The sequence below is a fragment of the Streptomyces atratus genome (genome assembly GCF_014648655.1).
Classification (GTDB): Bacteria; Actinomycetota; Actinomycetes; order Streptomycetales; family Streptomycetaceae; genus Streptomyces; species Streptomyces atratus.
In genome coordinates this window covers 372,086-428,199 of sequence record NZ_BMRN01000003.1, presented here as the reverse complement: position 1 = coordinate 428,199, position 56,114 = coordinate 372,086, and the positions used below count along the sequence as shown (strand labels likewise).

Below are 56,114 nucleotides of genomic sequence, written 5' to 3'. Positions count from 1 at the left end.
TGTCCCGCATCACCTGTACCACCTCGCGCAGCTCGTGCATCGCGGCCACCGACGCCTCGCGCAGCACCCCCACTGCCTCCCGCTGCCGTCCGGTCAGCTCGCGGTCCACCTCCAGCGCGCCCGCGTGCACCGAGATGAGCACCAGCTGATGGCCGAGGCTGTCGTGCATGTCCTGCGCAATGCGCTGACGCTCCCGCGCCCGGGCCTGTCCGGCGATCATCGCGCGCTCGCGTTGCTGCTGGGCCTCGTACTCCCGGAGCGTGTCGGTCAGCGTATGTTGCTGCGCCCGGTAGCGGCCGGCCAGGCCGGGAACGATGATCGCGACCAGCGGCCACAGGACGCCGAAGACCAAGCGGGGCAGTGAGAGGTGAGGCAGCGCCTGCACGACTGCCAGGCCGAGGTTGAGTACGTATGCGAGGGCGAAGGTACTGACGGCCTTGCCGACCCCGTCGATCCGCCGCCCCGCCGACCAGGCGGCGACAAGGACCAACGGAGCGAGAGCGCCGAACAGGACAGAGCCGACGGCGGTCACCAGCAGCACGGTCGCGGGCAGCGTCCGGCGCAAAAGTGACAGCGCTGCGATCGCCAGCCCGGCGGCAGCGATCCGTACGGTGCCGCCTTGGTCCAGGGCCGCGAGACCTGCTCCCAGCAACCCGAACGCTACGCTCAGCAGCGATTCGCCCACGATGCGCCACGGAGACCACATTCCGGGAGCCAAGAGAGCCCTGCCCAAAGCGGCCAGCCGCAGGGTCGCCGAACGCAGCCTCGCCGCCAGTGCCTGGCGAGCCGATGCTTTGAGGGCCGTAGATTCCACACGAGTCACCCGGCCACGTTAAGACCCTCTCAACCCGCTCCGCGCCGGCCATTGGTCGCGACGGCCAACGACGAAAGTCCAACCTGGCGCGGCGGCCCGCCATCCGTCGGCCGCCCACAGGACCCCGGCCGCAGCAGAGCGCCGACGGGCTCGCCGGACCCCGCCCGGCCGTGGTCGACGAACGCGAACAGCGGGTGATGGCCGAAGGTCTTCCGCCAGGTCGCGGCCGCGTGTTCGACGACCGGCTCGGCTCGTCCGTGTCGCTGACGGACCTCTCCGGCTACGCACGGGCGGACATCGCGATCGGCGAGGACGCCGGCAACGGCACGATCCTGCAGATCGACAACACCAGCACCTCGGGTATCAAGCCCGACACCGGCCTGTTCTACGGGGCGTCGGCGCTCGGTTCACCCACCGGGATCCGGATCGGGCTGACCCTGGCCCCGTAGCACTCGGGCCGCCTGCCTCCTTCACTCACGGAACGGAGCCCCTCGGGTCAGGCCCGGCCGCGGGCCTGGCGCGACACCACCGCGCGCAGCACCCGGCGGCCCTCTGTCGACAGGTCGACCACCCGGCGCAGGGCGGCACCGCTGCCCACCGTGTCCGTGGTCTCCGCGAGGGTTTCCAGGATCTGGATCTGACGGCGCAGTTCACCGGTGACCAGTGGGCCGCCGCCCTCCAGGTCGCCCGTACGGCAGCGCCGCAGCAGGTCCGTATCGTGAGCGGTCGTGTCACCGCCGGGCATGTCGAACCGCCGGTGGATCTCCAGCGCGGCAAGCGAACAGGCATCCGCCCACTCCCGCAGCTCCGGCGCCGCCCGGTCCACGGGTACCTCGCCCAGCAGCCTCCGGATCTGTGGCGCCGCCCCCTCCGTATCGGCCGCGGCATCCAGCGCCGCGCGCACCTGCGCGAAGCGGTCCGGCCACACGGAGCCGTCCGCGCACCCCGACCAGAGCGGGCGCAGCGGATCCGGATCGGCCCCGTCGGCGGGCTGCGGCAGGCAGCGGTCGAGGCAGGCGACCGCGCTCGCGGCGAGCCCCCGCTCGTCGGCGGCGGCGATCAGTTCCAGCAGGCTCATCGGCGTCTCCCGTCGGCCGTGCCCCCGTGCGTGCGTGCACGGGGACGGGGCACTTCCAGTTACCGCGTTCAGCGCCGGATGGCTCAAAAGCGTCACCGGGGAGACCGAATAGCATCGCTCAGCGGGCACGTCCCGCTACCCCTGGACTCCCAGCGGATACACGCCGAGGGCCGCCCGCTCCCCCTGCATCCGGGTCAGCTTGCGTACGAAAAGGATCGCGAGCACCGCGGCCACGATGTCGAGGGCGTCGGACACCATCACCAGCCCCGCCGCGTCGATGATCTCCTGCGTCTCCTCGGCCCTCATGTACTGCCGGGACGTGACCCAGGAGAAGGCCAGTGAGCAGACCCACGCCCCCCACCACAGATTCATCGGGGTGGCCGGGACCGTGCGCCAACTGCCGTCGGTGTTGGTCTGGGCACTCGCGGTCCAGATGCCACCCGCGATCCGACGCGGCAGCACCAGGTTGGCGACCGGGACGAACCAGGCGCCGACCGCCCAGCCGGGCGACATCGGCTGCACGCTCGGGTCGAACACCTCGGCGTTCATCCGCACGCGCCGGAACCAGATGATGAAGACGATGCCGGTGGCCAGGGTCATCACACCCTGCAGCACACCGGCGGACCCGTAGAGATTGTCCGCGAGGGTCGCCTCCGCGTCGTCGTACGTCGCGAAGTCGTTCTCCAGCCCGTCGGCGAGCAGGCGGCGGATGTTCAGCCCCGCTGCCACGGCGAGCAGGTCGGCCACGGCGACGACGGCCAGCAGAATGACGACGGCCTTCGCGAGCCCGTCCGGCGAGCGCAGATACTGCTGCGGAGCGACGAAGGCCGGGACCGGCGGCCCCGGTGCCGCCGCCCCGGCCGGTCCGGCGCAGAGAAGACAGTGTCCGTCCGCGGTGACCGGCGGTCTGAGACGGCAGGTGGAGCACAGCACGATGTGGAACCCCCCAGGATTCTGAGCGAGGAACGCAAGAACGCGCGCCCCTCCCCCGGAGCGCGCGGCCGAACGTAACCCTTGCCCACCCCCCTGTCCACGGGGAATCCGGTCCGCCCCGCTCAGCCCACCCCGTCGATCCGCGCGGCCAGTGCCCGGAACTGATCCCAGCTCAGCGCCGGTTTGCCCGGGTCCCACAGCTTCTGGGCCGTCGCTCGCAGCGGCATCCGGATGCCCTGCGCCACCTGCGCCGGGGTCTGCGCGTTCGGGAGGTCGCCCCAGACCGCGAACCGGCCGCCCAGGATCTGGCCGGAGTAGCGCGCCGGGACCGGCTGGGTGCCGCGCAGGACGAGCGGAGTCCATTGTTCGTAGATCCGCTTGCCCGTGGGGTAGACGAAGTTGTTGGGCTGGCCGAGTACGTAATAGAGGAACTCGTCGTTGAGGTTCACCACGCGCCGGCCCTCGGCCAGATACTCCTCCGGCAGCCGGGCGCCGTACTCCTTGCCCGTCCAGTACTCGACCTCGATGTCCTTGTCGGCGTGGACGACTCCGTCGCGGAAGAAGCCGTCGTTCCAGGCCTTGGGCTGCTTGCCGTGCGGGCGGACCACCGCCGCGCGGTCGTTGAGCCAGCCGGTGGCGAGGTCCTTGATGCCGGCCTGTGGTCCGTATTTCTGCTGGGCGGCGCGTTGCAGCTGCGGGTACGAGGCGGCCGGGTCCTTCACCATCAGGGCGCGGTACTCGTCGGCGCCGAGATGCCAGTACCGGCCGCCGAACAGCTCGGTGAACTCGCCGAGGAGTTCATCGATGAGCTTGGCCGCCCCCGGATCGGAGATGTCGAGCGATCCGGTCGAGCGCACACCCGACACATTGCGCAGCTGGAGGTCGGGGTGGGCGCGCAGGACCGCGCCCAGATGGCCGGGGGAGTCGATCTCGGGGACGACCTCGATGTGCAGCCGGCCCGCGAGGCCGAGGATCTGCCGCACCTCCGCCTTGGTGAGGTGCTGCGGCGAGACCACTTCGGGGTGGGTGTCGGACTGGATACGGAACGCCTGGTCGTCGGAGAAGTGCAGGCCGAGCTGGTTGAGCTTGAGGTCGGCCATCTCGCGCAGCCGGTCCTCGATCCAGGCGACGGTGTAGTACTTGCGGGCGATGTCGAGGTTGAGGCCGCGCTGCGGCCGGTCGGGGCGGTCGCGCACCTCGCCCTCGGGCATGTCGCCATCGGCGCGCACCGACTGTTTCAGGGTTCGGGTTCCGTAGAAGACGCCGGCCTGGTCGGGGCCGCTGATCGTGACTCGTCCGTCGTGCGTTCTGAGGGTGTACGACTCCGGGGTGCCCTTGCCGGGAGTGAGGGCCAGCTCCACATCGCCCGCGCGGGCGGGGACGTCACCCCGGTAGTGGATCTTCAGTTCCTCGGCGAGCAGCTGCCCCTCGTCCGCGAGCGTCCCGCTGCCGTCGGCGATGACGACCCCGGCGGCCGGGCCGGGCCGCCAGCCGGGACCGCGGGCGGCAATGTGCTCGCGTACGGCGGGGATGGTGCGGGGCGGAGTGGAGAGCGGGTAGCTCCGGGTCGGCGAGGGGGCGGCCGAGGAGCGCGAGGGAGTGCGGGACCCCGACTCCCCCGCGAGTCCGCTGTCGGAGCTTTCCGGCCAGACGACGACGGCGATCGTCGCGGCAGCCGCCGCGGTGAGGAGCGCACCGGCCACAAGAGCGCCGCGTGAGGGCGACATCGGTCAGAATCCTCCGGTATCGATGGGGAAATAGAGCATAAGTCAGGAGATAGCCGGGCAATCTCCTGCGATACGGTCCATCAGACGTTCCGAAACTCTCCCGTCCGGGTGAAGTTCGCGCATCTGTCGGACGACCGTTGCCCGGCCTCGCTACCTTTGAGGCACATTCGTCTCTCCCTTCACCCTGCATCCGCCTGGTCTCACCCGTCCCGCCCCATTCCAGGTTCACAGATGCCGTTGATTCGAGGAGCCCACGCTGTCCAGGTCCAGCGAGTCCCACGCCGGCCTCCCGAAGCGACTGCTGCGACCGGCCACCCGGAGGGCCGTACCCGTCCAGAACTCCGGACCGGCGCAGGGCCGGGCCGCCGCCCCGGAACTCGACCGCTTCAACACCGCACCGTCCGCCGAGGCCGAGGCCGCCCTGCTGGACTGCTTCGGCAGCCGGCGCTGGGCCGGGCGGGTGGCCGCCCACCGCCCCTACCCCGACCTGGACGCACTGCTGGCCGCCGCCGACGAGGCGGGCTATGACCTGCCCCCGCCGGATCTCGCCGAGGCACTCGCCGCCGAGGTCTCCCCCGGACTGCACCCCGCCGCGCCGCACTCCGCCCATCTCGCACTCCGGGCCGCGCACGCAGCGTACGAGTGCCGCTTCGGCCATGTCTTCGTGATCTGCCTGGACGGATTCGAACCCGCCGAACAACCGGACCAGGTGCTCGCCGGAATCCGGGCCAGGCTGGCCCACGACCCCGACCAGGAGCGAGTGGTCACCGCGGACGAGATGCGGCGACTCGCCCGGGGCCGCATCATCGAGCTGGTATCGGGTTCATAACGGAACGGTTCCGGTCAGCCCTGGCAACCAGTCCGTTCTAGCCCGTCCGTGCCTGTTTGATTGCCACTTTGATCACACCAGAGGCCCCCGCGCGAACGAACCGACAAACCGTCGCTACGATGGCCGGGGCCGGTGGACCGTACCCGGCCGGGTCAGACCGACAGTCAAGCCGGCCGGCCCCAATCCCCGCTCCCGGAGGGTTCTTCCGTGCCGGCTGGAACGCTGTACCGCGGCCGGGAAGGCATGTGGTCGTGGGTGGCTCATCGAGTCACCGGTGTCCTCATTTTCTTCTTCCTGTTCGTTCACGTCCTGGACACCGCTCTCGTCCGCGTTTCCCCCGAGGCCTACGACGATGTCGTGGCCACGTACAAGACGCCGATCGTCGCGCTCCTCGAATACGGCCTGGTGGCCGCCATTCTCTTCCACGCGCTGAACGGTCTCCGCATCGTCGCCGTGGACTTCTGGGCCAAGGGCCCGCGCTACCAGAAGCAGATGCTCTGGTCCGTCGTGGGTGTCTGGGTCGTGCTGATGGTCGGGGCCCTGTACCCCGTCCTCGGCCACGCCGTACGCGAAGTCTTCGGGAGCTGAGGCCAATGTCCACCGAGTCCTCCGCCGCGATCGGTTCCGTCGAGGGCGTCAGCCTCTACGACGTCGACCACCCGGCCCCGGTCATCGAGCCGCCGCGCAAGCGGACCGGCAAGACCCCCAAGGGTTCGCGCACCAACTTCGAGATGTACGCCTGGCTCTTCATGCGCCTGTCGGGCATCGTCCTGGTCGTCCTGGTCCTGGGCCACCTGCTGATCCAGCTGGTGCTGGACGGCGGCGTCTCCAAGATCGGCTTCGCCTTCGTGGCGGGCCGCTGGGCCTCGCCGTTCTGGCAGGTCTGGGACCTGGCGATGCTGTGGCTGGCCATGCTGCACGGCGCCAACGGCCTCCGTACGGTCATCAACGACTACGCCGAACGGGACAACACCCGCTTCTGGCTGAAGATGCTGCTGTACACCGCCACGGTGTTCACCGTCCTGCTGGGCACGCTGGTGATCTTCACCTTCGACCCGAACATCCGCTAGGCGCCGGGCCAGAGGGACCAGAGGAAATCATGCAGATCCACAAGTACGACACCGTCATCGTCGGCGCCGGCGGCGCCGGTATGCGCGCGGCCATCGAGTCCACGAAGCGCAGCCGTACCGCCGTGCTCACCAAGCTCTACCCGACCCGCTCCCACACGGGCGCCGCGCAGGGCGGCATGGCCGCCGCGCTCGCCAACGTGGAAGAGGACAACTGGGAGTGGCACACCTTCGACACGATCAAGGGCGGCGACTACCTGGTCGACCAGGACGCCGCCGAGATCCTGGCGAAGGAGGCCATCGACTCCGTTCTCGACCTGGAGAAGATGGGCCTGCCGTTCAACCGCACGCCCGAGGGCAGGATCGACCAGCGTCGCTTCGGCGGCCACAGCCGTAACCACGGCGAGGCCCCGGTCCGCCGGTCCTGCTACGCCTCCGACCGCACCGGCCACATGATCCTCCAGACGCTGTACCAGAACTGCGTCAAGGAGGGTGTGGAGTTCTTCAACGAGTTCTACGTCCTGGACCTCCTGCTCCAGGAGGACCCCGAGACCGGGCTGAAGAAGTCCGCAGGCGTCGTCGCGTACGAGCTGGCGACCGGCGAGATCCACGTCTTCCAGGCGAAGGCGATCATCTTCGCCTCCGGCGGCACCGGCAAGTTCTTCAAGGTGACGTCGAACGCGCACACCCTGACCGGTGACGGCCAGGCCGCCGCCTGGCGCCGCGGCCTGCCGCTGGAGGACATGGAGTTCTTCCAGTTCCACCCGACGGGCATCTGGCGCATGGGCATCCTGCTGACGGAGGGCGCCCGTGGTGAGGGCGGCATCCTCCGCAACAAGGACGGCGAGCGCTTCATGGAGAAGTACGCGCCCGTCATGAAGGACCTCGCGTCCCGTGACGTCGTGTCCCGCTCCATCTACACGGAGATCCGTGAGGGCCGCGGCTGCGGCCCCGAGGGCGACCACGTCTACCTCGACCTCACGCACCTGCCGCCGGAGCAGCTGGACGCCAAGCTCCCGGACATCACCGAGTTCGCGCGTACGTACCTCGGCATCGAGCCCTACACGGACCCGATTCCGATCCAGCCGACCGCGCACTACGCCATGGGCGGCATCCCGACCAACGTCGAGGGCGAGGTGCTGGCCGACAACACCACCGTCGTCCCGGGCCTGTACGCCGCCGGCGAGGTCGCGTGTGTCTCCGTGCACGGCGCCAACCGTCTGGGCACCAACTCGCTGCTCGACATCAACGTCTTCGGACGCCGCTCGGGCATCGCCGCCGCCGAGTACTCCGCGAAGAACGACTTCGTCGAGCTTCCCGAGAACCCGGCGCAGATGGTCGTCGACCAGGTCGAGCGGCTGCGCAACTCGACGGGCACCGAGCGGGTCGCGACGATCCGTCTGGAGCTGCAGGAGTGCATGGACGCCAATGTGATGGTGTTCCGCACCGAGCAGACCATCAAGACGGCCGTCGACAAGATCGCCGAGCTGCGCAAGCGCTACCTCAACGTGTCCATCCAGGACAAGGGCAAGCGGTTCAACACGGACCTCCTGGAGGCCATCGAGCTGGGCAACCTGCTCGACCTGGCCGAGGTCATGGCGACCTCCGCGCTGGCCCGCAAGGAGTCCCGCGGCGGTCACTACCGCGAGGACTACCCGAACCGCGACGACGTCAACTTCATGCGCCACACCATGGCGTACCGCGAGGTCGCCGACGACGGCACCGAGTCGATCCGGCTCGACTACAAGCCGGTCGTCCAGACCCGCTACCAGCCGATGGAGCGTAAGTACTGATGGCTACCCCGACCATGGACAAGGTGGGGACCGACCCCTCGGCGTCCCCTGCCTCCCCGTACATCACGGTCACCTTCCGGATCCGCCGCTTCAACCCCGAGGTCTCCGACGAGGCCCAGTGGCAGGACTTCCAGATCGAGATCGACCCGAAGGAGCGTGTTCTCGACGCCCTTCACAAGATCAAGTGGGACGTCGACGGCACGCTGACGTTCCGTCGCTCCTGCGCGCACGGCATCTGCGGCTCCGACGCGATGCGGATCAACGGCAAGAACAGGCTCGCCTGCAAGACGCTGATCAAGGACATCAACCCGGAGAAGCCGATCACGGTCGAGGCCATCAAGGGCCTCACGGTCCTCAAGGACCTCGTGGTCGACATGGACCCGTTCTTCCAGGCGTACCGCGATGTCATGCCCTTCCTCATCACCAAGGGGAACGAGCCGACCCGCGAGCGTCTGCAGTCCGCCGAGGACCGCGAGCGGTTCGACGACACCACCAAGTGCATCCTGTGCGCCGCGTGCACGTCCTCGTGCCCGGTGTTCTGGAACGACGGCCAGTACTTCGGCCCGGCGGCGATCGTCAACGCGCACCGCTTCATCTTCGACTCGCGCGACGAGGGCGGCGAGCAGCGCCTGGAGATCCTCAACGACCGTGACGGTGTGTGGCGTTGCCGCACCACCTTCAACTGCACGGACGCCTGCCCGCGTGGCATCGAGGTCACCAAGGCGATCCAGGAGGTCAAGCGGGCGCTGATCACGCGCCGCTTCTGACCGCCACCGGAGCACCAGTTGCATCCGAGGCCCCGTTTTCCGCACGAACACTGCGGGAATCGGGGCCTCTTGCTGCACCGCTCGGGTCTTGCCGGTACGGTCATGCGGAACCGGACACCGGTTCGCCGCCTCCGGCGCAGCAAGGCGCGGGGCGCACAGGCTTGATCGAAAGCGGGGAACGTTGAGCGATCCGAATCCGTACGCGGACGACTCATACAAGTGGGGCCCTCCCCAGCAGCCGGGCAATCCGCCCACCGTCGCGGACGGCCAGGGGCACGGTCTGCCCGGTTCGGGCACGCCGGCCTACGGCTACCCGCAGCAGCTGCCCGAGTCCGCGGCCCAGCCCGGCCCGGGTTACGGCTACCCGCAGGGCCAGGCGGCTCAGCCGACCATGCCCGGTTACGGCTTCCCGCAGCAGCCGGGGGCACTGCCCGGCGGCGGTGTACCGATGCTGACGTTCGGTGACATCACCGTCATGAACGACCAGATCGTGACGCCGGCCGGCACGATGCCGCTCAAGGGCGCCGTGTGGACGGCCACGGACCTGTCACGCACCGAGGAGAAGATCCCGACGGTCGCGATCGTGCTCGCGATCGTCTTCGCGCTGCTCTGCCTGGTCGGTCTGCTCTTCCTCCTGATGAAGGAGAAGAAGACGACCGGCTTCATCCAGGTCTCGGTGACCAGCGGCGGCAGGCACCACTCGACGATGATCCCGGCGATGGGCCCGGACACCTTCCCCATGGTGATGGCCCAGCTCAACACGGCGCGCGCGATGAGCATCTGACGGTCCGCAGGGACGGCCCGCCGCCGGCACACCGTCACCGTCGTCGCGCTGGATCGCGACGCTGCACGGGCGCCCGCTGCTGCGGCCGGTCGCCGCGTTCACCCTGCTGCTCGCAGGCGTGCCGCTGCGGCGCGGCTTCCGTTCGTCGGTGGAGCAGGCGGCCGCGCAGTGGAACGAGGCGTTCGGCCGCATCCTGGCGAGGGATCTGGACGAACTCCGGGCGGAGCCGGCCGATCACGTCGTCGAAGACCCTGACGACGAAGCCGACTGAGCGCCCGGCACCCCGCACCTCAGTCCCACTCGGCGCCGCCCCGGTCCTCGGCGACCACCATGATGCGCCGCAGCATGTCGTTGAGCAGTGTGCGTTCGTCCTTGTCGAGGACGCCGAGCAGCCGGTACTCCTCGTGGCCGAGGACGTCCATCGCGCCCAGCCAGGTCGAGCGGCCCTCGCCGGTGAGTTCCACATCGACCCGTCGACGGTCGGTGGTGGAGGGCGTACGGCGGACGAAGCCGCGCCGTTCGAGCGCGTCCAGACGGCCGGTGACGGAGGCGGGCGCGAGGTCGAGGTCGGCGGCGAGCTCGGAGGGGGCCGCCTTTCCGCCGCGTCCGGCCAGCTTGTGGAGCGTGTCGAACTCCTGGCGGTCGAGGTCGAAGTCGACCAGGGACTGTTCGCGTACCCGGCGCAGATGGACGGAGAGTTTCTTCATACGGGTCACCGCGCCCTCGACATCGGGATCGAGGTGGGGAAGGACCGGCTTCCAGCGCTCCACATGTCCGTCGGTCCAGTCGCGTCGCTCCATGGGGAAAGCGTACGCCCGGCCCCCAACTATCCTTCGGTACAAGATATTTCGTTGACGAATAGTTCGGAACCAAAATAGATTGCGCGCATGCCGCACCCCTTGCGCACGCGCGCCTTCCGCCTGCTCTTCATCGGACGCACCCTCTCCCTCCTCGGCGACTCCGCCATCCCCACCGCCCTCTCCCTGGCCGTCTATCTGGCCACAGGATCGACCGGAGCGCTCGCCCTGGTCCTGGGATGCGCAATGATCCCCAAGCTGCTCCTGCTGCCACTGGGTGGCGTCGTGGGCGACCGCTTCAACGCCCGCACCGTCGCGCTCACCACCGATCTCGTACGGTGCGTGACCCAGCTCTTCGTCGGCGCGGAACTGCTCGGCGGCTCCCCCGCGCTCTGGCAGATCGCCCTCGCCGAGGCGATCGGCGGCGCCGCCGGGGCGTTCGCGATGCCGACCGTTTCACCACTGATCCGCGGCACCGTGGCGGAGTCGGGGCTGCTGCGCGCCAACTCACTGATGGCGGTGGTCAACAGCGTGACCCGGCTCGGCGGCCCGGCCCTCGCCGGAGCCCTGATCCTCACCGCGGGCCCGGGCTGGGCCTTCGTGCTGGACGGCGCGAGCTTCGCGGTGAGCGCGGCGCTGCTGTCCGCCATGAAGGTCCGGCATGTACCCATCCCCCGGCGTTCCCTGCTCACCGACCTCAAGGAGGGCTGGAGCGAGGTCAGGGGCCGCGACTGGTACTGGACGAGCCTGATCGCCCACGCCGCCTGGAACTGCGCGGCGGCCGTCCTGATGACCGTGGGTCCGGCCCTCTTCGTCCGGGAACTGGGCGGCAAGGGCGTCTGGGTCGCCCTCCTCCAGACCGGCGCGGTCGGCCTGCTCCTCGGCTCCCTGCTGGCCGGCCGGGCCCACCCCCGCCGCCCGGTCCTGATCGCCAACCTGGGCCTCGCCACGTACGCCCTCCCGCTCGGCCTTCTCGCCGTCCACGCACCCGTCGTCGTGACCATCGCCGCGTACGGCATCGCACAGGCCGGGCTCGGCTTCCTCAACCCGGTCTGGGAGACCTCGGTCCAGTCCGCCGTGCCCGCGCACGCCCTGGCCCGCGTGACCTCGTACGACTGGCTGCTCTCCCTCGGCGCGATGCCGCTCGGATATGCCCTGGCCCCGCTCGCCGCCTCGGCCTGGGGCGCCGAAGTCCCCCTGGCCGTCGCTGCGGTGACGGTCGGCGCCGCCTGTCTGGCGACGGCGGCGGTGCCGGGCGTACGGCGCTTCGGGGCGCCCGGCAAGCAGGGGGAGCGAGCCGCCGAGGTACCTGCTTGAACATGTTCAAAGACAGGTCTACAGTCCATGACACCAGCTTTTGAACGCGTTCAAGGGAGGGTGGGGCATGGACCTCACTGTTGTCGCGTACGTCATCTACCTGCTGATCAGCGTGGCGCTCACCGTCTGGGTGGCGCGCACGCTCAGCCGCAACGGCAGGGTGTTCCTCGCCGATGTGCTGCACGGGAACGAGAAACTCGCCGATGCCGTCAACCACCTGCTGGTGGTCGGCTTCTACCTGGTCAACCTGGGCTTCGTCACCCTCTATCTGAGGAACGACGACGGGGTTGCCGACGCCCGCGGCCTCTTCGAGGCGCTGTCGGTGAAGCTCGGCGTCGTCCTGCTCGTCCTCGGCGTGCTGCACCTCGGCAACGTCTATGTGCTCAACAAGATCCGCCGCAGGGGCTTGATGGAGCGTGAGCAGACCCCGCCCGTACCGCCGCAGGGCTGGACGGCTCCGGGAAACGGTCCGTGGGCCGCACCCACCACCAGGGCCTGAGCGCGCCATGACGGTCAGAACGGGCGGGCAGCGGCTGTCCGTCGAACGCCTCACGGTGCTGTACGACGCACAGTGCTCGCTCTGCGTCCATCTGCGCCAGTGGCTGATGAAGCAGCGCCGGCTCGTCCCGCTCGACCTCGTCCCGGCAGCCTCCGAAGAGGCACGACGCCGCTTCCCGGGGCTCGACCACGCCGCGACGCTCGACGAGATCACCGTGATCGGCGACCGGGGGCAGATCTACCGCGGGACCGACGCATGGATCGTCTGCCTCTGGGCGCTGGCCGAACACCGGCCCAGGTCCCACTGGCTGGCCACCCCGGCAGGCCGCCCGTTCGCCCGGGCGACCGTGCTCGCCGCCGCGAAGTACCGGTCGCTGACCGCGACACCGTGCGGGTCCGGGGACAGTGCCTGTACGGTCCCCGGATCCGGGGACTGACCGGGGCGGATACCCTCGGGGCTGTGGTGAAGGAAGCGAAGGACGTGAAGGAAGTCAAGGCTCCCAAGAGCGAGCAGACCCGCACACTCATCCTCGAAACCGCGCTCCGGCTCTTCCAGGAACGTGGCTACGACAAGACGACGATGCGGGCCATCGCCCAGGAGGCCGGCGTCTCCGTCGGGAACGCCTACTACTACTTCACGAACAAGGAACACCTCGTCCAGGGCTTCTACGACCGGCTCGCCGCCGAGCACGAAGCGGCGGTCCAGCCGGTCCTGGACGGCGACAAGGACCTCGCGGTGCGGATGCGCGGGGTCCTGCTCACGTGGCTGGACGTGGCGGAGCCGTACCACCGCTTCGCCGCCCAGTTCTTCAAGAACGCCGCCGACCCGGAGAGCCCGCTCAGTCCGTTCTCGGCGGATTCGATCGCGGCCCGCGAGGCGGCGATCTCCATCCACCGGCGGTGCCTGGCCGGTTCGGACGCCAAGACCGATCCCGAACTGGCCGAGCTGCTACCGCAGTTGATGTGGCTGATGCAGATGGGCCTGGTGCTCTACTGGGTGTACGACCGGACGGAGCACACCGAACGCAGCCGCCGCCTGGTCGAGCGCTCCGCCCCGATCGGTGCCCGCGCCATCGCGCTCTCCCGCTTCCGGGTGCTGCGACCGCTGGTGCGGCAGATTCACGAGGTGCTGGAGGAGTTCCTGCCCGGCGCCGCGAAGCGTCGGGCCTAGGCAGGTCCCGGGCGGAGGGGCGGCCTCCCGGCAGTGCCGGGAGGCCGCCCCTCTGCCTGTCGTACGCGCCGGATCCGGCGCGGCGGACCGTCAGATCCGCTTCAGTTCCCACAGCCGCCAGAGGCCGGTGCCGTCCGAAAGGTACTGCGAACCGGAGACATCGGTCGTGCTGACGACATAGTCCTTCTTCTGCCACAGCGGCACGAGCGGCACATCCTCACCGACCAGCGCCTGGAGCTCCTTGAAGTCCGCCGAGGTACGGCTGCGGTCGCTGTACTGGAGCGTGGCGCCGATCAGGGCGTCCATCTTCTTGCTGGAGTAGCCGTTGTGGAGGCTGTTGTTGTGGCCCACCAGCGGCTGGCTGAAAGTGTCGGAGTCCGGATAGTCGGGGAACCAGCCGACGGTGTACGCGTCGTACTTGCCGGCCGCGTACTCCTTCTGGAACTTCGTCCACTCGACGGCCTTGACCGTGACCTTGAACAGGCCGCCCGCCTCCAGCTGCCTGCGCAGCTCCGCGGCCTCGTTCGCGTACGCCTCGTCGCCGCCGCGGTAGCCGAAGGTGAAGTGCAGCGGCGTCTGCACGCCGGCCTGCTCCAGGAGCTTCTTCGCGCGCGCGGGATCGGGCGACGGATAGGCGTCGAAGAACGGTGTGCTGTGCCCGATGTAGCCCTGCGGGATCAGCGAGTAGAGCGGTTCGACCGTGCCCTTGTAGATATCGGTCACCAGCGGCCCGCGGTCGAGCATCGAAGCGATGGCCTGCCGGACCTTCTTGTCGGCGAACGGGGAACTGTCACGGACGTTGAAGACGAGATTGCGGATTTCGGCGCTGCCCGCCTCGGTGACGCGCAGATCGGGGTCGCCGGGGTTCAGCTCGGCGAGCGTGGCAGGCGGCAGCTGGCGGTGCGTCACATCGACCTGCCCGGAATTCCAGGCCGCCAGGAGTGCTTCCGACCCCTTGTAGTAGTGCACGGTGACCGGGACACCGGTCTTGCTCAGCGCACCCTTGTACCGGGGGTTGGGGACCAGCTCGGCGGTGGCGCTCGGCCGGTACGACTTCAGGATGTAGGGGCCCGAGCCGTCGACCGTGCTTCCGGCCCGGAGCTTGTTCGGCGGGTACGACTCGCGGTCGACGATCGATCCGGCTCCCGTGGCGAGCTTCTGCGGGAAGGTCGCATCGCGCGAGGAGAGGTTGAAGGTGATGGTGCGGCCCTCGGACACCACGTTCTTGAGGCTCGGGAACAGCACCGACGGACCGACATCCGTCTTGATCCTGATCATGCGCTCGATGGAGTACTTGACATCGGCGGCGGTCATCTTGCGACCGTTGGAGAAGAACAGGTCGTCGCGCAGCTTGCACTGGTACGTCTGGAGCTTCTGGCCGATGAACCCACAGCTCTCGGCGGCGTCGGGTTCGGGGACGATCGCCCCGGACTTGAACGTCATGAGGGACTGATAGATGTTGCTGTACATCGCCCAGGAACCGGCGTCGTACGCACCTGCCGGGTCGAGCGAGGTGACTACGTCCGTCGTACCGACCGCGATCGGGTCCTTCTTCACCTCGTCCGAGGGAAGCAGCTGCCAGGCGCCGACGCCTGCGATGACCAAAACCGCGAGAACCGCGAGAATCCGTGCCCGGATCGACCGCATTGCCGTGCTCTCCCTTACCAGCCCCACCTCGGCGTTGCGTTCAGACACGCACATCACCGCATGTTTGCGCTCAGCCAATCACACGATTTTCACATCTGGAAGAGCAAAAGTGGGACTCATAGCCTTTTGTTCGGCACTTGAAACCTTGGGTCGATCGACAAGATCGGTAACAGGCCATCGACGGAGTGTCAGGCCTGTCGGGAGGCGAGCTCCACGACGGTGATGTCGGAGGGTGCACCGACCCGTACGGGCGGCCCCCAGGCGCCCGCTCCACGCGAGACGTACAGCTGGGTGTCGCCGTAGCGGTCGAGCCCGGCGACCGTGGGATTGGCCAACTCTGCGATGAAATTGCCCGGCCAGAGCTGGCCCCCGTGGGTGTGGCCGGAGAGCTGGAGGTCCACGCCGTGGGCGACGGCATCGTGGATGACGACGGGCTGGTGAGCGAGGAGGACTGCGGCGCGGGTACGGTCCCGGTCGCCGAGCGCGCGATCGAAATCGGGGCCCTGCCCCTCGCTCTCCCCGGCAATGTCGTTGACGCCCGCGAGATCGAATCCGTCGATCTCGGTCCGGGCATTCTCCAAGGGGTGAAGCCCCAATTCCCTTACGTGATCAACCCATTGGTCGGCGCCGGAGTAGTACTCGTGATTACCGGTGACGAAGAAACTGCCCCGGCGGGCAGTCAGCTGCGCCAGCGGCTCCGCGGCCGGACCGAGGTCGGCGACGGTTCCGTCGACGAGATCACCGACGACGGCGACCAGATCCGGCTGGGTCCGGTTGATCGTGTCGACGATCCGCTGGGTGTGGGCGCGGCCGAGGACCGGGCCGAGGTGGATGTCGCTGACGACGGCGATCCGGAAGCCGTGCGCGGAGCGGGGCAGCTTGGCGAGCGGGACGGTGATCCGCTTGACCCGCGGCCCGCGCAGCACGCCGTACGTGCCGTAGCCGACCGTGCCGAGCCCGGCGACGGCGGCGGCGCCCCCGACGGCCCGCGCGACGAACAGGCGGCGCGTGGGGAGGGCGAGGGTGTCCGCTACGGGGGCATCGGCGACGAGGATGTCCGCTGCGGGGGCGTCGGCGGCCTCGGGCGTGAGCACTTTCGTCACCGACGGACGGTCCGACCGGCTCGCCCCGTTCGCACGGCCCGCGAGCACCCGTCGCAGAATCGGCCGTGCCGCCTCGCCCGCCAGCAGAGCCAGCGTCAGATACAGCAGCGCGGCCAGCCACAGGTATCCCGGCCAGGCCAGCACCCGCTGGAGCCAGAAGGGCGCACCTGTACGGCCGGAGACCAGGGCGCCGATGGTCAGCAGCGGCAGGAGGAAGGCGGCCACCGTGCCGGTCCGGCGCAGGGCGCTGCCCTCGGCCGTCGTGTCACCGACGAAGCGGCGCCACAGATAGCGGTGCACGCCGACGAGCAGCGCGAGCACCACGACTGCCGTCACCGCGAGACCGGCCACTGCCACTTGCGCTCCCCCGCCCGTCGTACGGCTTGTTATGCACTTTCGCGGCGCAGGGCCCTGACCCCACGGAACCCGATCACACCAACGGCCGTCCCCAGGAGAAAGGACGTGATGGCGAGCAGCAGATGCACCCAGAAGTACGCAGTCGGGTCACCCGCGTCGTCGAAGGCGAGTCCGCTGCCGTCCTTCCACAGGTTCTTGACGAAAGTGATCCAGATGAACCAGCTCCACACCCCGAAGGCGAGCAGGAACCAGGAGACGGGGCGGCTGAGCTTCATGGCCCCAGTATCTCCGCCGCGCTCCGGCGAAGCTGCCCGGGGTGGGCTGTCCCGGCGGAACGCACGGCGGGTCAAGCAATCCGCACCCGCATTCATATCCTCGCCCTGTACGTTTCCGACCGTGCTTGCTCTGAAAAAGATCGCGTTTACGGTCACCTCTGCCGCCTTGTTGTCCACATTTGTCGTCAGTCCGGCATCGGCGGTCGACAAGGACGCCTCCGCCAACCGGCCGAAGCCACCCGCCGGCATGTCCCGGGTCGGTGGCGAGCTGCTGGGCCGGACCGGCACGCAGGTCAAGCTGGGGGTCGGCGCCCCGGTACTGCCCAAGGACCTCACGGGCAGGTCCTGGATCGTCGCGGACGCGGAGAACGGCGAGGTCCTCGCGGCGCACAACCCGCACTGGCGGCTGCCCCCCGCCTCCACCCTGAAGATGCTCTTCGCGGACACCGTGATGCCCGGCCTGCAGCCGAAGACCCAGACGTACACGGTGCAGGAGAAGGACCTCGCCGATCTCGGCGAGGGCAGCAGCCTGGTCGGCGTCAAGGAACACCTCAGCTATACGGTCCACGACCTGTGGCTCGGGGTGTTCCTGCGCTCGGGCAATGACGCGGTGCATGTGCTGTCCTCGATGTACGGCGGCATCCCCAAGACCGTCGCCGACATGCAGGCACATGCCGAGGAGTTGCAGGCGCTCGACACGAAGGTGGTGTCGCCCGACGGCTACGACGCGCCCGATCAGGTCTCCAGCGCGTACGACCTGACGCTGTTCGCCCGCAGCGGGCTGCAGAAGGCGGACTTCCGGGAGTACTGCTCGACGGCCGAGGCGGACTTCCCCGGCGCGAAGAAGAAGAACGGGAAGCGCGAGACCTTCAAGATCCAGAACACCAACCGGCTGCTCACCGGTGCGGACGGCGTCGACCCGTACAAGGGCATCGCGGGGGTCAAGAACGGCTACACCACGCACGCGGGCAACACCTTCACCGGTGTCGCCGAACGCAACGGCAAGGTGCTGCTCGTCACCGTCATGAACCCGTCGTCCAAGGAGCCCCACGCCGTCTACAAGGAAGCCGCCGGCCTCCTCGACTGGGGCTTCGCCGCGAGCGGCAAGGTGACCCCGGTCGGCGAACTGGTGCCCCCGAGGTCCGCCAGTACCGGGACCGGCACCGGGAAGGGCCCCGCGGCGGCGCGCGAGGAGGACAAGGGAAGGAACGGCCCCTCGCACGACACCGAGGCCGTTGCCGCCGAAGGCGACGGCGGCGGGGGCGGGGGCGTCGGGATCGCGCTGGGAATCGCCGGAGGCGTCCTGGCGCTGCTGGCCGGCGGGGTGTTCCTGGTCAACCGGCGCTGGCCGCTGCCGGACCTGGTGCGCCGCCTTCCTCGTCGCTGACGGGCGCGGAGTCCCTCTCGGCGTCCTCGCTGTTCCGCGTCGCCGTCCAGGCGGCGCAGAACAGCAGCAGCTTTGCCGTGAAGTTGATCCACAGCAGCAGCGCGACCGGCACCCCGAAGGCGCCGTACATGCTCTTCGACGCGACGCCCTTCATATAGCTGCCGAGCAGCAGCTTGAGCAGTTCGAAGCCGACCGCGCCGATCGCCGCGGCAACCAGGAGCCGGCGCCGTGGGGGCTCGACGCCGGGCAGCAGCGTCAGCAGGTAGAGCAGCAGCAGGAAGTCGGCGAGGGCCGCCACGACCAAGGCGGCCACCTGCAGCACCACACCGCCCGCACCCCGGTCCGAGATACCCAGCAGACCGGCGGTCCAGCCGACGGCGACGGAACCGGCCGAGGAGACGGCGAGAGTCGCGAGCGCCGCCCCGCCCAGACCGAAGAGCAGCCCGACGTCCTTGAGTTTGCGGATGACCGGATTGCCCAGGTCCATGTCGTCCATGCCCCACACGGCGCGCAGACAGCCCCGCATCGCGCCGATCCAGCCGATGCCGGTGAACAGCAGCAGCGCACCGGCGACCAGCCCGACCGTGCCCGCGTGGGCGACCAGATCGCTGATGCCGAGCTGGTCGGAGATGCCCGGCACCTGCTCGGCGATCTTGTCCTCGATCTTGTGGATCTGCTCGGTGGAGAGCAGCGCGGCACCGATCGCCGCACCGACCGCGATCAGCGGGAAGAGCGCCAGGAAGCTGATGAAGGTGATCGCGGCGGCGAGCCTGGCCCAGTGGACCCGTTCCAGCGTTTCGCACGAGCGCCAGGCGTGCGTCGCCATCAGCCGGGAGACGATCGGCCCGATGACAGGGAGGTTTTTCAGCCAGTCCATGACGTACGACTACCCTCCCGGGCACGGAAAACCGGTACCCCTTCGCCGCCGTACGGGCTGACACTTACTCAATCACCCATATCGGTGAGTGTTGTAACAAATCCCTCGAAAGGGTTTTCTCGGGCGATACGGTCACCACCATGTCTGTCGACACCGTGTCCCTGACCGGCTGGGGCCGTACCGCCCCAACGACCGCCCTGCGCTTCCGCCCCCGTACGTACGAGGAGGCGGCGGCGACGGTACTCGGATGCGGACCCCGCGGTTCCATCGCCCGGGGGCTCGGCCGGTCCCACGGCGACGCCGCACAGAACGCGGGCGGCTCCGTCCTCGACATGACCGCGCTGAACCGGATCCGCACCATCGACGCCGGCACCGGCCTGGTGGTCTGCGACGCCGGGGTCAGCCTGCACCGGCTGATGGAAGTCCTGCTGCCGCTCGGCTGGTTCGCCCCCGTCACACCGGCCACCCGTCATGTCACCGTGGGCGGCGCGATCGGCGCCGACATCCACGGCCGCAACCATCACTTCTCCGGCTCCTTCTCTCGGCACGTCCAGGAGCTGAAGCTGCTGACGGCCGAGGGCGAGATCCGCACGGTCCGGCCCGGCACCGACCTCTTCGACGCGACCGCGGGCGGTCTGGGTCTGACAGGTGTGATCCTCTCCGCCACGCTCCGGTGCCACCGTGTCACCAGCTCCTGGATGTCGGTGGACACCGAACGGACCGTCGACCTGGACGACCTGCTGGCCAGGCTCTCCACCGGAGACCACCGCTACCGCTATTCGGCCGCCTGGATCGATCTCCTCGCCCGCGGCCGGGCGACAGGGCGCTCCGTAATCACCCGCGGGGAGCACGCCCCCCGGTACGCGCTCCCGGCGCACGCCCGGCGCACACCGCTCGCGTTCCGCCCGGGACAACTGCCGGTCGCACCCCTTCTCGTACCGGAAGGGCTGCTCGGCCGTACCTCCGTCGCCCTCCTCAACGAGCTCCACTACCGCAGCGCCCCCAGGTACCGCGTCGGCGAGCTCCAGAAGCTGCCCGCGTTCTTCCACCCCCTGGACTGCCTGCCGCACTGGAACCGGATCCATGGGCGCGGCGGATCCGTGCGGTACCAGTTCGTCGTCGGGCACGGACAGGAGGAGGCGCTGCGCCGGATCGTGCGCCAAATCTCCCGGCGGCGCTGCCCGTCGTTCCACGCCGTGCTCAAACGGTTCGGCGAAGGCGACCCGGGCTGGCTGTCGTTCCCGATGCCCGGCTGGGCCCTCGCCCTCGATCTGCCCGCAGCGCTGCCGGGCCTGGCCGGGTTCCTGGACTCGCTGGACGAGGAGGTGGCGGAGGCCGGCGGCCGGGTCTGCCTGGCCAAGGACTCCCGGCTGCGGCCTCAGATGCTGGCCGCGATGTATCCACGGCTGGCCGAATTCCGTTCACTGCGCGCCGAGTTGGACCCGAACGGGGCGTTCCGCTCGGACCTGTCGCGCCGCCTGTCGCTCTGACCGCTGCGGTCTTCCGCCCTCTCGTCCTCCCCCGCCCCCTCGTCCGCAAGGAGTGTTTTCGTGAAGGACGCCTTCGGTGCCCCGCAGTCCCTGCTCGTTCTCGGCGGAACGTCTCGGATCGCTCTCGCCACCGCACGCCGGCTGATCGCCCGCCGGACCCGTACGGTCTGGCTGGCCGGCCGCCCCTCGCCCGGACTGGAGTCGGCCGCCGCCGAACTGCGCACACGCGGCGCCGACGTCCGTACGGTCGACTTCGACGCCCTCGACTCCGAGTCCCACGAGACCGCCCTCGGCAAGATCTTCACCGAGGGCGACATCGACATGGTGCTCCTCGCCTTCGGTATCGCGGGCGACCAGGAGCGTGACGAGGAGGAGCCGCTCTCAGCGGTCCGGGTCGCCCGGACGAATTACACGGGGGCCGTCTCCGCCGGGCTGGTGTGCGCCGGAGCGCTCCAGGCGCAGGGGCACGGCTCGCTGGTGGTGCTGTCCTCGGCGGCCGGCGAACGCGTCCGCCGTGCCGACTTCATCTACGGGTCCAGCAAGGCGGGCCTGGACGCGTTCACACAGGGGCTGGGGGACGCGCTGTACGGCACGGGGGTGCACGTGATGGTCGTACGCCCCGGCGCCGTACGGCCAAAAACGGCGGCCCGGCCCGCGACGCCGCGGCTCACCGTGGCACGGTTCGCCGCTGCTCCGCTGGAGGCGTCGCCTCTCACAACGACTCCGGACGCGGTCGCGGCGGCGATCGTGACGGGTCTGCGGCGGCGTTCGGAGACGGTGTGGGTGCCGGGGTCACTGCGTGTAGTGATGTCGGCACTGCGGCATGCACCGCGCCCGCTGTTCCGGCGCCTGCCGGTCTGATCCTCGGGCGCCGGGGCGCTCAAGGAGTGAAGAGGGCCCGCCGGGGCCGCTCAGGGATGCAGGGAGGGCTCGTCCACGGAGGAGCCGCCCTGCGCGGGCACGACGGGCGCGCCGTCCCCGGCACCGAACGGGAACTCGTTGATCTTGCGCCAGACGCTGTCCGGGCCCTGCTCGTACAACGCGAAGGAACCACAGGTCCAGGCGGCCTCGTAGTCGGAGAGCTCCTCGTACGCCCGGTCCATCGCCTGCTCGGCGATGTCGTGCGCCACGGTCACATGCGGGTGGTACGGGAACTGGAGCTCGCGCACCAGCGGCCCGGAGGAGTCCCTGACCCGCTTCTGCAGCCACGAGCAGGCCGAGGCCCCCTCGACGACCTGGACGAAGACGACCGGCGAGAGGGGACGGAAGGTCCCCGTGCCGGCCAGCCGCATCGGAAACGGGCGGCCGCCCGTGGCGATCTGCGCGAGATGCGCCTCGATCGCGGGCAGGTCGGCCGCCTCGGCCTCGGTCGGCGGGAGGAGCGTGACGTGGGTGGGAATGCCATACGCGGCAGGATCCCCGAAGCTCGCGCGCCGCTCCTGGAGCAGGCTGCCGTAGGGCTCCGGGACCGCGATCGAAACGCCGAGCGTTACGGTCCCCACGTCGTTCTCCTCAATCCTCGATGGTCGATGGTCAATGGCCGGTTTTCAGCCATCCACCGGATCAACTTCCCGTCGCCAGTGTGACGCCTGCGGCCGCGAAACCGCCAGGGCCCTTGGACTCAGTGCTTCGCGGGCAGAAAGCCCATCCGGTCGTACGTCCGGGCCAGGGTCTCGGCCGCGACGGAGCGGGCCTTCTCCGCGCCCTTGGCCAGGATCGAGTCCAGCGTCTCCGGGTCGTCCAGGTATTCCTGGGTACGGGTGCGGAACGGTGTGACGAACTCGACCATGACCTCGGCAAGGTCGGTCTTGAGCGCACCGTAGCCCTTGCCCTCGTACTTCTGCTCCAGATCCGCGATACCGGTTTCGGTCAACGTGGAGTAGATGGTCAGCAGGTTGCTGACCCCGGGCTTCTCGGCCCGGTCGAAGCGGATGACCGTGTCGGTGTCGGTGACCGCGCTCCTGACCTTCTTGGCGGTGGCCTTCGGCTCGTCGAGGAGGTTGATCAGGCCCTTCGGGGTGGCCGCCGACTTGCTCATCTTCGACGACGGGTCCTGAAGGTCGTAGATCTTCGCCGTCTCCTTGAGGATGTACGGGTCCGGCACGGTGAACGTGTCGCCGTAGCTGCCGTTGAACCGCTCGGCGAGGTTACGGGTCAGCTCCAGGTGCTGGCGCTGGTCCTCGCCGACCGGAACCTGGTCGGCCTGGTACAGCAGGATGTCGGCGACCATCAGCATCGGGTACGTGAAGAGACCGACCGTGGTGCGGTCGGCACCCTGCTTGGCGGACTTGTCCTTGAACTGCGTCATGCGGGAGGCCTCACCGAAGCCGGTGAGGCAGTTCATGATCCAGCCGAGCTGGGCGTGCTCGGGAACATGGCTCTGGACGAAAAGCGTGCAGCGCTCCGGGTCGAGACCGGCGGCGAGGAGCTGGGCGACGGCGAGCCGGGTGTTCGCGCGCAGCTCTGCGGGGTCCTGCGGAATGGTGATCGCATGCAGGTCCACGACCATGTAGAAGGCGTCATGGGATTCCTGCAGCGCCACCCACTGGCGGACCGCACCGAGGTAGTTGCCGAGGTGGAACGAGCCTGCGGTGGGCTGGATTCCGGAGAGCACGCGGGGGCGTTCAGAGGCCATGAAACCCATTGTCTCAGGTACGGAACCGATCTCCGGCAGCCGGTGCGGACGGTGTGCGGTCACAGGACGCACGCCGCCGTGAATGAGACGAGGAACACAGTCGGGCCGGCGGGGCGGTGGAAGGGCGCGGACGGGCGCGGACGGGCGCGCCGTGAATTGAAGGTTTCCTCGCCAGGGTTCCGACCGACGATACAAAGTGGGCACCACCCTCCGCCCACGCCGCACGACGAACGGAGATCCCGTGTCGACCACGGAAACTGCCATCGCCTCCGCCGAGGCGCACAGCGCGCACAACTACCATCCGCTGCCCGTCGTCGTCGCTTCGGCGGACGGGGCCTGGATGACCGATGTCGAGGGCCGGCGCTACCTCGACATGCTCGCCGGATATTCGGCGCTCAACTTCGGCCACGGCAACCGGCGCCTGCTCGACGCGGCCAAGGCACAGCTGGAACGGGTGACCCTCACCTCGCGCGCCTTCTACCACGACCGGTTCGCCGATTTCTGTACACAGCTCGCCGAGTTGTGCGGCATGGAAACGGTGTTGCCGATGAACACCGGGGCGGAGGCCGTGGAGACCGCGGTCAAGACCGCCCGCAAGTGGGGCTACCGGGTGAAGGGCGTCCCGGACGGCATGGCGAAGATCATCGTCGCCGCGAACAACTTCCACGGCCGGACGACGACGATCATCAGCTTCTCCACGGACCCGGAGGCACGGGAGGACTTCGGTCCGTACACGCCGGGGTTCGAGATCGTGCCGTACGGGGATCTGACCGCGCTCGCGGAGGCGATGACCGAGAACACCGTGGCGGTGCTGCTGGAGCCGATCCAGGGCGAGGCCGGGGTGCTGGTGCCGCCGCCCGGCTACCTCCCCCGGGTGCGCGAACTCACCCGTGAGCGGAATGTGCTGTTCATCGCGGACGAGATCCAGTCGGGCCTGGGCCGGACCGGGAAGACCTTCGCCTGTGAGCACGAGGGTGTCGTGCCGGACATGTATGTGCTCGGCAAGGCGCTGGGCGGCGGTGTGGTCCCGGTGTCGGCAGTGGTCTCGTCGAAGGATGTGCTCGGGGTCTACCGGCCCGGTGAGCACGGTTCGACGTTCGGCGGGAATCCCCTTGCCTGTGCGGTCGCGCTGGAGGTCATCGCGATGCTCCGTACCGGCGAATTCCAGCAGCGGGCCACCGAGTTGGGCGAGCACCTCCACCAGGAGCTGGGGCTGCTGGTGGGCGGGGGCGCGGTGGAGGCGGTACGGGGACGCGGGCTGTGGGCGGGCGTCGACATCGCCCCGAGCCACGGCACCGGCCGGGAGATCTCCGAGAAGCTGATGGACCGGGGGGTGCTGGTCAAGGACACCCATGGCTCGACGATCCGGATCGCCCCGCCGCTGGTGATCAGCAAGGAGGACCTGGACTGGGGGCTCGAGCAGCTCCGCGGCGTCCTGCGCGGCTGAGTTCCGTCGGTCGTCGCCGGGCAGGTTCCGGGGCCTTTCGTCCGGATCGGGTCAGGGCCCGCGAGCCCGGCGTGATCCGAACGAAGGGCCCTGGCCAGTAGGGCTTTGTTACATCTCTGGGCAAGTGGCCGTTCTGGTGGTTTCCTGCTGGTATGAGGGTGGATGAACTCACGCAGTCCCGGGGCCGGTTGGAGGAGTTCGCCGGGGGTGTTCGCTCCGCTGAGACGTGCTGACCAGCGGGTGAATCACGATTCCCACGAATAATTTATGAATCAAGCCAACAAACCAAGCCACTGATCCAGTTATGGGATAAAACGGCCGAAAATGGGTGCGCCGAACGGCCGCAAGTAGAGTCCCAGTGTGTTCCTCGGGATGATCTGCGCGCTCGGCGCCGCCGTCTGCTTCGGCACGGCCTCCGTCCTCCAGGCCGTCGCCTCGCGCGCCGCAGCCGCGCCGGGGTCGGACGCGGGGGTCGATCCGGCGCTGCTGCTGCGCGCCCTGCGCCAGTGGCGCTACATCGCCGGACTCGCCCTCGACGGCTGCGGTTTCGCCCTCCAGATCATCGCCCTGCGGTCCCTGCCGATCTACGCGGTGGGCGCCGCCCTGGCCGCGAGTCTCGCCGTGACGGCGGTGGTCGCCGCCCGGCTCCTCAAGGTGCGGCTGAGCGGCGTCGAATGGACCGCGGTCGGCGTCGTCTGCGCAGGCCTGGGCATGCTGGGGCTCTCCTCCGGCAGTGAGGGCCACGGGACCGGTTCGGCAGCCCTGGGCTGGACCATGCTGGGAATCTCCCTCGGCATTCTGCTGATCGGCGCGGCGGCCGGACGGCTCCCGGAACGGCCGCGGGCTCTGGTCCTGGGCCTGGGCGCGGGCTGCGGTTTCGGGGTGGTCGAGGTCACCGTCCGGCTGATCGACGACGTGTCCCCGTCGGCGCTGCTCACCAACCCCGCCGGGTACGCGCTGCTGCTGGGCGGCGGTTCGGCGTTCCTGTTGCTCACCTCGGCGCTGCAGCGCGGTTCTGTGACGACGGCGACGGCCGGCATGGTGCTGGGCGAGACGATCGGCCCGGCGCTCGTCGGCGTCATCTGGCTCGGGGACCGTACCCGCGAGGGCCTGGTCTGGCCGGCGGTCGCCGGTTTCGTGGTGGCGGTGGCGGGAGCGCTGGCCCTGGCCCGGTTCGGCGAGGCCCCGGCGGACATGCCGGCCGGCCGGATCAGTGACGGCTGAGGAAGCGGGCGAGGCCGTCGGCGACGCCCTCGATGGAATCGTGCCGCGTGCAGCGGACGGTGGACTGCGCGGAAGTCACGGTCTGGGTACTCCGATCGGATTGGGCTGCGGGACGACGCCGGTGTCGATGAGGTGGCGGCACGATCCGCCTGCCACGCGGACCGGCACGCGCGGCGGCCCCGCGCAGCACTTCGGCGTGGGCGGAGGCACGGCAGCCGTCCGCGGATGGTTGCGGCTGTGGCGACGACCGTGTGCGCGTGTCAGGGCCCGGCCTGCGGGACGCAGGCAATCACCCGGTCGTCCCATGGGTCGCGTACGGGCATCGGGTCCTTGGCCTCGGCCCGTTCCGCGCCGGGGACCATCGGTCGCGAGTCCGCCGTCATTCGACGTTCTCCGAGTCCGGCCCGGCGAGCCCCTGACCGAGATCGACGATCAGGTCTGCTTCGTGTTCGAGGCCGACCGCGAACCGGATCAGGCCGGCCGGAACTCCGGCCTCGGCGAGTTCCTCCTCGGTCAGTTCGTTCGACCACATCGCGGCGGGCCGCACCAGCGTCGAGCGGGTGCCGCCCAGGCTGGGGGAACGCACCGGAAGGCGCAGCGCCGAGATGAGCTGCTCGGCCGCCAGCCGGCCACCGCGGAGTTCAAAGCTCAGCAGTCCGCCGAAACCCCTCATCTGCCGCTTCGCGAGGTCGTGCTGGGGATGACCGGGGAGCCCGGGGTAGTTCACCGTTCGTACCGCGGGGTGACCGGCCAGGTACTCCGCGACGGCCTGCGCGCACCGATTCTGCCGCTCCGCCCGCAACGACAGTGTCCGCAGGCCGCGCAGCGCGAGCCAGGCGTCGAACGGGCTGATCACCGAGCCCACCATGGTGTGCGCTTTCCAGAGCCGTTCGATCAGCTCGTCGCTCCCGAGCACGATCCCGGCCTGCACGTCCGCGTGCCCCGATATGGCCTTGGTGACGCTGTGCATGACGAGGTCCACGCCCTGATCCAGCGGCCTTTGGTTGAAGGGGGTCGCCACGGTGTTGTCGGCGAAGGTGAGGATGCCGCGGGCGCGGGCCAGCGCGGTGACCGCGTTCACATCGGTCAGCCGGAGCAGCGGATTGCTGGGCGTCTCCAACATGATCAGCTTGGTGTCCGGCGTGAGGGCCCGGGCGAAGGCATCGGTGTCCGTCTGGTCCACGAAGGTCACCTCGATGCCGAAGCGGGGTGCGACATCCCGCAGCAGACTCAGCGTGCCGCCGTACATGCTGTGCTGGGCGACGACGTGGTCGCCCTGGGACAGCAGGGCAACCAAGGTCGTGGTGATCGCACCCATGCCGGACGCCGTGGCCAGGGCCGCCTCGGCACCCTCCGCGGCCGCGACAACGCGCTCCAGCCGGGCCTGCGTCGGGTTGCCGTAGCGCCGGTAGTAGTGCGGGGGCCGGGACTGCTCGTTGAGCGCGTCGAACTCCTCCGCCGTGGCGGCCGAGTAGTTCACCGCCTGGTGGATGGGGGGCGCGACGCTCAGTTCTTCGGGATCGGCATCGGCGTGCGCAAGAAGAGTCTCAAGGGCCAGGAAAGAGTCCATAGCGCGAGCATGCAGGCCGATTGGCATTGTTTCCGATATCCAATCAGGGCAACATTGGACTGCATGAATGCCTCGACCCCGTCAGCTGGTCTCATCAGCGGCTCGCCCGGACCGCTCTACCAACGGCTGGCCGAGGGCCTTCGTGGCGCCGTGCGCCGGGGTGAGTTCGGCGCCGGCTCCAGGCTGCCCTCCGAGCGCGACCTCGCACGGTCGCTGGGCATCAGCCGGACCACCGTGATCGGCGCCTACCGGCTTCTGCGTGAGGAGGGTCTGCTGGAAAGCGAGCGCGGCAGCGGCACCCGGGTCGTCGCCTCCGGCCGCTGGATCGGCCCCGCGGTCCCCGCCGCGACCATGCCGTCGGCCAAACTGACGGGCGAGCCGGCAGCCGGTGTGGTGGACCTGTCCGGATCCGTCGTCGTCGGCCCCGAAGCGGTACCCCGCCCGGCAGCGGACACCACCGGCCTGCACGAGCCGACCGCCGGCTTCGGCTACCAGCCGCTCGGCCTTCCCTCCCTGCGGGCCCGGATCGCCGCCCGCCACACCCGGCTCGGGTTGCCGACCACGGCCGACGAAGTGCTCGTCACCAACGGAGCGCAGCAGGCGATCAGCCTGCTCTTCACACTGTTCGGCCGCAACGGCGGCGTCATCGTCACCGAGAACCCCAGCTACGTCGGCGCACTCGACGCCGCCCACGCCGCAGGGGCAAGGCTCCTCGCGCTGCCCACCGACGCCGAGGGCATCAAAGTACGCCCGCTGCGCGAGACGCTCGCCCGTCACCCCGTCTCGCTGCTGTACGTGATGACGACCTGCCAGAACCCGACAGGTACGGTCATGAGCACCCAGCGCCGCACCGAGATCGCCCGGCTCGCCGAGCGCGCCGGTGTCCCGGTCGTCGACGACACGACCCTCGCCGACCTGGTCTTCGAAGGGCGCTGGCACCCCCTGCCGACCGCCGCTACCGGTATCACCGTCGGATCCTTGAGCAAGCTCTTCTGGCCCGGCCTGCGGATCGGCTGGCTGCGGGCGCCCGGCGCGCTGATGACCAGGCTCGCCCGCCTGAAGGTCGTGGCAGACCTCGGGTCCTCAGACGTCGGCCAGCAGTTGGCCTCCCGTCTCCTCCCGGTGTCCGAGGACATGGCCACGGCACGGCGAGGGCAACTGACCGCACGTCTCGACCTGATGAGCGAACTCTTGCGGTCACGGTTGCCGACATGGTCGTGGACCCGCCCGTCCGGCGGCCCCTTCCTGTGGGTACGGCTCCCGCACGGCGACGGAGAGACCTTTGCCCAGCTCGCACTCGGGTACGGAGTTCAGGTACTCCCCGGCGCCAGAACCTCGCCCGACCGCGGCTTCGCCGATCACCTCCGCCTGTCCTTCGTGAACGAACCCGAGACCCTGCGGATCGCGGTCGACCGGCTCGGCGAAGCGTGGGCCGCGTGCGAGTCCGGCCACGGCTCGGGCCCCCTCCGCTCCTTCACGGTGGCCTGACGAAGCAAGCAAGCGGAAGCATGCGTTCCGGTACACCCCAAAGGATCCGGTGCACCCCAAAGGAAAGGAGGAGACGCGGGACAAAGCGGCCGGGCGGCCCCACTCGGAGAAGTGATCCGTACATGGGAGGCTTTCGCGTTCCCGGCCTCAGGAGAGCACCCGGCAGAGTGCCTCCAGCGCCCCTGCCCAGGCGCTGTCGGTCGGTGTCCCGTAGCCGATGACCAGCGCGTCGCGCCCCGGCTCCGCCTCCGGGTGCCGGAAGCGCGAGATCCCCTCCAGTGCCAGCCCCTGCCACGCGGCCGCCCGCATCACCGAGGGCTCACTGCCCTCCGGGAGTTCGAGCACGGCGTGCAGTCCGGCGGCGATACCACTGATCCGGACATCGGGCGCCCGCTGCGCCAGCACCGCGACGAGCTGGTCGCGACGGTGGCGGTAGCGCAGCCGCATCGAGCGCACATGACGGTCGTACGCACCCGATTCGATGAACTCCGCGAGCGTCAGCTGTTCCAGCGCGCTCGACGACCAGTCGCTCAGCCCCTTGGCCTCGGCCACCTCCCCCACCAGATTCTCCGGCAGCACCATCCACCCCAGTCGCAGTCCGGGCGCCAGCGACTTGCTCGTCGTTCCCAGGTGCACGACGCGTTCGGGGTCGAGGCCCTGGAGCGCACCGACCGGCTGCCGGTCGTAGCGGAACTCCCCGTCGTAGTCGTCCTCCAGGATCAGTCCGCCCGTGCCGCGCGCCCAGTCGACCGCCGCGGCCCGCCGTTCGGGATGGAGCGGCACCCCCGTCGGGAACTGGTGCGCGGGCGTCATCAGGACCGCACCCACACCGCGCAGCCCGGCCAGTTCACCGGTCCTGGCCCCGAGTCCGTCGACCGGCAGACAGGGCATGCGCAGACCGGCGTCCGCGAGCAGCTTCCAGTGCACGTCCAGTCCGTACGACTCGACGGCCACCTCCCGCACCCGCCGCTTGCGCAGCACCGTCCCCATCAGCTTCAGCGCCTGCACGAAACCGGCGCAGATCACGATCCGCTCCGGGTCCGCGTACACACCGCGGGCGCGGGCCAGATAGTCGGCGAGGACGGTGCGCAGCTCGATGCGCCCGCGCGGATCGCCGTACCCGAAGGCGTCGTTGGGTGCGGCGGTCAGGGCGCGGCGGGCCGCCTTGAGCCAGTCGGCGCGCGGGAACGTCGAGAGGTCGGGCGACCCGGCCAGCAGGTTGTGGGCGGGCCGGGAGCGCACCGGCCGGGAGCGTGTCGCCCTGGTGGCCGTCCGGCGCGGCTCGGCCCGCCGCGCCACCCTGGTCCCCGAACCCTGCCGGGCGGTGAGCCACCCCTCGGCGACCAGCTCCGCGTACGCGTCGGCGACGGTGTTCCGGGCGATGCCGAGGTCCACGGCGAGGCTGCGGGAGGACGGCAGCCGGGTGCCGGGCCCGAGCCGCCCCGTCCGTACGGCCTCGCGCAGGGCGTCCATGAGCCCGGCCCGCAGCCCCGCCGCACCCGTCGTTTCCAGATGCAGGTCGGCACCGAAAGTGGCCCAGGAATCTGTCATGGAAATGGACCATACAGCTGCGCCATCCTCGCCGTAACGTCGTACCCATGACGACGAACGAGCACAGCCACCCGACCTCCGAACTCAACCCCGAGCACACCCCCCGTATGCAGCAGTGGGCCGCACTCGCCCCCGATGTCTACAAGGCCCTGGTCCGGCTGGACGCGGCATCCCGCAAGGGCCTCGACCCGGTCATCGGGGAGCTGGTGAAGATCCGCTCCTCGCAGCTCAATCACTGCGCGTTCTGCCTCGACATGCACACCAAGGACGCCCTGGCGGCGGGCGAGTCCATCGAGCGGATCGTCCAGCTCGGCGCGTGGGAGGAGTCGCAGCACTTCTACACGCCCAAGGAGATCGCGGCCATCGAGCTGACCGAGGCGGTGACCGTACTGACCGACGGTTTCGTTCCGGACGAGGTGTGGGAGAAGGCCGCCAAGCACTTCGACGAGACCGAGCTCGCCCACCTCATCGCCGCGATCACGACGATCAACGCCTGGAACCGGTTCGCCGTGACCACTCGCATGGTGCCCGGTCACTACACGCCGGGCGACATCAAGCACTGACCCCCGCAGGAACCCCGACGCGCACCGCCACTCCCCCGACACACCCACAGGAGCCCCGCGTGACCGCATCCGTCCTCCGCGCCCTGCATCACGACCGCACCCCCGGCGACCCACTGGTCGTCCCCGGCCCGTGGGACGCCGGGAGTGCGCGCGTCTTCGCCGAGGCGGGCTTCCCGACGCTCGCCACACCGAGCGCCGGGGTCGCGGCCTCGCTCGGTTACGAGGACGGGGCGACGCCCGCCGACGAGATGTTCGCGGCCGTGGCCAGGATCGTGCGGGCCGTCCCGGCCTCCGTGCCCGTCTCGGCGGACATCGAGGCGGGGTACGGACTGGACCCGGAGGAGCTGGTGGAGCGGCTCCTCGGCACCGGGGCCGTCGGCTGCAATCTGGAGGACTCGGCCGACGGCACCCTCGTCGACGCCCAGCGGCAGGCGGACCGGCTCGCGCAGGTGCGGGCGGTCGCGGGCGACGCGCTCTTCATCAACGCCCGCGTCGACACCTACGTCCGGGGCGTCCCCGAGGGCACCGACCCGGAGACGGAGACGGTCCGCCGCGCCCTGCTGTACGTGGCGGCGGGCGCGGACTGCGTCTACCCGATCATGGCCCCGCCCGAGGCCCTGCCCCGGCTGGCCGCCGCCGTCCCGGCCCCGCTCAACGCCCTTGCCCGGCCGGACGGCCCGACCCCGCGCCGACTGGGGGAACTGGGCGCCGACCGGATCACTTTCGGTCCCGGACTGCAGCGCCGGGCCATGGCAGCCGTACGCGAGATCGCGGAAGAGCTGCGGAAGGGGTAGGCGCCCCGGGGCCGCGCACGGTCACGCCTGTCTGCCGCCGAAGGCCGCCAGGGTCCGTTCCAGCATCGGCATGGCCCGCACCACGTTGCGGGAGCGGATCAGGGCGTCCCACGCGGGTTCGAACTTCTTCCAGCCGCCCGCGTACGCCAGATGCCTGAGCCGCTCGTGCGTGCCCGGCTGGGCGGCCGCGCCGCGCCAGATGTTGGACCACCGGTAGAAGTCCCGGTACGCGCGCCAGTACCCGTCCTCCAGCTGGCGGGGAGTCATTCCCTTCGGGCGGTGGACGACGTGGCGGGTGTCGTAGAGATCCCAGTCCCGGTGGACGATCCGGTCCTCGGCCTCCATCTGCTTCCACAGACCGGTGGACGGATACGGCGTCATGATGTGGAAGGTGGCCGTCTCGATGCCCTGCTCGACGGCCCACTCCACCGTACGGTCGAAGACGTCCGGGCCGTCGTGGTCGAGCCCGAAGACGAAGCTGGCGTTGACCATGACACCGGTGTCATGGAGCCGGCGCACGGCGGCCGCGTAGTCCTTGCCGATGTTCTGGTCCTTGCGGCGTTCGGCGAGGTTCGCGCTGTTGACGGTCTCGAAGCCGACGAACAGGCTGCGCAGCCCCGCGTCCACGGCCCGCTCCAGCAGATCCGGCTGGAGGACCGACTTCACGGTGCCGGCCGCCTGCCAGAGCCGCCCCATTCCGGCCATCCCGTCGAAGAGCGCCTCGGCGAAGCGCCGGTTGCCGAGCAGGTGATCGTCGAGGAAGTACAGATGCCTGCCGGGCAGCCGCTCGATCTCGGCGAGGGCGTCGTCCACGGCCTGGGTGTAGAAGGACTTGCCGCCCTCGAAGAACGCGTCCTTGTAACAGAAGTCGCAGTGGTGCGGGCAGCCGCGCGAGACGACGATCGAGTTGGGCACCAGATACAGATGCCGCTTGATCAGGTCCCGCCGTACGGGCGGCAGTCCGGCCAGGGTGCGCAGCTTGGAGTCGTACCGGCGGCCCGGCACACCGTCCCGGAACTCCTTCAGGAACAGCGGCCAGGTGTCCTCCCCCGGCCCGGTGAAGATCGTGTCGGCGTGTGCCGACGCCTCGTCCGGGAGCGAGGTCACATGGAGGCCGCCCATGGCGACATGGACACCCCGGGCGCGGAAGTGATCGGCTATCTCGTAGCTGCGCCGGGCGGAGGTGATGTACGGCTGGACGACCAGCAGATCGGGGCTGTCGAGCGTCTCGATGTCGACCCGCTCGACATGCTCGTCGAGGAGCGTCACCTCGTCGTCCGGGTCCAGGTAGCCGGCGAGGGTCGCCAGGCCGAGCGGCGGGAAGAGCGAGTACTTGATGGGCCGGAACAACGGGCTGGTCGCCTCGGTCAGGGCCGGAAGAATCATCGTCACGCGCATGACAGCCCAGACTCGGGAAGCGGGGCGGTCAGTTCCCGGCCACGGCCACGTACCGACACCACCGTCCCCGGCAGCAGTCGCTGCCGGGGACGGTGGTGTACGCCTCGGAGGGCGTACGGATCAGATCAGGCCGAGCTCGCGAACCGCGTCGCGCTCCTCGATGAGCTCCTGCACCGACGCGTCGATGCGCGTACGGGAGAACTCGTTGATGTCCAGGCCCTGGACGATCTCGTACTTGCCGTCCTTCGTGGTGACCGGGAAGGACGAGATGATGCCCTCGGGCACGCCGTAGGAGCCGTCCGACGGGATACCCATGGAGGTCCAGTCGCCGGCGGCGGTGCCGTTGACCCAGGTGTGGATGTGGTCGATGGCGGCGTTGGCGGCCGAGGCGGCCGAGGACGCGCCACGGGCCTCGATGATCGCGGCGCCGCGCTTGGCGACGGTCGGGATGAAGGTGTCGGCCAGCCACGCCTCGTCGTTGACGAGCTCGGCGGCGTTCTTGCCGGCGACCTCCGCGTGGAAGATGTCCGGGTACTGGGTCGCCGAGTGGTTGCCCCAGATCGTCAGCTTCTTGATGTCGGAGACGGCGGCACCGGTCTTGGCGGCCAGCTGCGAGATCGCGCGGTTGTGGTCGAGGCGGGTCATCGCGGTGAAGCGCTCGGCCGGTACGTCCGGGGCGGCGGCCTGCGCGATGAGCGCGTTGGTGTTGGCCGGGTTGCCGACGACGAGGACCTTGATGTCGTCCGCGGCGTTGTCGTTGATGGCCTTGCCCTGCGGCTTGAAGATGCCGCCGTTGGCGGAGAGCAGGTCGCCGCGCTCCATGCCCTTCGTACGCGGGCGGGCGCCGACCAGGAGGGCGACGTTGGCACCGGCGAAGCCGACATTGGCGTCGTCGGTGATCTCGATGTTGCGCAGCAGCGGGAAGGCGCAGTCGTCGAGCTCCATCGCGGTGCCCTCGGCGGCCTTCAGCCCCTGCGGGATCTCCAGGAGGCGCAGGTTGACCGGCACGTCGGGGCCGAGCAGGTGGCCGGAGGCGATGCGGAAGAGCAGCGCGTAGCCGATCTGGCCGGCTGCGCCGGTCACGGTGACATTCACGGGAGTGCGGGTCATGGCGATCTCCGTTAGACAGCTGGCGGTGGGGGTCCCTGCCCCTGGTGCTGGACATCCCTGAATCTTGATGTGAAGAGATATCCAGCGATCAGGCTATCCGACCCGGAACCCCCCGACCGCCCGGCCCCCTGTGGCACCGCACACAACCCGTCACACAGCGCTCACCCGGCCGAATCCCGGTCACCCGTCCCGGTCGCTCCGAAGGCGGCGGTCCGGTGGAGACCGGGTGGCGGCTCCCGTACGGCCCGCCGTCAGAGCCCCGGTCCTGTCAGCAGCACCACCGCGGCCAGCACCAGCAGCGCGCCGACCACACCCGCGAGGAGCACGACCGACCGTCTCCGGCCGGCGACGGCCGGCCACCCCCGGCCGCCGTTGAAACGGACCGTGACCGGGTCCCGGGGCGGTATCCCCGCACTGCGCGCGCCGGGGCCGCTGACGCTCAGCACCGTCATGTTCTGGCGCGGCTCGGAACGGCTCCAGGCCCGCTCCGCCAGCTCCCACATGGTCGTCAGATGCGCCTGACTGGTACCCGTCGCCTCGGCGAGAGCGACGATCGCCCCTCTGGGCGCGAGCAGACGCCCGCTCAGATACCGCTCCCACGACGTCTTGCTGTAGCCCGTGCGGTCGGCCACCGCGGCGATACTCAGCCCTCCGCGGTCGACGAGCCTGCGCAGCTGGCCGGCGAACTCCCTGACCTGCGGGTCGAGTTCATCCGACAGCGCCTTCCAACGAGGCATTGCTTCCCCTTGCCCGGATCCGGTTCCTCTTCCGCTCTGGACTACCCAGAAGTACGCGCGAACGCAGGACGACAGTTCCAGCAGACGGGGCGCACGGGGGCGTTCGGGGCTCGGGGCGCCCCCGCGCACGCCCCCGGCACCACCGATGTGTACCGAACACACCGATGCGTACCGAACACGTTGCGGAGCGATCACACCGTGGCGGAATGGTCACTTCCGTGCCACAGGCCACAGGGTTCCCTTGTAGCGGTCTTCGCCGTCCACGAGGCTGAAGCCAGGACAGGGGCGAGGCCGCTCAAGTCACCATGTTCCGGAACGCTTGCGTTCCGGTGGCTGCCCCCGCCCTCGGGTGTCCGTCCCTTCTCGGGGGAGGGGACGGGCACCGTCCTCGAGCCGCGCGCCACAGCTGCAGCTGCAGCTGTACGGACGGCCTCAGCGGATCGTGAAGTGGACCGCGTGCTCCAGGAACGGAATGTCCAGCCACGGCTCGGGCTGTGCCACCAGCGCGAGCATCACGATGAGGAAACCGAGCAGCCCGTACGTCACCAGGTCGGTGAAGCGGGAACGGACCGCCAGCATGCCCACCGACGGGACCACGACCCGCAGCACGGCACCCCCGATGAGGGCCACACCGATCAGCATCGTGCCGATCCTGAAGGCCTCTGCGAAGGGGTCGACGGCCACGATCAGCAGCCCGATCCCGGCCGTGCAGAGCACGGCGAGCAGCGGCCACTGCCGGGCCGGGGCGGGCGCGTCCCCGGACGCGGCACGGCCACCGCCCTCGGGGCGCGCGGTGTCCCGGGTGAACGACGGGAACCTCCGCGACGGACGCGGACCGCCGTGCGGTGCGCCGGCCGGGGCGCCGCTGCCGGAACCGGCGGCAGCGACAGCCTCCGGGCGGGTGTCCTCGCCCCGGTCCGCGTCGCCGGAGTCCTCATCGGCGTCGGCATCGAAGTCCGCATCCGCCCGGACGACCGCCCCCTCGCGAGCAGCACCCTCCGAAGCAGCGCCCTCACGGGTCGCAGCCCGATCCGGCGCAGCCTCGTCCGCCGCGCCCGCACCGGGCACGTCCGCGTCCGACGGCACCGGAGACGTCCCGTCCGCCTCGGCGGCCGGGTCGGCAGGACTCGTACCAGCACCCATGGGGTTCCTTCCGGATCGGGTCAGCCGGCTCAGACGGCGTCGGCTGCGTTGCGCTCGGCCGCCTCGACCACGTTGACGAGCAGCTGGGCGCGGGTCATCGGGCCGACACCGCCCGGGTTCGGGGAGATCCAGGCGGCGACCTCGGCCACGCCAGGGTGCACGTCCCCGACGATCTTGCCGTGCTCGTCCCGGCTGACGCCGACGTCGAGCACGGCCGCGCCCGGCTTCACGTCCTCGGGCTTGATGATGTGCGGCACTCCGGCGGCGGCGACGATGATGTCGGCCTGCTTGAGCTGGGCGGAGAGGTCACGCGTACCGGTGTGGCACTGGGTGACGGTGGCGTTCTCGGACTTCCGGGTCAGCAGCAGCGGGATCGAGCGGCCGATGGTGACACCGCGGCCGACGACCACGACGTGTGCCCCGTTGATCTCCACGTCGTGGTGGCGGAGCAGTTGGACGACGCCCTGCGGGGTGCAGGGCAGCGGGCCCGTCTCGTTCAGTACGAGCCGCCCGAGGTTCATCGGGTGGAGGCCGTCGGCGTCCTTGGCCGGATCCATCAGTTCCAGGACGCGGTTGGTGTCGATCCCCTTGGGCAGGGGAAGCTGCACGATGTACCCCGTGCACTCGGGGTTGGCGTTGAGCTCCCGTACGACGTCCTCGATCTCCTCCTGGGTGGCGGTGTCGGGGAGTTCGCGCTGGATGGAGCCGATGCCGACCTGTGCGCAGTCACGGTGCTTGCCGTTCACGTACCACCGGCTGCCCGGGTCGTCCCCGACGAGCAGGGTTCCCAGGCCAGGGGTGATGCCCTGTGCCTTGAGGGCCGCCACGCGGACGGTGAGATCGGACTTGATCGCGGCTGCGGTGGCCTTGCCATCGAGAATCTGGGCAGTCATGTCCCCATACTCGCGGATGACCCCACCCGCGTACCAATTCAGGCCTCGGACGTTGGCGCGATGTTGCACTTGCGCAACAAGCAAGCGCCGCGACTGGACAAACTTACATTTCGTTTATAACGATTATTGCCGCAGTGCCGCAGTAGTACCGGGGGGCGGACCACTGACCTTTCTTTCCTCCGTGCGGCCGCATCGTCCCCGCATGCACGTTGGAGGAACGCCCAGATGAGTTTCGGCGACCCGAACCCGAATCCGAACAACCCCTACGGCCAGCAGCCGAACCAGCCGCCGCAGGGCCAGCCCGGTTACGGCTACCCGCAGCAGGCACCTCAGGGCGTGCCGCCGCAGGGCCAGCCGGGCTACGGCTACCCGCAGCAGCCGGGCCAGCAGCCGGGCCAGCCGGGTTACGGCTACCCGCCCCAGCAGCCGGGCGGCACCCTCCAGGCCAACAACGGCTACATCAACGTCGCGGGCCTCGGCACCGTCGAACTCGCCACGATGGGGCGTCGCCTGGGCGCGCGTGCCCTGGACGGTGTCGCGTACTTCATCCTCTACATGATCTTCTCGGCGATCGGCGTCGCGGGCCTCGTGGGCGCCTCGAAGTCCATCGACGACTGCAGCAGCTACTCGTACGGCACCGAGTCCTACACCCAGTGCATGAACGACGCGGCCGACGCCAGCGTCGGCATCGTCGCGGGCTTCTTCGGCTTCATCGCCGTGTTCGCGCTGATCGCGCTGCTCTACGAGTGGCTGATGGTCTCCATCTGGGGCGCCACGCTCGGCAAGATGGTCCTCAACGTCAAGGTCGTCAAGGAGAGCACCGGCCAGGCCCCCGGTCTGGGTGCGGGCTTCATCCGCTGGATCATCCCGATGGTCGGCTCGCTCTTCTGCGGTCTCGGCACGCTGCTGGTCTACCTCTCCCCCTTCTTCGACAACTCGGGCAAGCTCCAGGGCTGGCACGACCGCGCGGGCAGCACGATCGTCATCAAGACGAAGTGAGCATGCTGAAGGTGTAACCACCCTCACTGCATGGCGAAGGCCGCCAATCCCCCGATCGTTCCGGGGGGGGTTGGCGGCCTTCCGTCTTACCCGGGCTGCCCGGGTGCGACTCGTGTCAGTGGAAGAAGTGGCGCGTACCCGTGAAGTACATCGTCACGCCCGCCTTCTTCGCGGCCTCGACGACCAGCTCGTCACGGACCGAACCGCCCGGCTGGGCCACGGCCTTGATGCCCGCGGCGGTCAGGATCTCCAGCCCGTCCGGGAACGGGAAGAACGCGTCGGAGGCGGCGTACGCACCGCGGGCGCGCTCCTCGCCCGCCCGCTCGACGGCCAGCTTCGCGGAGTCGACGCGGTTGACCTGGCCCATGCCGACGCCGACCGAGGCGCCGTCCTTGGCGAGCAGGATCGCGTTGGACTTGACCGCGCGGCAGGCCTTCCACGCGAAGGCGAGCTCCTTCAGCTCGTCCGCGGTCAGGGCCTCACCGGTGGCGAGGGTCCAGTTGGCCGGGTCGTCGCCCTCGGCCTGGAGGCGGTCGGTGACCTGGAGCAGCGCACCGCCGTCGATCGGCTTGACCTCGACCGGGGCGGTCGGGGCGTCGGGGCAGCGCAGCACACGGATATTCTTCTTGCGGGCCAGGATCTCGACCGCGCCGTCTTCGTACGCCGGGGCGACGATGACCTCGGTGAAGATCTCCGCGACCTGCTCGGCCATGGCGACGGTCACCGGACGGTTGACGGCGATGACACCGCCGAAGGCCGACAGCGGGTCACAGGCGTGCGCGTTGCGGTGGGCCTCGGCGACGTCGTCGGCGATCGCGATGCCGCACGGGTTGGCGTGCTTGATGATCGCGACGCACGGCTCGGCGTGGTCGTACGCGGCCCGGCGCGCGGCGTCGGTGTCCGTGTAGTTGTTGTACGACATCTCCTTGCCGTGCAGCTGCTCCGCCTCGGCCAGACCACCGGCGCCGGAGGTGTAGAGCGCGGCGGGCTGGTGCGGGTTCTCGCCGTACCGCAGGACGTTGCTGCGCTCATACGTAGCACCGAAGAAGTCCGGGAAGCCCGAGTCGTCGGCCGCAGCGTAGTCGTCGGCGAACCAGGAGGCCACGGCCACGTCGTACGCGGCGGTGTGCTGGAACGCCTCGGCGGCCAGGCGCTTGCGGGCGGTCAGGTCGAAGCCCCCCGCCTTGACCGCGGCGAGGACGTCGGCGTACCGCTCGGGGCTGGTGACGACGGCCACGGACGGGTGGTTCTTGGCGGCGGCGCGGACCATGGACGGTCCGCCGATGTCGATCTGCTCCACGCACTCGTCGGCGGACGCGCCGGAGGCGACGGTCTCCTTGAACGGGTACAGGTTGACGACCACCAGGTCGAAAGGCTCCACACCCAGCTCGGCGAGCTGCTCACGGTGGGCGTCCAGGCGCAGGTCCGCGAGGATGCCGGCGTGGACGCGCGGGTGCAGCGTCTTGACGCGGCCGTCGAGGCACTCGGGGAAACCGGTGAGCTCCTCGACCTTGGTGACCGGCACCCCGGCAGCAGCGATCCTCCCGGCGGTGGAGCCGGTGGAGACGAGCTCGACACCCGCCTCGTGCAGACCGCGGGCGAGGTCTTCGAGCCCCGTCTTGTCGTAGACACTGACCAGGGCGCGGCGGATGGGCTTATTCACCGACATGACCGAGATGAACCTTTCGTCCCTCAATGCGATAGCCGTCACGGGCGAGCCGCCCCACGGCCTCGACGAGCAGCTTGCGCTCGACTTCCTTGATGCGTTCGTGGAGAGCGGCTTCGCCCTCCGCCGTGTCCTCTTCGGCCACCTCGACCACGCCCTGCGCGATGATCGGACCGGTGTCGACGCCGTCGTCGACGAAGTGGACGGTGCACCCGGTGACCTTCACGCCGTACGCGAGTGCGTCACGCACCCCATGGGCACCGGGAAAGCTGGGGAGCAGGGCGGGGTGGGTGTTGATGAACCGGCCGCCGAACCGGGCGAGGAACTCCTTGCCCACGATCTTCATGAATCCCGCGGACACCACGAGGTCCGGGCGGTGCTCGGCCGTCGCGGCCGCGAGTGCCGCGTCCCACTCCTCGCGGGTGGCATGATCCTTGACCCTGCACACGAAGGTCGGCAGTCCGGCGCGCTCCGCCCGCTCCAGGCCGACGATGCCGGAGCGGTCGGCGCCGACCGCGACGACCTGTGCGCCGAAGCCCTCGGGGTCGTCACCGATGGCGTCGAGCAGGGCTTGGAGATTCGTACCGGAGCCGGAGACCAGCACGACCAGACGGGCCGGTGCGGCGGAGGGGGGCGGGGAGGCCACGGCTGGGCCCTTTCTCGCGTGGTGAAGCAGAGCAACGCTGATTTGTATGGTCGTACGAAAGAATCGAGCCCCTCGATACGGGGAACTCTACGAACGAGCCGACCGCCAGCAACGATACCGGCACCTCGGGGGACCCCCACGGGACGGGGGTGAGAGGCCGCAGGCCGACTGCGGGTCGGCCGCGGCGAAGCGCGAGAGGGTCCGTGGTGACGGGTATCGGCCACCTGAGCCGCGCTCCCAGCTTTCGGCTCCTCCTGGCCGGGAGGTAGCGTCAGGGGACAGGGAACCGTCCGCAGGGCGGAAATGACGAGATGGGGAAGACGTTCACCATATGCCGGACCGACGCCGCCGCACCGCCTCCCGCCACCCGCTGCCCGAGCGGACCCCACTGATGCTGCGGGAGCGCCAGTCCCCCACGGGCCCTTCCCCCTCCGGTTCCTCCCGTTCGCCGGGGTCTTCCGGTCCCGCGGGCGACAACCCGTTCGCCGCACCGCCCGAGGACCGGCCCGATCAGCCCTGGCAGCCCCGCCACCCTTCTGACGCCAAAAACGGCAACGGGAACAACCAGGGGAACGGGGGCCGGGGCAACGGCGACGGGTCACCCGAGGGCGACTCCTCCGACGACCGGCCGGTCTGGGGCAGCCAGTGGAGCAGCCGACAGCCCGGTCGCCAGGGCGGCGGCTTCGGCGGCCGCCCGGGGGGCCAGGGCGGCCCCGGGGGCAGCTCCGGCGGACTGCGCTGGGATCCGACCGACCCCGCCCAGCGCCGCGCGCGCTACGCGTTGCTCTGCGGCATGTGGGCCTTCTTCTTCGCACTCTTCGACTTCCCGGAGATCGCCCTGCTACTCGGCGTACTCGCCGTGTACTGGTCGATCAGCTCGCTCCGGGCGAAGTCGAACGGCGCGTCCGCGCCCGGCTCCGCCGGAGCACCCGGGACGGCCGCGGCGTCCGGTACGCCGGCCGCCGGCCCCCTCCAGGGTTCCGGTTCCGGGCGTGTTCCGGCGTCCACGCCCGGCACCCCCGCCGCTCCTGGCTACGGGAGGCAGCAGACCACGGCTGCGGTCAGCGGCCTGGTGACGGCGCTGCTCGCACTCTCGATCGTCGCGACGACGTTCACGGTGCAGCTCGTCTACCGCGACTACTACACCTGTGTGAACGACGCCCTGACCAAGTCCGGCCAGCTGGCCTGCAACGACCTGCTGCCGAAGCCGCTGGAGCCCTTCTTCGGCGTCAAGAACTGACACTTCACGGATTTACGGATCCACGGACGGCCCAGCCTCCCCCGGCAGGGCCGTCCGTTCGTGCCAGGGGTCGGTCGGCAGGAAGTCGTACAGCTCGGAGTCGTCGCTCCTCGCGTCCGCCGCGGACGCCGGCACGGCGCCGCCGTTTGCGGGGGAAGCCGCCGCAGCGAGTACGCCCCCCGAAGCTCGGACGGATACGCGAACGATCCCCGGTCCGGGCACCGCCTCGGCCACCTCGTCCTCGCCCCGGCGCCCGGACCGCTTCCACCACCGCCGGCCGCCGCCACCCGGCCCCTGAGGCACCTGCCCGGGGCCCTTCGCAGGCGCCTGAGCCGCGGGCGCGCGCTCCACCGCTGCCGCCTCCCCCGCCACCCGCCATCCCCCGTCGCCGCCCCGCAGCCGCCAGGCCCGGAGCAGCAGCGCCACGGGAACGCCGAGCAGCGCCGTCCACGCCAGGGCCGCCACACCCGTCAGCCACCAGACCGGGCCGAACTCCGCCAGAGCCCCGGTGCCGAGCGGTCCCCCCGCGGCCGCGGCCAGCGCCGCCGTGCCGACCCCGCACCCCACCGCTCCCAGGCCGGCCGTCAGGGCGGTCTCCCGCAGGCTCCACGCCTCCTCCCGCCCGGCATGGGCGGGCGCGGCCCGCCGTACCGTGAACCAGGCGACCGTCACACCGGCCGCGACCGGCACCGCCCCGGCCGCCCAGTTCAGGACCGTCCCCGGACCCTGGGCCGGCACCGCGGCGAGCAACGGGAAAACGGGCAGCGCCGGGCGCCCCGAGAAGGCGAGCGGGGTGACCGCGGACGCCGTACCGAGCGCAAAGCCCGGCCCGAGTCCGTACGCGGCACCCCACACCGCCGCGTTCGGCACCAGCACCAACGCGAGCAGCAATACCAGGACCCGGCCCTCCCCGTCGCCCGAGAGCTGGACGAACGACTGCTGAACCGCCTGCGCATGCCACACCAGCGCCACCGCGACGAGCAGCGCCCCGCCACCGAGCAGCACCGTCATCCCGGCCATGGCCGACCGGCACACCGTCTCCGCGCGCTCCCTGAACCGGGTACGCGCCAGCTTCTCGTGCAGGCGCACCGGCGCCCAGGACGGCGGTGCGATCGGGTACCCCGATGCCGTCCAGACCCCGGCAGCCGCCGCACCCATCACCACAACGGCCGAAGGGAAGAGCAACGACGGTGCGTACACGGACAGCGAGCCACCCCGCGCATAGAACGTGACAGCGGCTCCGACCAGCAGATATCCGCCGCTGACCATGGCGAACGCGCCCGCGGCCGGGGGCGCCGGGCGCCCCTCGACGGGCTCCAGGGCATCCCGGGCCGCACGGTGCACCAGCCACACCGGCATCACGGCGAGCAGCAGCGGGACGAGGCCGACCGGAGCAGGGGCTCCGCCGAGCGTGTCGGTTCTGATCAGCTCGGCACCGTGGGCGAGCAGCCAGAGCGCGGCCGCCGTATGGAGGGCCCCGCCGGGGCCGTTGTCGGGAGTCGGGGAGCTGATCCACAGCATCATGACGAGCACGGCGAGTGCGCTCAGCCCCAGCCCGGCCGCAAGCGCCCCACGCAGGAAGGCGAAGGCCAGAACGGCGGACCGGCCCTGCTCTGCCGACAACGACGGGCTGCGTTCGGTCACTTGGGTCACACGGCAATGCTCCCAACGACACGCGCTTATTCCGTGTAACAGGCGAACGACCGCTGTGTCGCTCAATATACGTTTATGTACTTTTTCACCCAGTACGGGCCCTCAAGGGGTCTTTCATGACAGAGAGTTCGTCCGATGCGCCGAACGGGCGGCCCGCCCGGCGACACCGGCGGCGGTCGCGAGGCTGTCCAAGCCGGTGACCGCCACGAAACAACCGCTGTCCCGTCCGCCGACCCCCGTCGAAGCCACTGGGAGCACCGCCATGGCCCCGACCGAGCCGGGCACCACCCCCGAACTGCCGGACAAGCACGACGCATCCGGCACATCTGTCACGGACAGCCCATCCGCCACCCGTGCCGCGCCTGAAGCACCTGAAATGCCTGAAGCATCTGGAGCGCCGGCCGAGGCGTTCGATGCCTTGTACAAGAGCTGCGCCGCCACCCTTTTCCGCCAGACGTTTCTGCTGACCGGGCGTCGGAACCTCTCCCAGGAGTCCGTCGCGCGGGCCTTCGCGCGGGCCTGGGAACACTGGCCGGAGGTCGCGGTGGACCGTGATCCGGCGGGCTGGGTGCGGGCCGCCGCGTACGAGTACGCGATGTCGCCCTGGCACCGGCTGCGCCGCCCGCACCGCCCCCTCGACCCACCGCCCGCCGAACCCGGTGCGCGCGCACTGCTCGGCGCGCTGCTCGACCTGCCGCCGTCGTACCGCCGCACCCTGCTGCTCTACGACGGTGTCGGCCTGGATCTTCCGGAGACCGCGGCGGAGACGGAGGCCAGCACCCCGGCGACGGCGAGCAGGCTGATGAACGCACGTGCCGCGGTCGCCGAGCGGCTGCCCGAGCCGGCGGAGCCGTCGTCCCCCACCGAGCAGTCGGCTCTCCTGCATCAACAGCTCGGCGCACTCGCCCGGGCCCAGCCCCCCGATTCGCTCCCCTCGCCCGACGCGATCCGCAGGGACAGCGAGCGCAGGGCCCGGGTATGGACCAGAGCGGCCATCTCCTTCACGCTGCTGATCATCGGTCTGACGCTGTTCACCCTGGCGACGGCTCCGTCCCGGTACGAAACCCCGCAGTCGCCCGCTCAGCAGGTCGGCGGGGTGCCGCCACGAGGTGGCCCGCAGAAGCTGACGCCGCAGGACCTGAATCTGCGGAAGAAGCTTCAGGGCGAGCTCGTACGGGGTCCGGCCCGGCTGGTCCCCGATGCCGGCTGACCGGGAGCACCGGCAAACGGGCGGCCGGACGGAGAAACACAGACGGCGCGGGCCCGTACCCCTGACCGGGGTACGGGCCCGCGCCGTCTGTGCGGTGACGCGATACTGCGGTGCTGCTCCGTCGCGGTGAAGCGATCAGGCGCCGAGGATCTCGCGCGCCAGCTTGGCGGTCTCGGTCGGCGTCTTGCCGACCTTGACGCCGGCGGCCTCGAGGGCCTCCTTCTTCGCCTGCGCGGTGCCGGAGGAGCCGGAGACGATGGCGCCGGCGTGGCCCATGGTCTTGCCCTCGGGGGCGGTGAAGCCCGCGACGTAACCGACGACCGGCTTGGTGACGTTCTTCGCGATGAAGTCCGCCGCACGCTCCTCGGCGTCGCCGCCGATCTCGCCGATCATGACGATCAGGTCCGTCTCGGGGTCGGCCTCGAACGCCGCGAGGGCGTCGATGTGCGTCGTGCCGATGACCGGGTCGCCACCGATGCCGACGGCGGACGAGAAGCCGATGTCACGCAGCTCGTACATCATCTGGTAGGTCAGCGTGCCGGACTTCGACACGAGACCGATGCGGCCGGGCTTGGTGATGTCGCCCGGGATGATGCCGGCGTTGGACTGGCCGGGGGTGATCAGGCCGGGGCAGTTCGGGCCGATGATCCGGGTCTTGTTGCCCTTCGAACCGGCGTACGCCCAGAAGGCGGCCGAGTCGTGGACGGCGATGCCCTCGGTGATCACGACGGCGAGGGGGATCTCGGCGTCGATCGCCTCGACGACGGCGGCCTTCGCGAAGGCCGGCGGCACGAAGAGGACGGACACGTCGGCGCCGGTCTTCTCCATCGCCTCGGCGACGGAGCCGAAGACGGGTACCTCGGTGCCGTCGAAGTCGACGGTCGTGCCGGCCTTGCGCGGGTTCACGCCGCCGACGATGTTGGTGCCGTCGCCCAGCATGAGCTTGGTGTGCTTCATGCCGGTGGCACCGGTCATCCCCTGGACGATGACCTTGCTGTCCTTGGTGAGGAAGATAGCCATGGTGTTGGAGTCCCTCGTCCCTTACTTCGCAGCCGCGGCGAGCTCAGCGGCCTTGTCGGCCGCGCCGTCCATGGTGTCCACACGCTGCACCAGCGGGTGGTTGGCATCGGAAAGGATCTTGCGACCCAGCTCCGCGTTGTTGCCGTCGAGGCGCACGACCAGCGGCTTGGTGACCTCTTCGCCCTTGCTCTTGAGCAGCGCAAGAGCCTGGACGATGCCGTTGGCGACCTCGTCGCACGCGGTGATGCCACCGAAGACGTTGACGAAGACGGACTTGACGTCCGGGTCGCCGAGGATGATCTCCAGGCCGTTCGCCATGACCTCTGCGGAGGCGCCGCCACCGATGTCGAGGAAGTTGGCGGGCTTCACGTTGCCGTGGTTCTCACCGGCGTACGCGACGACGTCCAGGGTCGACATGACCAGACCGGCACCGTTACCGATGATGCCGACCTCGCCGTCGAGCTTGACGTAGTTGAGGTTCTTGGCCTTGGCGGCAGCCTCGAGCGGGTTGGCTGCGTCCTTGTCCTCGAGCGCCTCGTGCTCGGGCTGACGGAAGTCGGCGTTCTCGTCGAGAGACACCTTGCCGTCCAGCGCCAGGACGTCGCCGGAGGCGACCTTGGCGAGCGGGTTGACCTCGACGAGGAGCGCGTCCTCGGCGACGAAGGTGTCCCACAGCGTCACCATGACCTCGGCGACCTTCTCGGCCACCTCGGCCGGGAACTTCGCCTGGGCGACGATCTCGCGGGCCTTCTCGATCGTGACACCGGTGTTGGAGTCGACCGGGACCTTCGCGAGGGCCTCGGGGGTCTTCTCCGCGACCTCCTCGATGTCCATGCCGCCCTGCACCGAGGCCATGGCCAGGAAGGTGCGGTTGGTGCGGTCGAGGAGGTACGAGACGTAGTACTCCTCAAGAATCTCCGGCGCGGTCTCGGCGATCATCACCTTGTGGACCGTGTGGCCCTTGATGTCCATGCCGAGGATGTCGGTCGCGCGGGCGACCGCCTCGTCGGGGGTGGCGGCCAGCTTGACGCCGCCGGCCTTGCCGCGGCCGCCGACCTTCACCTGCGCCTTGACGACCGACTTGCCGCCCAGCCGCTCGGTCGCCTCGCGGGCTGCCTCAGGCGTGTCGATGACTTCACCGGCCAGCACCGGTACACCGTGCTTGGCGAAGAGGTCCCTCGCCTGGTACTCGAACAGGTCCACGCGCGTCCGTCCCTTTTCAGTGGTCTCGCGGTTCGTTTTCTGCGTGGGCGTGCCGCGAGGGGCAACGTGACTGCTCTGTCACTAGGAAGGCGCACACGGTGACCCGGGGTACGCGGCATGTCCATCTCGCAGGTTATCCCCGCGCTCCGCAGGACCCTAAATCGCAGAACACACCTGAGCGGTGATTACGGTCACAGACCCCGCCGGTGCCCGGGCCGCAGTGGACAAAAGGGCACTCGTGCGGTGCAGCGGGGACGTGCCCCGGACCGGGCCGATCGGGCGGTCCGGTCCGGGGCCACCGGTGTCGGACGCTCCGGGCCGGGTACTCGGGGGTGCCGAAGGAGGACACCGAGTCTGTCGCATCGGTCACATACGCCGGAGTGATCGACGTCAGACCCTCGGCGCCGTAGGCCGCGTTCCCGACAGTGGGACGGACGTGGTCACCGACCGTACCGACGAGGCCGCCGGCGAACGGCTGCGCCTGGGCTCCGACGCCCTGCGTCAGCGGCATCACTCGGCCGGTGGCACCCTGTGCGAACGGGGCGACCGCATCCCCCGCCGGTCCCTGGGCGAGCGGCTGCACCTCGGAGGTGACGCCCCCGGGCGAACGGCTGGAGCGCGCCCGTCACGCCCTCAACTGCTGTGCGCGCCGGCCCGTAGCGATTTCTGCTTCGGATTCCGCTTCGGTGTCCGCTGCGCGGGTGGTCGTTGCCCCCGTGCCGGGAAGCGACGGAGCGGGTTGCTGTGCCGCATGGGCCCGCGTCCCGAAGAGCAGCCCCAGGGCCGGCAGCCCGCCGGGGAACAGCACCACCTGCAGCGCTCGCCGGCCGACCGGCCCGCGCCGGGGGCGCGGGCCGGTGGGGCGGAACGAACGGCTGCGGTGGTCACGTGGGGATGAGCCCTCTCCTGATGGCGCGGACCGCGGAATGCGGTCCTCCGCAGATGACGGGACGCTGCTTGCACGAACCTCCCGGGGTCGCGCAAGCCCCTTGCTACTGATGGGTCTCCTTGTCCGGTACGGGAAGCGGCCGCTTCTCGATCGCCGCTGCCATCACTTCCGGGAAGAGATCCGGGGTGCATGCGAATGCCGGTGCGCCCAGGGCCCCGAGGGCCGCCGCATGGTCGCGGTCGTAGGCGGGCGCACCCTCGTCGGACAGCGCGAGCAGCGTCACGAACTGCACGCCGGATGCCTTCATCGCGGCGACCCGCTTCAGCATCTCGTCGCGTATGCCGCCCTCGTAGAGGTCGCTGATGAGGACGACGACGGTGTCTGCGGGGCGGGAGATCTTCGACTGGCAGTAGGCGAGTGCCCGGTTGATGTCGGTGCCGCCGCCGAGCTGGGTGCCGAAGAGCACGTCGACGGGGTCGTCGAGCTGGTCGGTGAGGTCGACCACTGCCGTGTCGAAGACGACAAGCCTGGTCTGCAGGGTTCGCATGGAGGCGAGCACCGCGCCGAAGACGGAGGCGTAGACGACGGAGGCGGCCATCGACCCCGACTGGTCGATGCAGAGGATGACGTCCTTCTTCACGGACTGCGCGGCCCGCCCGTAGCCGATGAGCCGCTCGGGGACGACGGTGCCGTACTCGGGGAGGTAGTTCTTGAGGTTGGCCCGGATGGTCCGCCCCCAGTCGATGTCGTGGTGGCGGGGCCGGTCGATCCTGGCCGAGCGGTCCAGCGCGCCGGTGAGTGTGGCCCGGGTGCGGGTGGCGAGCCGCTTCTCCAGATCGTCGACGACCTTGCGCACGACGGCTCTTGCGGTCTCCTTCGTCGTCTCCGGCATGACCTTGTTGAGCGAGAGGAGCGTTCCGACGAGATGGACGTCCGCCTCGACGGCCTCCAGCATCTCCGGTTCGAGGAGCAGCGCAGAGAGGCCGAGTCGGTCGATCGCGTCGCGCTGCATGACCTGCACGACGGAGCTGGGGAAGTACGTGCGGATGTCGCCGAGCCAGCGGGCCACGGAGGGGGCGGAGGCCCCGAGTCCGGCCGAGCGGTTGCTCCCGCCCCGGCCCCCGGGTCTGCCTCCGCCGCCGTACAGTGCGGTCAGTGCGCCGTCCATCGCGGCGTCGCGTCCGGTGAGGGTGCAGCCGGTGCTCTCTGTGCTGTCCCCGCCCAGGACCAGCCGCCACCGGCGCAGCCGCTCGTCGTCAGCCGGGCCCGGCTCCGGGCGGGGTCGTGCCGAGCGGTCCGCCGGGCCGGGCGGCGAGCTGTGGGCCGGGTGCGGTGCGGTGCCGGCTGTGTCCGTGGTCATCCCGTTGCCCCCAGCGGTTCCTCGGCGTTCTCGACTCTCTCGTCCGGATCTCTGTTGTCCGGGTCGGCTCCGCCGGGGTCCGGACCGGTGCCGGTGTCCAGACCGAGCAGCAGACGCAGCACCGGCACCACCGCGTCGGCCCTGGCTCCGTCGAGTCCGGGGCCGAAGCCGGGTGCCGTCGTCCCGGTGGCGGTGGCTGTCGGTCCCCCGGCGGACGGACCGCGCCGTACGAGTTCGCCCAGCGTGCGCCGTACGCCCGCTTCGTACACCGAGAAGGTGCGGCGCAACAGGGGCAGCACATCGGCGAAGGTGTCGGCTGGAACCCCGGTGAGCCAGGCGTCGACCAGGCCGAGCAGTCGCTCGTCGTGGACGAGGAGCATGCCGCCCCCGGCGGCTCCGCCGACGAACCCCTCGATCCAGGCCGCGGCGTCGGCCGGGGGTGTGCCGGGCGAGAGGGCCAGGCCCATCAGCCGTGCCGCGTCGTCCTCCGCGAGCCGTCCTTCGTCGAGCAGCAGGCGGGCCGCGCGGCCCCGGATGACACCCGCGACCGTGTCCCGGGCAGCGAGCTTGTGCAGCACGCCGGTCCAGCGCTCACGCAGCCCGGCCCCGTCAGCATCCGCCTGAACGGCTCCGGTGAGCAGCCCGATCGCTGTGTGGACCCCGTCCACCCGGCGGCGCAGTTCGGCTGCGCCGTCGGCGTCCAGTCCGGTGCAGGCGGGAGGGAGCCCGACGCAGATCCGCTCGGCGAGCCCGGCCGCGACCTCGCCGAGAGCCGCGGTGTCCGTGGACCGCACGTCGCCGTAGCGCAGGGTGCGGGCCAGCGCGGGCAGGGCGTCGGCGAGGTGGCCGACGTCGGCGTCGAGTGCGGCGCGGTCGGCGAGGGCCCGCATCACCGCAGGCAGCGCGTCGGGCAGTTCCGCGAGGAGGCAGTGCTCGGCGAGTGCGGTGACCTCGGCGAGTGCGGTCGCCGAAACCGCCTGGGTCTCGGCCTTGGCGGTCGCCGCGGAGAGCACGGTGGTGCCCCATGTCCCGGCCTCCGCGACCCGTACGTACAGCTCGGGTTCCCAGCGCAGCCGCCAGCTCTCCCGGAAGGTGCCGGTACTCGCCCGGCCTGCGGCGGGCTCGCCCCAGCCGACGTCGAGGATCCGCAGCCGGTGGAGCAGCCGGCTGCGGGCCGCGTCGGTGTCCTTGCGCAGGTCGAGCTCCAACTCCCGCTCCAGCGACTCCGGTTTGAGCCGGAGTGTGCGCTGCTGTCGCGTGAGGTCGCGCTGCAGGGGTACGGCGGGGGCGGTGTCCGGCACTTCGCCGAGTGTCTCGCCGACGATCAGCCGGTCCTGTACGAGCGCGAGCGGCACATCGGAGCCTTCGCACATCACGGCCCGGATCGCATCGGTCGTCTCGCTCAGCCCGGCCAGCGGGCGGCCCCGCATGGCGGCGAGGGTCTCGGCGAGCCTGACAGCCTCGATGACATGGGCGGACGAGACGAACCGGTCCTCGTCGCGCAGGAGTCCGGCTACCTTGGTCATCCACCGCTCGATCGGACGGTCGGCGGTCTCGAAGAGGTGTCCGTACCAGCCGGGCGAGTCGATGCCCGCCCCGTATCCGCTGTGTCGGGCGAGCCGGCGGTGCGACCAGGGCACCCAGGTCAGCTCGGCCTTGACCTTGGGCAGCCCCTTGAGCAGGGCCCGGTCGGCGGCGAGCGTGGTCCTCGTGACGAGCGCGGGCACATGCCAGGCACCGCAGACGACCGCGATGTCGTCCCCGAACTCCTTCACCGTCTTGCGCAGTTGGATGCGCATATACGCCTCGCGGACGGTGTCACGAGGGTGGCCGCCGTCCCCGTACACCTCGCGCAGGGCCGTCATCGCCTCGGCGAGCGCGGCGAACGGTGCCCGCGGGTCGACGGCTTCGCCGCCCTGGGTGCGGTGTTCGACGACGTCCTCCCACCAGCGCTCCGGATCGTCGTAACCCGCCGCCTCGGCCAGTACACCGATGGGGTCGATCGGGGCATGCACAGGCGAGCCGCCCGCAGCGGGCTCCCCGTCCCCGTCCACTCCCCCATTCCCCTCCACTTCTCCGTCCCGGGCCCCGTCCCCGTACCGGTCCGTTTCGCGTTCCGCTGCCTGCGCCATGGCCAGGGAGTTCGCCGCGGGCAGGTCGATGAAGCGGACCGGGACGTCGTGCGCCAGCGCCCAGCGGATCGCGACCCACTCGGGCGAGAACGCGGCCAGCGGCCAGAACGCCGCCTGCCCCGGGTCGTCGACAGCATGGGCAAGAAGCGCGACCGGCGGCCGCATCTGCTCATCGGCGGCCAGCGGCAGCAGTGCGTCACCCTCAGGAGGTCCCTCGATCAGCACCGCCCGTGGGTGGGCGGCTTCCAGGGCCGCACGGACGGCTCGGGCCGAGCCCGGACCGTGGTGCCGCACCCCCAGCAGCAGCGGTCCGTCGGACCGCGCGGCCCGGGTCATGCGGATACCTCGCGGCAGGCACGGTAGAAGTCCTTCCACCCGTCCCGCTCCCGGACCACGGTCTCCAGGTACTCCTGCCAGACCACCCGGTCGGCCGCGGGGTCGCGGACGACCGCGCCCAGGATGCCCGCCGCCACATCACCGGGGCGCAGCACCCCGTCGCCGAAGTGCGCGGCCAGCGCCAGGCCGTTGGTGACGACGGAGATCGCCTCGGCCGTCGACAGCGTCCCCGAGGGGGACTTGAGCTTGGTACGGCCGTCGGTGGTGACTCCGTTGCGCAGCTCGCGGAAGACCGTCACGACGCGCCGGATCTCGGCCAGGCCGTCGGGCGCGGCCGGGAGGTCGAGCGAACGCCCGATCTGGTCGACGCGCCGGGACACGATGTCGACCTCTGCGTCGGGGGTGGCCGGCAGCGGCAGCACGACGGTGTTGAACCGGCGGCGCAGCGCGCTGGACAGCTCGTTGACCCCGCGGTCGCGGTCGTTGGCGGTGGCGATGACGTTGAAACCGCGGACCGCCTGGACCTCCTGGCCCAGTTCGGGGACGGGGAGCGTCTTCTCCGACAGGATCGTGATCAGCGAGTCCTGCACATCGGCGGGGATACGGGTGAGTTCCTCGATCCGCGCGGTCATGCCGTCGGACATGGCACGCATGAGCGGACTCGGCACCAGGGCGTCGCGGCTGGGCCCGTGCGCGAGCAGTTGTGCGTAATTCCAGCCGTAGCGGACAGCTTCCTCCGGGGTGCCCGCCGTGCCCTGGACGAGCAGCGTCGAGTCGCCGCTGACGGCGGCCGCGAGATGCTCGGAGACCCAGGTCTTGGCGGTGCCGGGAACGCCGAGGAGCAGCAGGGCCCGGTCGGTGGCGAGGGTGGTCACGGCGACTTCGACGAGGCGGCGCGGACCGACGTACTTGGGCGTGATCACCGTGCCGTCCGGCAGTGTGCCGCCGAGCAGATAGGTGGCGACGGCCCACGGGGACAGCTGCCAACGGGCGGGCCGCGGGCGGTCGTCGGCGGCGGCAAGGGCCTTCAGCTCATGGGCGAAGGCATCCTCGGCATGCGGTCGCAGGGCCTGTACGCCCATGGCGGCGGTGGTTTCGGACACGGTCATGGATCCCCCTCCAGATCGGTCGACCTGATGTGGTTTCCACGGTGCACCATGGCACTGACAATCGGCCCCGACCTGCGGTCGGGGCCGATTCAGCGGCTACGGGTGGAGCGTTCAGCCGGTCACCGGCGAACCCGCGACGCAGCCGCCCGCGGTGACGAGGCCCTCACCCTCGGCCTCCTTGATGACCTTGCCCTTGTACGTGATCGAGCAGGTGACGTCGGCCCCGTCCTCGTCCAGGGCGATCGGCATGACGGCGGGCGGCATGATCCCGCGCAGGGTGACGGTCTTCCGCCACGGCAGCTCGGGGGACTTGACCGTCTCGATCTCCGGGTCCATGGCCTTGCCTCCGCCCGCGTGGAACTGGATCTCGTCCACGCTCGTGCCGGTGACCTCGTAGGTGACTTCGTACGTCTCGTCCACGGCCTTGTCCACCTGGTCGACGGTCTCGGAGCAGGCACCGAGGCCCACGGCGAGACCGAGGACGACGGCTGCGCAGACGGCCGTCCGAACGGTGCGAACGGTGCGGACGTTGCGGATGTTACGGACGGTGCGGTTCATCAGCCGATCCCCCCGGTTCAAAGGTCTGGAGTTCGCAGCGAATCGCAAAGGGTGGGCAAAGTCAAGTGGTGTGCGTGACGGTAAATCAGCAGGTCAGGATGATTGTCAGTGGTGCGTTCTACCGTCGTTCCCATGCTGCTATCTCACGGGGGAGAACCCTTGCACACCGCCGACCCGGCGGCGCGCTGGACGGTGGAGCAGGTCCTGGCCCTGGCTCCTGACGAGACGTCACGCAGGGCCGGGAGCAATCTCGGTTCGGCCGGTCCGTGGTCGGGCGGCGGGTGTGACGGTTCGGGGGCGGTGTGGGGGCTGTGCAAGGGAAGCGGAAGCAAGCCGTATCGAACGGTGGTGGACACCACCGGTCCCGCGTACACGTGCAGTTGTCCCAGCCGGAAATTCCCGTGCAAGCACGCGCTGGGTCTGCTGCTGGTCTGGGCGTCCGGCGCATCGGCCCTGCCCGCCGGCGAGGTGCCGGACTGGGCCGGTGAGTGGCTGACGGGCCGTCGCAAGCGTGTGGCGGACATGGGGAAGAAGGGCGGGCCGACGACGGGCGGCGCCTCGGCCACGGGCCCGGCCGACCCGGACGCCGCACGGCGGCGCGCCGAGCGCCGGGCCGGGCGGATCACCGGCGGTGCACAGGAGCTGGAGCAGCGGCTGACGGATCTGCTGCGCGGCGGTCTGGCAGCGGCCGATCAGTCGGGGTACGGGCTGTGGGAGGAGACGGCAGCCCGCATGGTCGACGCCCAGGCGCCAGGACTTGCCGCCCGGGTACGGGAGTTGGGCTCCATCCCGGGGTCCGGGCCGGGCTGGCCGGTGCGGCTGCTGGAGGAGTGCGCGCTGCTCCACCTGCTGGACAGCGCATGGCTGGGGATCGACCGCCTGCCGGAGCCGCTGGCGGCCACGGTCCGTACCCACGTGGGGTTGACCGCCCCCGCCGAGGGCCCACCGGTCCGCGACCACTGGCTGGTCCTCGCCCAGTACGACACCCCGGACGGCAAGATCGTCACGCGCCGCATCTGGCTGTACGGGAGGGACTCGGGCCGCACGGCTCTGCTGCTCTCCTTCGGGGCGGCCGGGCGCGCCCCCGGGCTGGCACTGCCGGTGGGCGTCACGGTCGACGCCGAGATGACGCCCTATCCGGGCGCCGGCCGGCTACGGGCGGAGCTGGGAGAGCAGTTCGGTGTCCCGTCACCGACCGGTACGCCACCGCCGGGCGGTACGGCGGCGGCCGCGATCGGTGCGTACGGAGACGCCCTGCGGGACGATCCCTGGCTGGACGCCCGGCCGGTGACACTGCGCGAGGTCATACCCGTACCGTCCGGGGGCGGCTGGCAGCTGGTCGACGCGGCGGGCGAGGCGGCCCTGCCCGTCGCCCCTTCGGCGCTGTCCCGGCCCGGCCTGTGGAAGCTCGTCGCGCTCTCCGGCGGCGCGCCCATCACGGTCTTCGGTGAATGCGGCCACCGCGGGTTCGACCCGCTCGCGGCCTGGTCCATGGACGCGGACGCCGGAGCCTGCGGAGTCGATGCCGACGGCGTCGAGATCAGCAGCATCGACACGATGTCCGAGATCGTGCCGCTCATCTGACGTTGGATTCGAAGGGGGACCAATGCCTCGCACCGTCACACCCGCGCCCTGGGAAGAGCTCGTCACCTCGGCACTTCTCGGCACCGACCGCCGCCCGGCCGAAGGAGGCGGCGGACCGGGCGGGCTTCTGGATGCGGCGGCGCTCCACACCGTGCAACGCAGAGCGGGGCTGCTGCCCGCATCCGCGGCGGCCCGGCCCGAGCCGGCGCCCGCCGACCCGCGGCCGCCGCTGCCCCCGGCCGCGCGGCGCAGGCTCGCCCAGCTGCTCGCGGACCGGTCGGCACCGGGCGGCTCGGGCGGCCGGCGGGGTACGGCTCCTGATCTCACGGAGCTGATCCCGCAGTGGCTGGCCACCGCCAATCAGCACGGCTACCGCGCCCCGGCCGCGCTGCTCCCGTCCCTGCTGGACGCGGCCAGGTCCCGTACCGACCTGCGGCCGCAGGCCTTGGCCTTCGCCGGGCCGCGCGGGCTGTGGCTGGCCGGGCTGAACCCCGAGTGGAGGTTCGCGCTGCGCGGCTCGTCCGGCGGCTCGTTGCTGCCGGACGTCACGGAGCCGGAAGCGGTCGCCCGGCTGTGGGAGGAGGGCCTGTTCGCCGAACGGGTCGCCCTGCTCGGGGCCGTACGGACACACGATCCCGCTGAAGCGCTCGCGCTGCTCGCCACCACATGGACCACCGAGCGCGCCGAGGACCGGCTGATGTTCCTCGACTCACTGCGCACCGGACTGTCCGGAGTGGACGAGACCTTCCTGGAACAGGCGCTCTCCGACCGCAGCCGCAATGTCCGCTCGACTGCTGCCGAACTGCTGTCGGCGCTGCCGGAGTCGGCGTTCGCCGAACGGATGGCGGACCGCGCGATGTCCTGTGTGAGCCCGGGCCTCACCGGCGACGAGGCCTCCGTCTCCGTGGAAGCCCCGCACGAATGCGATGCGTCGATGGAGCGCGACGGCGTGGTGGCGGTGCCGCCGTCCGGGCGGGGCGAACGGTCGTGGTGGCTCGGCCAGTTGGTGGAGGCGACCCCCCTCGCCACCTGGTCGGTGCGGTTCGGTGGCCGCGCCGCACAGGAGATCGTCGGCCTGCCGGTGGCCGACGGCTGGGCCGAGGAACTGCACGCGGCATGGTGCCGGGCAGCAGTGCGGCAGCGGGATCCAAAGTGGGCCCGCGCGCTGCTCGGCACCCCGTCCGTCCCCCCGTCGAACGGCCCCGGTACGGCGTCGCTCGCCGAGCGGTCGAAACTGCTCGCCAT

General features: G+C 70.4%; 53 protein-coding genes (2 of these 53 running past the window's edge). 25 read left to right on the top strand and 28 right to left on the bottom strand.

Annotation, left to right across the window (positions count from 1 at the left end):
- Positions 1 to 706, bottom strand: the 5' portion of a protein-coding gene (locus tag IEZ15_RS07620; RefSeq protein ID WP_189275194.1) for a sensor histidine kinase. 1,001 nt of this gene lie to the left of the window's left edge; 706 of the gene's 1,707 nt are visible here — the first part of the coding sequence; the start codon lies at positions 704 to 706; its stop codon lies beyond the left edge, outside the window.
- A 278-nt stretch (positions 707 to 984) separates the two neighbouring features.
- Between IEZ15_RS07620 and IEZ15_RS07615 the strand changes: the two genes are divergently transcribed.
- Positions 985 to 1,263 (top strand): hypothetical protein, encoded by a 279-nt coding sequence (locus tag IEZ15_RS07615; protein WP_114246218.1) that lies wholly within the window; start codon positions 985 to 987, stop codon positions 1,261 to 1,263.
- Between the two features lie 47 nt (positions 1,264 to 1,310).
- On the opposite strand, the gene IEZ15_RS07610 is transcribed toward IEZ15_RS07615, so the two are convergent.
- The 3 genes from IEZ15_RS07610 to IEZ15_RS07600 form a co-directional block, all read right to left on the bottom strand.
- Entirely contained in the window at positions 1,311 to 1,892 is a 582-nt protein-coding gene (locus tag IEZ15_RS07610; RefSeq protein ID WP_114246217.1) for a hypothetical protein, read from the bottom strand.
- 135 nt (positions 1,893 to 2,027) lie between these two features.
- Positions 2,028 to 2,825, bottom strand: coding sequence for a DUF4328 domain-containing protein (locus tag IEZ15_RS07605; RefSeq protein WP_189275192.1), 798 nt, complete (start codon positions 2,823 to 2,825; stop codon positions 2,028 to 2,030).
- Between the two features lie 122 nt (positions 2,826 to 2,947).
- Positions 2,948 to 4,552: a beta-N-acetylhexosaminidase gene (locus IEZ15_RS07600; protein WP_114246215.1), complete on the bottom strand. Its 1,605-nt coding sequence runs from the start codon at positions 4,550 to 4,552 to the stop codon at positions 2,948 to 2,950.
- A gap of 301 nt (positions 4,553 to 4,853) precedes the next feature.
- On the opposite strand from IEZ15_RS07600, the gene IEZ15_RS07595 reads away from it, so the two are divergent.
- The 7 genes from IEZ15_RS07595 to IEZ15_RS07565 all read left to right on the top strand — a co-directional run bounded on the left by IEZ15_RS07595 (position 4,854) and on the right by IEZ15_RS07565 (position 10,063).
- The gene (locus IEZ15_RS07595) at positions 4,854 to 5,381 is read left to right on the top strand and encodes a 2-oxo-4-hydroxy-4-carboxy-5-ureidoimidazoline decarboxylase (protein WP_114246214.1); all 528 of its coding nucleotides are present in this window, start codon (positions 4,854 to 4,856) and stop codon (positions 5,379 to 5,381) included.
- 207 nt (positions 5,382 to 5,588) lie between these two features.
- The gene (sdhC, locus tag IEZ15_RS07590) at positions 5,589 to 5,969 is read left to right on the top strand and encodes a succinate dehydrogenase, cytochrome b556 subunit (protein ID WP_093900148.1); all 381 of its coding nucleotides are present in this window, start codon (positions 5,589 to 5,591) and stop codon (positions 5,967 to 5,969) included.
- Positions 5,970 to 5,974: 5 nt separating this feature from the next.
- Complete coding sequence (locus IEZ15_RS07585; protein WP_114246213.1) at positions 5,975 to 6,451, top strand: succinate dehydrogenase hydrophobic membrane anchor subunit; 477 nt, start codon at positions 5,975 to 5,977, stop codon at positions 6,449 to 6,451.
- A 29-nt stretch (positions 6,452 to 6,480) separates the two neighbouring features.
- Entirely contained in the window at positions 6,481 to 8,241 is a 1,761-nt protein-coding gene (gene sdhA / locus IEZ15_RS07580; RefSeq protein ID WP_114246212.1) for a succinate dehydrogenase flavoprotein subunit, read from the top strand.
- Positions 8,241 to 9,008, top strand: a complete 768-nt coding sequence (locus IEZ15_RS07575; protein ID WP_114246211.1) for a succinate dehydrogenase iron-sulfur subunit — start codon at positions 8,241 to 8,243, stop codon at positions 9,006 to 9,008. Before sdhA ends, IEZ15_RS07575 begins: the two co-directional genes overlap by 1 nt.
- A 181-nt stretch (positions 9,009 to 9,189) precedes the next feature.
- A complete protein-coding gene (locus tag IEZ15_RS07570; RefSeq protein ID WP_189275190.1) occupies positions 9,190 to 9,792 on the top strand; it encodes a hypothetical protein in 603 nt (200 codons plus the stop codon).
- A 118-nt stretch (positions 9,793 to 9,910) separates the two neighbouring features.
- The gene (locus IEZ15_RS07565; RefSeq protein ID WP_189275400.1) at positions 9,911 to 10,063 is read left to right on the top strand and encodes a hypothetical protein; all 153 of its coding nucleotides are present in this window, start codon (positions 9,911 to 9,913) and stop codon (positions 10,061 to 10,063) included.
- Between the two features lie 19 nt (positions 10,064 to 10,082).
- Here IEZ15_RS07565 and IEZ15_RS07560 read toward each other — a convergent pair whose 3' ends face one another.
- Positions 10,083 to 10,592: a MarR family winged helix-turn-helix transcriptional regulator gene (locus IEZ15_RS07560; RefSeq protein WP_189275188.1), complete on the bottom strand. Its 510-nt coding sequence runs from the start codon at positions 10,590 to 10,592 to the stop codon at positions 10,083 to 10,085.
- Positions 10,593 to 10,679: 87 nt separating this feature from the next.
- Here IEZ15_RS07560 and IEZ15_RS07555 point away from each other — a divergent pair, with 87 nt between their 5' ends.
- The 4 genes from IEZ15_RS07555 (at position 10,680) to IEZ15_RS07540 (ending at position 13,575) form a co-directional block, all read left to right on the top strand.
- The gene (locus IEZ15_RS07555; RefSeq protein ID WP_189275186.1) at positions 10,680 to 11,906 is read left to right on the top strand and encodes an MFS transporter; all 1,227 of its coding nucleotides are present in this window, start codon (positions 10,680 to 10,682) and stop codon (positions 11,904 to 11,906) included.
- Between the two features lie 67 nt (positions 11,907 to 11,973).
- Complete coding sequence (locus IEZ15_RS07550) at positions 11,974 to 12,405, top strand: hypothetical protein (RefSeq protein WP_114246207.1); 432 nt, start codon at positions 11,974 to 11,976, stop codon at positions 12,403 to 12,405.
- A gap of 7 nt (positions 12,406 to 12,412) precedes the next feature.
- Positions 12,413 to 12,841: a thiol-disulfide oxidoreductase DCC family protein gene (locus tag IEZ15_RS07545; RefSeq protein ID WP_189275184.1), complete on the top strand. Its 429-nt coding sequence runs from the start codon at positions 12,413 to 12,415 to the stop codon at positions 12,839 to 12,841.
- A 23-nt stretch (positions 12,842 to 12,864) separates the two neighbouring features.
- Entirely contained in the window at positions 12,865 to 13,575 is a 711-nt protein-coding gene (locus IEZ15_RS07540) for a TetR/AcrR family transcriptional regulator (RefSeq protein WP_114246205.1), read from the top strand.
- Between the two features lie 90 nt (positions 13,576 to 13,665).
- Here the strand turns inward: IEZ15_RS07540 and IEZ15_RS07535 are convergent, their stop codons facing one another.
- From IEZ15_RS07535 to IEZ15_RS44500, 3 genes are all read right to left on the bottom strand, one after another.
- Entirely contained in the window at positions 13,666 to 15,222 is a 1,557-nt protein-coding gene (locus tag IEZ15_RS07535) for an ABC transporter substrate-binding protein (protein ID WP_189275384.1), read from the bottom strand.
- Between the two features lie 188 nt (positions 15,223 to 15,410).
- Complete coding sequence (locus IEZ15_RS07530; protein WP_189275182.1) at positions 15,411 to 16,682, bottom strand: metallophosphoesterase; 1,272 nt, start codon at positions 16,680 to 16,682, stop codon at positions 15,411 to 15,413.
- Between the two features lie 29 nt (positions 16,683 to 16,711).
- Positions 16,712 to 16,957 (bottom strand): SCO4848 family membrane protein, encoded by a 246-nt coding sequence (locus IEZ15_RS44500; RefSeq protein ID WP_229845774.1) that lies wholly within the window; start codon positions 16,955 to 16,957, stop codon positions 16,712 to 16,714.
- Between IEZ15_RS44500 and IEZ15_RS07525 the strand changes: the two genes are divergently transcribed.
- Complete coding sequence (locus tag IEZ15_RS07525; protein ID WP_373302517.1) at positions 16,896 to 18,344, top strand: D-alanyl-D-alanine carboxypeptidase; 1,449 nt, start codon at positions 16,896 to 16,898, stop codon at positions 18,342 to 18,344. The two genes, IEZ15_RS44500 and IEZ15_RS07525, sit on opposite strands and share 62 nt — an antisense overlap.
- On the opposite strand, the gene IEZ15_RS07520 is transcribed toward IEZ15_RS07525, so the two are convergent.
- Entirely contained in the window at positions 18,292 to 19,221 is a 930-nt protein-coding gene (locus tag IEZ15_RS07520) for a YihY/virulence factor BrkB family protein (RefSeq protein ID WP_189275178.1), read from the bottom strand. The two genes, IEZ15_RS07525 and IEZ15_RS07520, sit on opposite strands and share 53 nt — an antisense overlap.
- A gap of 140 nt (positions 19,222 to 19,361) precedes the next feature.
- On the opposite strand from IEZ15_RS07520, the gene dprE1 reads away from it, so the two are divergent.
- Positions 19,362 to 20,711: a decaprenylphosphoryl-beta-D-ribose oxidase gene (dprE1, locus tag IEZ15_RS07515; RefSeq protein ID WP_189275176.1), complete on the top strand. Its 1,350-nt coding sequence runs from the start codon at positions 19,362 to 19,364 to the stop codon at positions 20,709 to 20,711.
- A 60-nt stretch (positions 20,712 to 20,771) separates the two neighbouring features.
- Positions 20,772 to 21,572: a decaprenylphospho-beta-D-erythro-pentofuranosid-2-ulose 2-reductase gene (gene dprE2 / locus IEZ15_RS07510; protein WP_189275173.1), complete on the top strand. Its 801-nt coding sequence runs from the start codon at positions 20,772 to 20,774 to the stop codon at positions 21,570 to 21,572.
- Between the two features lie 50 nt (positions 21,573 to 21,622).
- Here dprE2 and IEZ15_RS07505 read toward each other — a convergent pair whose 3' ends face one another.
- Entirely contained in the window at positions 21,623 to 22,213 is a 591-nt protein-coding gene (locus tag IEZ15_RS07505; protein ID WP_114246198.1) for a 2'-5' RNA ligase family protein, read from the bottom strand.
- 119 nt (positions 22,214 to 22,332) lie between these two features.
- Complete coding sequence (trpS, locus tag IEZ15_RS07500; protein WP_093900215.1) at positions 22,333 to 23,346, bottom strand: tryptophan--tRNA ligase; 1,014 nt, start codon at positions 23,344 to 23,346, stop codon at positions 22,333 to 22,335.
- A gap of 241 nt (positions 23,347 to 23,587) precedes the next feature.
- Between trpS and rocD the strand changes: the two genes are divergently transcribed.
- Complete coding sequence (gene rocD / locus IEZ15_RS07495; RefSeq protein ID WP_114246197.1) at positions 23,588 to 24,793, top strand: ornithine--oxo-acid transaminase; 1,206 nt, start codon at positions 23,588 to 23,590, stop codon at positions 24,791 to 24,793.
- A gap of 372 nt (positions 24,794 to 25,165) precedes the next feature.
- Positions 25,166 to 26,017 carry a DMT family protein gene (locus IEZ15_RS07490; protein ID WP_189275382.1) on the top strand — a complete coding sequence of 284 codons (852 nt, stop codon included), beginning with the start codon at positions 25,166 to 25,168 and terminating at the stop codon, positions 26,015 to 26,017.
- Positions 26,018 to 26,277: 260 nt separating this feature from the next.
- Here IEZ15_RS07490 and IEZ15_RS46360 read toward each other — a convergent pair whose 3' ends face one another.
- The gene (locus tag IEZ15_RS46360) at positions 26,278 to 26,400 is read right to left on the bottom strand and encodes a hypothetical protein (protein WP_268250353.1); all 123 of its coding nucleotides are present in this window, start codon (positions 26,398 to 26,400) and stop codon (positions 26,278 to 26,280) included.
- Positions 26,397 to 27,587, bottom strand: coding sequence for a trans-sulfuration enzyme family protein (locus tag IEZ15_RS07485; protein ID WP_229845772.1), 1,191 nt, complete (start codon positions 27,585 to 27,587; stop codon positions 26,397 to 26,399). Before IEZ15_RS07485 ends, IEZ15_RS46360 begins: the two co-directional genes overlap by 4 nt.
- Before the next feature lie 63 nt (positions 27,588 to 27,650).
- Between IEZ15_RS07485 and IEZ15_RS07480 the strand changes: the two genes are divergently transcribed.
- The gene (locus IEZ15_RS07480; RefSeq protein ID WP_189275169.1) at positions 27,651 to 29,075 is read left to right on the top strand and encodes an aminotransferase-like domain-containing protein; all 1,425 of its coding nucleotides are present in this window, start codon (positions 27,651 to 27,653) and stop codon (positions 29,073 to 29,075) included.
- Between the two features lie 147 nt (positions 29,076 to 29,222).
- Here the strand turns inward: IEZ15_RS07480 and pdxR are convergent, their stop codons facing one another.
- Positions 29,223 to 30,626: a MocR-like pyridoxine biosynthesis transcription factor PdxR gene (gene pdxR / locus IEZ15_RS07475; RefSeq protein ID WP_189275167.1), complete on the bottom strand. Its 1,404-nt coding sequence runs from the start codon at positions 30,624 to 30,626 to the stop codon at positions 29,223 to 29,225.
- A gap of 47 nt (positions 30,627 to 30,673) precedes the next feature.
- On the opposite strand from pdxR, the gene IEZ15_RS07470 reads away from it, so the two are divergent.
- Both IEZ15_RS07470 and IEZ15_RS07465 read left to right on the top strand, forming a co-directional pair.
- A complete protein-coding gene (locus IEZ15_RS07470; protein WP_114246193.1) occupies positions 30,674 to 31,189 on the top strand; it encodes a carboxymuconolactone decarboxylase family protein in 516 nt (171 codons plus the stop codon).
- 59 nt (positions 31,190 to 31,248) lie between these two features.
- Positions 31,249 to 31,983: an isocitrate lyase/PEP mutase family protein gene (locus IEZ15_RS07465; protein WP_189275164.1), complete on the top strand. Its 735-nt coding sequence runs from the start codon at positions 31,249 to 31,251 to the stop codon at positions 31,981 to 31,983.
- 21 nt (positions 31,984 to 32,004) lie between these two features.
- Here the strand turns inward: IEZ15_RS07465 and IEZ15_RS07460 are convergent, their stop codons facing one another.
- From IEZ15_RS07460 to IEZ15_RS07440, 5 genes are all read right to left on the bottom strand, one after another.
- Entirely contained in the window at positions 32,005 to 33,369 is a 1,365-nt protein-coding gene (locus IEZ15_RS07460; protein ID WP_229845790.1) for a B12-binding domain-containing radical SAM protein, read from the bottom strand.
- Between the two features lie 132 nt (positions 33,370 to 33,501).
- Positions 33,502 to 34,491 carry a malate dehydrogenase gene (locus IEZ15_RS07455; RefSeq protein ID WP_189275160.1) on the bottom strand — a complete coding sequence of 330 codons (990 nt, stop codon included), beginning with the start codon at positions 34,489 to 34,491 and terminating at the stop codon, positions 33,502 to 33,504.
- Positions 34,492 to 34,742: 251 nt separating this feature from the next.
- Positions 34,743 to 35,228, bottom strand: coding sequence for a helix-turn-helix domain-containing protein (locus IEZ15_RS07450; RefSeq protein WP_373302516.1), 486 nt, complete (start codon positions 35,226 to 35,228; stop codon positions 34,743 to 34,745).
- Between the two features lie 432 nt (positions 35,229 to 35,660).
- The gene (locus IEZ15_RS07445) at positions 35,661 to 36,371 is read right to left on the bottom strand and encodes a DUF3017 domain-containing protein (protein WP_114246189.1); all 711 of its coding nucleotides are present in this window, start codon (positions 36,369 to 36,371) and stop codon (positions 35,661 to 35,663) included.
- 29 nt (positions 36,372 to 36,400) lie between these two features.
- Positions 36,401 to 37,264, bottom strand: coding sequence for a bifunctional methylenetetrahydrofolate dehydrogenase/methenyltetrahydrofolate cyclohydrolase (locus IEZ15_RS07440; RefSeq protein WP_189275158.1), 864 nt, complete (start codon positions 37,262 to 37,264; stop codon positions 36,401 to 36,403).
- 225 nt (positions 37,265 to 37,489) lie between these two features.
- Between IEZ15_RS07440 and IEZ15_RS07435 the strand changes: the two genes are divergently transcribed.
- Positions 37,490 to 38,263, top strand: coding sequence for an RDD family protein (locus IEZ15_RS07435; RefSeq protein WP_189275156.1), 774 nt, complete (start codon positions 37,490 to 37,492; stop codon positions 38,261 to 38,263).
- 115 nt (positions 38,264 to 38,378) lie between these two features.
- On the opposite strand, the gene purH is transcribed toward IEZ15_RS07435, so the two are convergent.
- Both purH and purN read right to left on the bottom strand, forming a co-directional pair.
- The gene (gene purH / locus IEZ15_RS07430; protein ID WP_114246186.1) at positions 38,379 to 39,932 is read right to left on the bottom strand and encodes a bifunctional phosphoribosylaminoimidazolecarboxamide formyltransferase/IMP cyclohydrolase; all 1,554 of its coding nucleotides are present in this window, start codon (positions 39,930 to 39,932) and stop codon (positions 38,379 to 38,381) included.
- Positions 39,919 to 40,575: a phosphoribosylglycinamide formyltransferase gene (gene purN, locus IEZ15_RS07425; protein ID WP_114246185.1), complete on the bottom strand. Its 657-nt coding sequence runs from the start codon at positions 40,573 to 40,575 to the stop codon at positions 39,919 to 39,921. The genes purH and purN overlap by 14 nt, the downstream gene beginning before the upstream one ends.
- A 331-nt stretch (positions 40,576 to 40,906) precedes the next feature.
- Between purN and IEZ15_RS07420 the strand changes: the two genes are divergently transcribed.
- Positions 40,907 to 41,815: a P-loop NTPase family protein gene (locus tag IEZ15_RS07420; protein ID WP_189275154.1), complete on the top strand. Its 909-nt coding sequence runs from the start codon at positions 40,907 to 40,909 to the stop codon at positions 41,813 to 41,815.
- Positions 41,816 to 41,827: 12 nt separating this feature from the next.
- Here the strand turns inward: IEZ15_RS07420 and IEZ15_RS07415 are convergent, their stop codons facing one another.
- Positions 41,828 to 43,459, bottom strand: coding sequence for a cell division protein PerM (locus IEZ15_RS07415; RefSeq protein ID WP_189275380.1), 1,632 nt, complete (start codon positions 43,457 to 43,459; stop codon positions 41,828 to 41,830).
- A gap of 385 nt (positions 43,460 to 43,844) precedes the next feature.
- Between IEZ15_RS07415 and IEZ15_RS07410 the strand changes: the two genes are divergently transcribed.
- Complete coding sequence (locus IEZ15_RS07410; RefSeq protein WP_189275152.1) at positions 43,845 to 44,678, top strand: RNA polymerase sigma factor; 834 nt, start codon at positions 43,845 to 43,847, stop codon at positions 44,676 to 44,678.
- A 135-nt stretch (positions 44,679 to 44,813) separates the two neighbouring features.
- Here the strand turns inward: IEZ15_RS07410 and sucD are convergent, their stop codons facing one another.
- The 6 genes from sucD to IEZ15_RS07380 form a co-directional block, all read right to left on the bottom strand.
- Complete coding sequence (gene sucD / locus IEZ15_RS07405; RefSeq protein WP_114246183.1) at positions 44,814 to 45,698, bottom strand: succinate--CoA ligase subunit alpha; 885 nt, start codon at positions 45,696 to 45,698, stop codon at positions 44,814 to 44,816.
- 21 nt (positions 45,699 to 45,719) lie between these two features.
- On the bottom strand, positions 45,720 to 46,901 hold the full coding sequence (gene sucC, locus IEZ15_RS07400) for an ADP-forming succinate--CoA ligase subunit beta (RefSeq protein WP_114246182.1): 1,182 nt from the start codon (positions 46,899 to 46,901) through the stop codon (positions 45,720 to 45,722).
- Between the two features lie 992 nt (positions 46,902 to 47,893).
- Positions 47,894 to 49,150: a VWA domain-containing protein gene (locus IEZ15_RS07395; RefSeq protein WP_229845771.1), complete on the bottom strand. Its 1,257-nt coding sequence runs from the start codon at positions 49,148 to 49,150 to the stop codon at positions 47,894 to 47,896.
- Positions 49,147 to 51,618 (bottom strand): DUF5682 family protein, encoded by a 2,472-nt coding sequence (locus IEZ15_RS07390; protein WP_189275150.1) that lies wholly within the window; start codon positions 51,616 to 51,618, stop codon positions 49,147 to 49,149. The genes IEZ15_RS07395 and IEZ15_RS07390 overlap by 4 nt, the downstream gene beginning before the upstream one ends.
- Complete coding sequence (locus IEZ15_RS07385) at positions 51,615 to 52,727, bottom strand: ATP-binding protein (RefSeq protein ID WP_189275148.1); 1,113 nt, start codon at positions 52,725 to 52,727, stop codon at positions 51,615 to 51,617. Before IEZ15_RS07385 ends, IEZ15_RS07390 begins: the two co-directional genes overlap by 4 nt.
- A gap of 111 nt (positions 52,728 to 52,838) precedes the next feature.
- A complete protein-coding gene (locus IEZ15_RS07380) occupies positions 52,839 to 53,285 on the bottom strand; it encodes an MmpS family transport accessory protein (RefSeq protein WP_189275146.1) in 447 nt (148 codons plus the stop codon).
- Between the two features lie 132 nt (positions 53,286 to 53,417).
- On the opposite strand from IEZ15_RS07380, the gene IEZ15_RS07375 reads away from it, so the two are divergent.
- Positions 53,418 to 54,869 (top strand): SWIM zinc finger family protein, encoded by a 1,452-nt coding sequence (locus IEZ15_RS07375; RefSeq protein ID WP_189275144.1) that lies wholly within the window; start codon positions 53,418 to 53,420, stop codon positions 54,867 to 54,869.
- A gap of 22 nt (positions 54,870 to 54,891) precedes the next feature.
- Positions 54,892 to 56,114: the 5' portion of a DUF5691 domain-containing protein gene (locus IEZ15_RS07370; protein WP_189275142.1), read on the top strand. It continues 370 nt past the right edge of the window; the window shows 1,223 of its 1,593 coding nt (coding positions 1-1,223); its start codon is at positions 54,892 to 54,894; the stop codon falls past the right edge of the window.

Bases quoted from the DNA above. Each gene is read 5' to 3' on its own strand.
- IEZ15_RS07610 (WP_114246217.1), bottom strand. From the start codon at position 1,892: ATGAGCCTGCTGGAACTGATCGCCGCCGCCGACGAGCGGGGGCTCGCC.
- IEZ15_RS07600 (WP_114246215.1), bottom strand. From the start codon at position 4,552: ATGTCGCCCTCACGCGGCGCTCTTGTGGCCGGTGCGCTCCTCACCGCG.
- IEZ15_RS07585 (WP_114246213.1), top strand. From the start codon at position 5,975: ATGTCCACCGAGTCCTCCGCCGCGATCGGTTCCGTCGAGGGCGTCAGC.
- sdhA (WP_114246212.1), top strand. From the start codon at position 6,481: ATGCAGATCCACAAGTACGACACCGTCATCGTCGGCGCCGGCGGCGCC.
- IEZ15_RS07575 (WP_114246211.1), top strand. From the start codon at position 8,241: ATGGCTACCCCGACCATGGACAAGGTGGGGACCGACCCCTCGGCGTCC.
- IEZ15_RS07560 (WP_189275188.1), bottom strand. From the start codon at position 10,592: ATGGAGCGACGCGACTGGACCGACGGACATGTGGAGCGCTGGAAGCCG.
- IEZ15_RS07555 (WP_189275186.1), top strand. From the start codon at position 10,680: ATGCCGCACCCCTTGCGCACGCGCGCCTTCCGCCTGCTCTTCATCGGA.
- IEZ15_RS07550 (WP_114246207.1), top strand. From the start codon at position 11,974: ATGGACCTCACTGTTGTCGCGTACGTCATCTACCTGCTGATCAGCGTG.
- IEZ15_RS07545 (WP_189275184.1), top strand. From the start codon at position 12,413: ATGACGGTCAGAACGGGCGGGCAGCGGCTGTCCGTCGAACGCCTCACG.
- IEZ15_RS07535 (WP_189275384.1), bottom strand. From the start codon at position 15,222: ATGCGGTCGATCCGGGCACGGATTCTCGCGGTTCTCGCGGTTTTGGTC.
- IEZ15_RS07525 (WP_373302517.1), top strand. From the start codon at position 16,896: ATGAACCAGCTCCACACCCCGAAGGCGAGCAGGAACCAGGAGACGGGG.
- IEZ15_RS44500 (WP_229845774.1), bottom strand. From the start codon at position 16,957: ATGAAGCTCAGCCGCCCCGTCTCCTGGTTCCTGCTCGCCTTCGGGGTG.
- IEZ15_RS07520 (WP_189275178.1), bottom strand. From the start codon at position 19,221: ATGGACTGGCTGAAAAACCTCCCTGTCATCGGGCCGATCGTCTCCCGG.
- dprE1 (WP_189275176.1), top strand. From the start codon at position 19,362: ATGTCTGTCGACACCGTGTCCCTGACCGGCTGGGGCCGTACCGCCCCA.
- trpS (WP_093900215.1), bottom strand. From the start codon at position 23,346: ATGGCCTCTGAACGCCCCCGCGTGCTCTCCGGAATCCAGCCCACCGCA.
- IEZ15_RS07490 (WP_189275382.1), top strand. From the start codon at position 25,166: ATGATCTGCGCGCTCGGCGCCGCCGTCTGCTTCGGCACGGCCTCCGTC.
- IEZ15_RS46360 (WP_268250353.1), bottom strand. From the start codon at position 26,400: ATGACGGCGGACTCGCGACCGATGGTCCCCGGCGCGGAACGGGCCGAG.
- IEZ15_RS07485 (WP_229845772.1), bottom strand. From the start codon at position 27,587: ATGGACTCTTTCCTGGCCCTTGAGACTCTTCTTGCGCACGCCGATGCC.
- IEZ15_RS07480 (WP_189275169.1), top strand. From the start codon at position 27,651: ATGAATGCCTCGACCCCGTCAGCTGGTCTCATCAGCGGCTCGCCCGGA.
- pdxR (WP_189275167.1), bottom strand. From the start codon at position 30,626: ATGACAGATTCCTGGGCCACTTTCGGTGCCGACCTGCATCTGGAAACG.
- IEZ15_RS07470 (WP_114246193.1), top strand. From the start codon at position 30,674: ATGACGACGAACGAGCACAGCCACCCGACCTCCGAACTCAACCCCGAG.
- IEZ15_RS07460 (WP_229845790.1), bottom strand. From the start codon at position 33,369: ATGATTCTTCCGGCCCTGACCGAGGCGACCAGCCCGTTGTTCCGGCCC.
- IEZ15_RS07455 (WP_189275160.1), bottom strand. From the start codon at position 34,491: ATGACCCGCACTCCCGTGAATGTCACCGTGACCGGCGCAGCCGGCCAG.
- IEZ15_RS07450 (WP_373302516.1), bottom strand. From the start codon at position 35,228: ATGCCTCGTTGGAAGGCGCTGTCGGATGAACTCGACCCGCAGGTCAGG.
- IEZ15_RS07445 (WP_114246189.1), bottom strand. From the start codon at position 36,371: ATGGGTGCTGGTACGAGTCCTGCCGACCCGGCCGCCGAGGCGGACGGG.
- IEZ15_RS07440 (WP_189275158.1), bottom strand. From the start codon at position 37,264: ATGACTGCCCAGATTCTCGATGGCAAGGCCACCGCAGCCGCGATCAAG.
- IEZ15_RS07435 (WP_189275156.1), top strand. From the start codon at position 37,490: ATGAGTTTCGGCGACCCGAACCCGAATCCGAACAACCCCTACGGCCAG.
- purH (WP_114246186.1), bottom strand. From the start codon at position 39,932: ATGTCGGTGAATAAGCCCATCCGCCGCGCCCTGGTCAGTGTCTACGAC.
- IEZ15_RS07420 (WP_189275154.1), top strand. From the start codon at position 40,907: ATGCCGGACCGACGCCGCCGCACCGCCTCCCGCCACCCGCTGCCCGAG.
- IEZ15_RS07410 (WP_189275152.1), top strand. From the start codon at position 43,845: ATGCCTGAAGCATCTGGAGCGCCGGCCGAGGCGTTCGATGCCTTGTAC.
- sucD (WP_114246183.1), bottom strand. From the start codon at position 45,698: ATGGCTATCTTCCTCACCAAGGACAGCAAGGTCATCGTCCAGGGGATG.
- IEZ15_RS07395 (WP_229845771.1), bottom strand. From the start codon at position 49,150: ATGACCACGGACACAGCCGGCACCGCACCGCACCCGGCCCACAGCTCG.
- IEZ15_RS07390 (WP_189275150.1), bottom strand. From the start codon at position 51,618: ATGACCCGGGCCGCGCGGTCCGACGGACCGCTGCTGCTGGGGGTGCGG.
- IEZ15_RS07385 (WP_189275148.1), bottom strand. From the start codon at position 52,727: ATGACCGTGTCCGAAACCACCGCCGCCATGGGCGTACAGGCCCTGCGA.
- IEZ15_RS07380 (WP_189275146.1), bottom strand. From the start codon at position 53,285: ATGAACCGCACCGTCCGTAACATCCGCAACGTCCGCACCGTTCGCACC.
- IEZ15_RS07375 (WP_189275144.1), top strand. From the start codon at position 53,418: ATGCTGCTATCTCACGGGGGAGAACCCTTGCACACCGCCGACCCGGCG.